At 51.0% G+C, this 57,671-nt stretch carries 54 protein-coding genes and 2 tRNA genes (1 of these 56 running past the window's edge); 26 read left to right on the forward strand and 30 right to left on the reverse strand.

Features of this window, described 5'->3' with window-relative positions:
- The first annotated feature begins 153 nt into the window (after positions 1 to 153).
- The 3 genes from IQ268_RS18260 (at position 154) to IQ268_RS18270 (ending at position 3,312) form a co-directional block, all read left to right on the forward strand.
- Positions 154 to 801: a PAS domain S-box protein gene (locus IQ268_RS18260; RefSeq protein ID WP_193882139.1), complete on the forward strand. Its 648-nt coding sequence runs from the start codon at positions 154 to 156 to the stop codon at positions 799 to 801.
- Positions 726 to 2,276 (forward strand): PAS domain-containing sensor histidine kinase, encoded by a 1,551-nt coding sequence (locus IQ268_RS18265; protein WP_193882142.1) that lies wholly within the window; start codon positions 726 to 728, stop codon positions 2,274 to 2,276. Before IQ268_RS18260 ends, IQ268_RS18265 begins: the two co-directional genes overlap by 76 nt.
- 151 nt (positions 2,277 to 2,427) lie before the next feature.
- Positions 2,428 to 3,312, forward strand: coding sequence for a RodZ domain-containing protein (locus IQ268_RS18270; RefSeq protein WP_193882146.1), 885 nt, complete (start codon positions 2,428 to 2,430; stop codon positions 3,310 to 3,312).
- A 99-nt stretch (positions 3,313 to 3,411) separates the two neighbouring features.
- Here the strand turns inward: IQ268_RS18270 and ftsH4 are convergent, their stop codons facing one another.
- Positions 3,412 to 5,292, reverse strand: coding sequence for an ATP-dependent zinc metalloprotease FtsH4 (ftsH4, locus tag IQ268_RS18275; protein ID WP_193882149.1), 1,881 nt, complete (start codon positions 5,290 to 5,292; stop codon positions 3,412 to 3,414).
- Positions 5,293 to 5,626: 334 nt separating this feature from the next.
- Positions 5,627 to 5,824: a DUF2949 domain-containing protein gene (locus IQ268_RS18280; RefSeq protein WP_193882152.1), complete on the reverse strand. Its 198-nt coding sequence runs from the start codon at positions 5,822 to 5,824 to the stop codon at positions 5,627 to 5,629.
- Positions 5,825 to 6,536: 712 nt separating this feature from the next.
- Here IQ268_RS18280 and IQ268_RS18285 point away from each other — a divergent pair.
- Together IQ268_RS18285 and IQ268_RS18290 are read left to right on the forward strand one after the other, a co-directional pair.
- On the forward strand, positions 6,537 to 7,457 hold the full coding sequence (locus IQ268_RS18285) for a hypothetical protein (protein WP_193882155.1): 921 nt from the start codon (positions 6,537 to 6,539) through the stop codon (positions 7,455 to 7,457).
- 582 nt (positions 7,458 to 8,039) lie between these two features.
- The gene (locus tag IQ268_RS18290) at positions 8,040 to 8,381 is read left to right on the forward strand and encodes an RNA-binding protein (RefSeq protein WP_193882158.1); all 342 of its coding nucleotides are present in this window, start codon (positions 8,040 to 8,042) and stop codon (positions 8,379 to 8,381) included.
- A gap of 134 nt (positions 8,382 to 8,515) precedes the next feature.
- Here IQ268_RS18290 and IQ268_RS18295 read toward each other — a convergent pair whose 3' ends face one another.
- Complete coding sequence (locus IQ268_RS18295; protein WP_193882162.1) at positions 8,516 to 12,307, reverse strand: PAS domain S-box protein; 3,792 nt, start codon at positions 12,305 to 12,307, stop codon at positions 8,516 to 8,518.
- Positions 12,308 to 12,591: 284 nt separating this feature from the next.
- Complete coding sequence (locus IQ268_RS18300) at positions 12,592 to 15,813, reverse strand: DUF1574 domain-containing protein (protein ID WP_193882165.1); 3,222 nt, start codon at positions 15,811 to 15,813, stop codon at positions 12,592 to 12,594.
- A 154-nt stretch (positions 15,814 to 15,967) separates the two neighbouring features.
- On the opposite strand from IQ268_RS18300, the gene IQ268_RS18305 reads away from it, so the two are divergent.
- Complete coding sequence (locus tag IQ268_RS18305; RefSeq protein ID WP_228035492.1) at positions 15,968 to 16,171, forward strand: hypothetical protein; 204 nt, start codon at positions 15,968 to 15,970, stop codon at positions 16,169 to 16,171.
- Between the two features lie 26 nt (positions 16,172 to 16,197).
- On the opposite strand, the gene IQ268_RS18310 is transcribed toward IQ268_RS18305, so the two are convergent.
- From IQ268_RS18310 to murA, 4 genes are all read right to left on the reverse strand, one after another.
- The gene (locus tag IQ268_RS18310; protein ID WP_193882171.1) at positions 16,198 to 16,437 is read right to left on the reverse strand and encodes a hypothetical protein; all 240 of its coding nucleotides are present in this window, start codon (positions 16,435 to 16,437) and stop codon (positions 16,198 to 16,200) included.
- Positions 16,438 to 16,468: 31 nt separating this feature from the next.
- Positions 16,469 to 16,550 (reverse strand) — tRNA-Leu (locus IQ268_RS18315).
- The gene (locus tag IQ268_RS18320) at positions 16,529 to 17,407 is read right to left on the reverse strand and encodes a M48 family metallopeptidase (RefSeq protein ID WP_193882174.1); all 879 of its coding nucleotides are present in this window, start codon (positions 17,405 to 17,407) and stop codon (positions 16,529 to 16,531) included. Before IQ268_RS18320 ends, IQ268_RS18315 begins: the two co-directional genes overlap by 22 nt.
- 221 nt (positions 17,408 to 17,628) lie before the next feature.
- On the reverse strand, positions 17,629 to 19,023 hold the full coding sequence (gene murA / locus IQ268_RS18325) for a UDP-N-acetylglucosamine 1-carboxyvinyltransferase (RefSeq protein ID WP_193882325.1): 1,395 nt from the start codon (positions 19,021 to 19,023) through the stop codon (positions 17,629 to 17,631).
- 222 nt (positions 19,024 to 19,245) lie between these two features.
- Here murA and IQ268_RS18330 point away from each other — a divergent pair.
- Positions 19,246 to 19,329: transfer RNA gene (locus tag IQ268_RS18330), tRNA-Leu, on the forward strand.
- Positions 19,330 to 19,546: 217 nt separating this feature from the next.
- The gene (locus IQ268_RS18335; RefSeq protein ID WP_193882328.1) at positions 19,547 to 20,332 is read left to right on the forward strand and encodes an RNA methyltransferase; all 786 of its coding nucleotides are present in this window, start codon (positions 19,547 to 19,549) and stop codon (positions 20,330 to 20,332) included.
- A gap of 180 nt (positions 20,333 to 20,512) precedes the next feature.
- Here the strand turns inward: IQ268_RS18335 and IQ268_RS18340 are convergent, their stop codons facing one another.
- Entirely contained in the window at positions 20,513 to 20,770 is a 258-nt protein-coding gene (locus IQ268_RS18340) for a hypothetical protein (protein ID WP_193882177.1), read from the reverse strand.
- Positions 20,771 to 20,953: 183 nt separating this feature from the next.
- Between IQ268_RS18340 and lpdA the strand changes: the two genes are divergently transcribed.
- The 4 genes from lpdA (at position 20,954) to IQ268_RS18360 (ending at position 25,219) form a co-directional block, all read left to right on the forward strand.
- A complete protein-coding gene (gene lpdA / locus IQ268_RS18345) occupies positions 20,954 to 22,387 on the forward strand; it encodes a dihydrolipoyl dehydrogenase (protein ID WP_193882180.1) in 1,434 nt (477 codons plus the stop codon).
- Between the two features lie 88 nt (positions 22,388 to 22,475).
- Positions 22,476 to 23,369 carry an indole-3-glycerol phosphate synthase TrpC gene (trpC, locus tag IQ268_RS18350; RefSeq protein ID WP_193882184.1) on the forward strand — a complete coding sequence of 298 codons (894 nt, stop codon included), beginning with the start codon at positions 22,476 to 22,478 and terminating at the stop codon, positions 23,367 to 23,369.
- A 67-nt stretch (positions 23,370 to 23,436) separates the two neighbouring features.
- Positions 23,437 to 23,700 (forward strand): DUF5340 domain-containing protein, encoded by a 264-nt coding sequence (locus IQ268_RS18355; RefSeq protein ID WP_193882187.1) that lies wholly within the window; start codon positions 23,437 to 23,439, stop codon positions 23,698 to 23,700.
- Positions 23,701 to 24,061: 361 nt separating this feature from the next.
- On the forward strand, positions 24,062 to 25,219 hold the full coding sequence (locus IQ268_RS18360; RefSeq protein ID WP_193882189.1) for an alanine--glyoxylate aminotransferase family protein: 1,158 nt from the start codon (positions 24,062 to 24,064) through the stop codon (positions 25,217 to 25,219).
- A gap of 230 nt (positions 25,220 to 25,449) precedes the next feature.
- On the opposite strand, the gene IQ268_RS18365 is transcribed toward IQ268_RS18360, so the two are convergent.
- The 9 genes from IQ268_RS18365 to IQ268_RS18405 all read right to left on the reverse strand — a co-directional run bounded on the left by IQ268_RS18365 (position 25,450) and on the right by IQ268_RS18405 (position 33,629).
- Entirely contained in the window at positions 25,450 to 25,647 is a 198-nt protein-coding gene (locus IQ268_RS18365; protein ID WP_193882191.1) for a DUF2949 domain-containing protein, read from the reverse strand.
- A 579-nt stretch (positions 25,648 to 26,226) separates the two neighbouring features.
- Complete coding sequence (locus IQ268_RS18370) at positions 26,227 to 26,817, reverse strand: DUF192 domain-containing protein (protein WP_193882193.1); 591 nt, start codon at positions 26,815 to 26,817, stop codon at positions 26,227 to 26,229.
- A 122-nt stretch (positions 26,818 to 26,939) separates the two neighbouring features.
- Positions 26,940 to 28,196 (reverse strand): sugar ABC transporter permease, encoded by a 1,257-nt coding sequence (locus tag IQ268_RS18375; protein ID WP_228035495.1) that lies wholly within the window; start codon positions 28,194 to 28,196, stop codon positions 26,940 to 26,942.
- Positions 28,197 to 28,228: 32 nt separating this feature from the next.
- The gene (locus IQ268_RS18380; protein WP_193882195.1) at positions 28,229 to 29,044 is read right to left on the reverse strand and encodes an ATP-binding cassette domain-containing protein; all 816 of its coding nucleotides are present in this window, start codon (positions 29,042 to 29,044) and stop codon (positions 28,229 to 28,231) included.
- 119 nt (positions 29,045 to 29,163) lie between these two features.
- Positions 29,164 to 30,309, reverse strand: a complete 1,146-nt coding sequence (locus IQ268_RS18385) for a sugar ABC transporter substrate-binding protein (protein ID WP_193882197.1) — start codon at positions 30,307 to 30,309, stop codon at positions 29,164 to 29,166.
- A 945-nt stretch (positions 30,310 to 31,254) separates the two neighbouring features.
- Positions 31,255 to 31,668, reverse strand: coding sequence for a biopolymer transporter ExbD (locus IQ268_RS18390; RefSeq protein ID WP_193882198.1), 414 nt, complete (start codon positions 31,666 to 31,668; stop codon positions 31,255 to 31,257).
- A complete protein-coding gene (locus IQ268_RS18395; RefSeq protein ID WP_193882199.1) occupies positions 31,655 to 32,305 on the reverse strand; it encodes a MotA/TolQ/ExbB proton channel family protein in 651 nt (216 codons plus the stop codon). Before IQ268_RS18395 ends, IQ268_RS18390 begins: the two co-directional genes overlap by 14 nt.
- 21 nt (positions 32,306 to 32,326) lie before the next feature.
- Complete coding sequence (locus tag IQ268_RS18400) at positions 32,327 to 33,121, reverse strand: DUF2993 domain-containing protein (RefSeq protein ID WP_193882200.1); 795 nt, start codon at positions 33,119 to 33,121, stop codon at positions 32,327 to 32,329.
- 310 nt (positions 33,122 to 33,431) lie between these two features.
- Positions 33,432 to 33,629: a hypothetical protein gene (locus tag IQ268_RS18405; protein ID WP_193882201.1), complete on the reverse strand. Its 198-nt coding sequence runs from the start codon at positions 33,627 to 33,629 to the stop codon at positions 33,432 to 33,434.
- Positions 33,630 to 33,738: 109 nt separating this feature from the next.
- Between IQ268_RS18405 and IQ268_RS18410 the strand changes: the two genes are divergently transcribed.
- The gene (locus tag IQ268_RS18410) at positions 33,739 to 34,662 is read left to right on the forward strand and encodes an NAD(+) kinase (protein WP_193882203.1); all 924 of its coding nucleotides are present in this window, start codon (positions 33,739 to 33,741) and stop codon (positions 34,660 to 34,662) included.
- Between the two features lie 88 nt (positions 34,663 to 34,750).
- Complete coding sequence (nblR, locus tag IQ268_RS18415) at positions 34,751 to 35,446, forward strand: response regulator transcription factor NblR (protein WP_193882334.1); 696 nt, start codon at positions 34,751 to 34,753, stop codon at positions 35,444 to 35,446.
- 44 nt (positions 35,447 to 35,490) lie between these two features.
- On the opposite strand, the gene tsaE is transcribed toward nblR, so the two are convergent.
- The gene (gene tsaE / locus IQ268_RS18420; RefSeq protein ID WP_370584680.1) at positions 35,491 to 36,006 is read right to left on the reverse strand and encodes a tRNA (adenosine(37)-N6)-threonylcarbamoyltransferase complex ATPase subunit type 1 TsaE; all 516 of its coding nucleotides are present in this window, start codon (positions 36,004 to 36,006) and stop codon (positions 35,491 to 35,493) included.
- Between the two features lie 230 nt (positions 36,007 to 36,236).
- A complete protein-coding gene (locus IQ268_RS18425) occupies positions 36,237 to 36,461 on the reverse strand; it encodes a Calvin cycle protein CP12 (RefSeq protein ID WP_193882209.1) in 225 nt (74 codons plus the stop codon).
- 657 nt (positions 36,462 to 37,118) lie between these two features.
- Here IQ268_RS18425 and IQ268_RS18430 point away from each other — a divergent pair.
- Complete coding sequence (locus IQ268_RS18430; protein WP_193882212.1) at positions 37,119 to 38,378, forward strand: FIST N-terminal domain-containing protein; 1,260 nt, start codon at positions 37,119 to 37,121, stop codon at positions 38,376 to 38,378.
- 8 nt (positions 38,379 to 38,386) lie between these two features.
- Here IQ268_RS18430 and IQ268_RS18435 read toward each other — a convergent pair whose 3' ends face one another.
- On the reverse strand, positions 38,387 to 39,493 hold the full coding sequence (locus tag IQ268_RS18435) for a metallophosphoesterase (RefSeq protein WP_193882215.1): 1,107 nt from the start codon (positions 39,491 to 39,493) through the stop codon (positions 38,387 to 38,389).
- Positions 39,494 to 39,704: 211 nt separating this feature from the next.
- Here IQ268_RS18435 and trmB point away from each other — a divergent pair, with 211 nt between their 5' ends.
- Entirely contained in the window at positions 39,705 to 40,340 is a 636-nt protein-coding gene (trmB, locus tag IQ268_RS18440; RefSeq protein WP_193882218.1) for a tRNA (guanosine(46)-N7)-methyltransferase TrmB, read from the forward strand.
- Positions 40,341 to 40,427: 87 nt separating this feature from the next.
- Here trmB and IQ268_RS18445 read toward each other — a convergent pair whose 3' ends face one another.
- Positions 40,428 to 40,730, reverse strand: a complete 303-nt coding sequence (locus tag IQ268_RS18445) for a hypothetical protein (protein ID WP_193882221.1) — start codon at positions 40,728 to 40,730, stop codon at positions 40,428 to 40,430.
- 184 nt (positions 40,731 to 40,914) lie between these two features.
- Between IQ268_RS18445 and IQ268_RS18450 the strand changes: the two genes are divergently transcribed.
- Positions 40,915 to 41,874: a LysR family transcriptional regulator gene (locus IQ268_RS18450; RefSeq protein ID WP_193882224.1), complete on the forward strand. Its 960-nt coding sequence runs from the start codon at positions 40,915 to 40,917 to the stop codon at positions 41,872 to 41,874.
- Positions 41,875 to 41,926: 52 nt separating this feature from the next.
- Here IQ268_RS18450 and IQ268_RS18455 read toward each other — a convergent pair whose 3' ends face one another.
- The 3 genes from IQ268_RS18455 to IQ268_RS18465 form a co-directional block, all read right to left on the reverse strand.
- Positions 41,927 to 43,069: an AI-2E family transporter gene (locus IQ268_RS18455; RefSeq protein ID WP_193882226.1), complete on the reverse strand. Its 1,143-nt coding sequence runs from the start codon at positions 43,067 to 43,069 to the stop codon at positions 41,927 to 41,929.
- A gap of 441 nt (positions 43,070 to 43,510) precedes the next feature.
- A complete protein-coding gene (locus IQ268_RS18460) occupies positions 43,511 to 44,215 on the reverse strand; it encodes a hypothetical protein (protein ID WP_193882228.1) in 705 nt (234 codons plus the stop codon).
- Between the two features lie 146 nt (positions 44,216 to 44,361).
- A complete protein-coding gene (locus IQ268_RS18465; RefSeq protein WP_193882230.1) occupies positions 44,362 to 45,114 on the reverse strand; it encodes a diacylglycerol/polyprenol kinase family protein in 753 nt (250 codons plus the stop codon).
- 127 nt (positions 45,115 to 45,241) lie between these two features.
- Between IQ268_RS18465 and psb28 the strand changes: the two genes are divergently transcribed.
- Together psb28 and IQ268_RS18475 are read left to right on the forward strand one after the other, a co-directional pair.
- Positions 45,242 to 45,619: a photosystem II reaction center protein Psb28 gene (gene psb28, locus IQ268_RS18470; protein WP_193882232.1), complete on the forward strand. Its 378-nt coding sequence runs from the start codon at positions 45,242 to 45,244 to the stop codon at positions 45,617 to 45,619.
- Positions 45,620 to 45,826: 207 nt separating this feature from the next.
- On the forward strand, positions 45,827 to 46,753 hold the full coding sequence (locus IQ268_RS18475) for a TIGR01777 family oxidoreductase (RefSeq protein WP_193882234.1): 927 nt from the start codon (positions 45,827 to 45,829) through the stop codon (positions 46,751 to 46,753).
- A gap of 195 nt (positions 46,754 to 46,948) precedes the next feature.
- Here the strand turns inward: IQ268_RS18475 and IQ268_RS18480 are convergent, their stop codons facing one another.
- From IQ268_RS18480 to IQ268_RS18495, 4 genes are all read right to left on the reverse strand, one after another.
- Complete coding sequence (locus IQ268_RS18480; protein WP_193882236.1) at positions 46,949 to 47,197, reverse strand: hypothetical protein; 249 nt, start codon at positions 47,195 to 47,197, stop codon at positions 46,949 to 46,951.
- Positions 47,198 to 47,450: 253 nt separating this feature from the next.
- Positions 47,451 to 47,642 (reverse strand): hypothetical protein, encoded by a 192-nt coding sequence (locus IQ268_RS18485; RefSeq protein WP_193882238.1) that lies wholly within the window; start codon positions 47,640 to 47,642, stop codon positions 47,451 to 47,453.
- Between the two features lie 280 nt (positions 47,643 to 47,922).
- Positions 47,923 to 48,345: a M48 family metallopeptidase gene (locus IQ268_RS18490; RefSeq protein ID WP_193882241.1), complete on the reverse strand. Its 423-nt coding sequence runs from the start codon at positions 48,343 to 48,345 to the stop codon at positions 47,923 to 47,925.
- A 291-nt stretch (positions 48,346 to 48,636) separates the two neighbouring features.
- Positions 48,637 to 48,993: an iron-sulfur cluster assembly accessory protein gene (locus IQ268_RS18495; RefSeq protein WP_193882244.1), complete on the reverse strand. Its 357-nt coding sequence runs from the start codon at positions 48,991 to 48,993 to the stop codon at positions 48,637 to 48,639.
- A 150-nt stretch (positions 48,994 to 49,143) separates the two neighbouring features.
- Between IQ268_RS18495 and IQ268_RS32995 the strand changes: the two genes are divergently transcribed.
- From IQ268_RS32995 to IQ268_RS18515, 5 genes are all read left to right on the forward strand, one after another.
- Positions 49,144 to 49,278, forward strand: a complete 135-nt coding sequence (locus tag IQ268_RS32995) for a hypothetical protein (RefSeq protein ID WP_255527226.1) — start codon at positions 49,144 to 49,146, stop codon at positions 49,276 to 49,278.
- Positions 49,279 to 49,513: 235 nt separating this feature from the next.
- Complete coding sequence (locus IQ268_RS18500) at positions 49,514 to 51,172, forward strand: hypothetical protein (RefSeq protein WP_193882247.1); 1,659 nt, start codon at positions 49,514 to 49,516, stop codon at positions 51,170 to 51,172.
- A 198-nt stretch (positions 51,173 to 51,370) separates the two neighbouring features.
- On the forward strand, positions 51,371 to 51,799 hold the full coding sequence (locus IQ268_RS18505) for a photosystem I reaction center subunit II PsaD (protein WP_193882250.1): 429 nt from the start codon (positions 51,371 to 51,373) through the stop codon (positions 51,797 to 51,799).
- Between the two features lie 226 nt (positions 51,800 to 52,025).
- Entirely contained in the window at positions 52,026 to 53,588 is a 1,563-nt protein-coding gene (trpE, locus tag IQ268_RS18510; protein ID WP_193882253.1) for an anthranilate synthase component I, read from the forward strand.
- A gap of 116 nt (positions 53,589 to 53,704) precedes the next feature.
- The gene (locus tag IQ268_RS18515; protein ID WP_193882256.1) at positions 53,705 to 54,340 is read left to right on the forward strand and encodes a Crp/Fnr family transcriptional regulator; all 636 of its coding nucleotides are present in this window, start codon (positions 53,705 to 53,707) and stop codon (positions 54,338 to 54,340) included.
- Between the two features lie 168 nt (positions 54,341 to 54,508).
- Here the strand turns inward: IQ268_RS18515 and IQ268_RS18520 are convergent, their stop codons facing one another.
- Positions 54,509 to 55,861 (reverse strand): septal ring lytic transglycosylase RlpA family protein, encoded by a 1,353-nt coding sequence (locus tag IQ268_RS18520; protein WP_228035497.1) that lies wholly within the window; start codon positions 55,859 to 55,861, stop codon positions 54,509 to 54,511.
- A gap of 218 nt (positions 55,862 to 56,079) precedes the next feature.
- On the opposite strand from IQ268_RS18520, the gene IQ268_RS18525 reads away from it, so the two are divergent.
- Both IQ268_RS18525 and IQ268_RS18530 read left to right on the forward strand, forming a co-directional pair.
- Positions 56,080 to 56,931: a DUF3598 family protein gene (locus IQ268_RS18525; RefSeq protein WP_193882264.1), complete on the forward strand. Its 852-nt coding sequence runs from the start codon at positions 56,080 to 56,082 to the stop codon at positions 56,929 to 56,931.
- Positions 56,932 to 57,575: 644 nt separating this feature from the next.
- Positions 57,576 to 57,671: the 5' portion of an Ig-like domain-containing protein gene (locus tag IQ268_RS18530; protein ID WP_193882267.1), read on the forward strand. It continues 3,864 nt past the right edge of the window; the window shows 96 of its 3,960 coding nt (coding positions 1-96); the start codon lies at positions 57,576 to 57,578; its stop codon lies beyond the right edge, outside the window.

Consider the following 57,671-nt stretch of genomic DNA (forward strand, 5'->3'; position numbering starts at 1 on the left):
ATAGTACCGTTGCATTTGAGCTTCAATGGGAGCAGGGTAAGGTTGCATTAAGTTTCCGCTTCATCGTCTACTTCTCCAGTGTACAAATGCAAAAGGTAGAATTACAGGTTATTTAATCCACGATCCTTAGCACCGTTGCTGGAGGAGCCTGGGTTGGCAGTCTTCTTCCGTACCTACCAGCAGCAAGTGAAATGTGAACGCCAAGGGCAAGCGGTTAAAGCCGCAGAACTGGCACGCCAGCGAGGAGAACTAGCCCTACAGCAAAGTGAGACGCGGTTTCAAGCCTTGTCTGCCAACATGCCGGGAGTAATTTATCAGTTTTTACGCAAGGCAGATGGTTCTATCTCGTTTCCGTTTGTGAGTTTAAGCTGTCGTGACCTGTTTGGGCTAGATGCAGCGGCGATCGAAGCGGACGCCAATCGGCTGATTTCAATGGTACATCCTCAGGATCGCAGAGCATTGGACGCTTCCATTGTGGCTTCGGCTCAATCCCTGCAACCGTGGCACTGGGAAGGACGAATTGTCTTGCCATCGGGCGATGTGAAATGGATGCAGTCTGTGTCTCGACCGGAACTGCAAGCGGATGGAGGAATTCTGTGGCAGGGGTTGTTGATCGATATTAGCGATCGCAAACAAATTGAATTTGCTCAACGAGAGAGTGAACAACGGTTTCGGATGATGGCCGATGGATCACCTGTGTTGATTTGGATGGATGACCTGGACAAGTGCTGCACCTTCTTCAATCAAACCTGGTTGACCTTTACGGGGCGATCGCTAGAGCAGGAAGTGGGGCAGGGTTGACACAGGGACTCTATCCAGAAGATGCACAGCATTGGCTCAATGCCTATACTGCTGCCTTCGACGCGCAGCAGCCTTATACCGTTGAGTACCGCTTGAGACGCGCCGATGGTCAATATCGCTGGATGCTAGAAACAGGTGCGCCACGGTTTTTACCAGACGGGCAATTTGCCGGATACATCGGGTCGTGCCTGGATATCACCGAGCGCAAGCTAGCAGAAGAGGATAACTATCTGTTGCAGACAATGACTCAGGCCATCTTTGAATCACAGGATTTCCATTCGGCGTTGGCGATCGCTCTGCAAAAAGTGTGTGAGGCCACCCGCTGGGATTTTGGAGAAGCCTGGGTTCCCCGTGCCGATCGAACGGTACTGGAATCGAGCCGAGCCTGGTATAGCAAGTCCGAACGCCTGATACAGTTCAGGCAGCAGAGCGAGACGTTTACATTTTTGCCAGGGGTAGGAATTCCAGGCCGCATCTGGGTTTCAAAGCGTCCAGAGTGGCATCGAGATGTTTCTAGTGAAGCAGATACGTCCTACCTGCGATCGCAAATGGCTCTAGTTGCAGGGTTGAAGGCCGCGTTGGGGATTCCAATTTTGGCGAACGACGAGGTCATCACTGTTCTGGTGTTTTACATGTTCGAAGCGCGTGGAGAAGATCAACGCCTGATCGATCTGATTTCTGCATCCACCGAGCTAGGCTTGTTCATCCAACGTAAACAGACAGAAGAAGAAATTCGCAAGTCTTTGGTGAAAGAGCGGGAGCTAAATGAACTCAAATCAAACTTTATTTCGATCGTTTCACACGAGTTTCGCACCCCACTGACCAGCATCGTGGTGGCAACTGAATTACTCGAAAAACATCAACAACAAGATGAAACAAGGAAACGGGGGTACTTTCAGCGAATTCGAGCAGCGGCCAATCGGATGAATCGGTTGCTGGAGGATGTGTTGTTGATTGGTCAAGGCGAAGGAGGCAATCTAGAATTCAACCCTGCCTGGATGAATTTAGAGCTGTTTTGCCAGGGGTTGATAGACGAGTTGCAGCTTAATGCGGGCGATCGCCATCGCTTGACCTTTGCCAATCCAGGTGACTGCAAGCAGGCTTATATGGATGCCAACTTGCTGCATCACATCTTCAATAATTTGCTTTCTAATGCCATTAAATACTCCCCCAAGGGTGGTGTGGTGCGGCTTGAACTCCATCAGCACGATGGACTGGCGTGGTTTCAGGTGCAGGATTCGGGCATTGGTATTCCTGCGGCAGACCAGCAACACCTGTTTGAATTTTTCCATCGTGCGACTAATGTTTCTACCATTCCAGGCACCGGATTAGGGCTGGCAATTGTCAAGCAGTGTGTAGACCTGCATGGTGGGCAAATTTCAGTGAAAAGTACCGTCGGTATTGGCACCACCTTTGTCGTAAGATTGCCTATAGGTAGCCCCCCTGAGCAGATGTACGAGTCAGATTACCTGTAATTTTGAGACGTTAGCCTGACCGAGTTGTGATTAGGATAGTGTAATTGTATTGAACCAGGTTCAAAGCGATCGCCGTTTTCTGGTACAAGTGAGTACACAACACTGTTTAATCTGAAGAACTCACGGCCTTCTACACACCTAGGGGGATAGGGTGGGAAATTTGAACACCGCTCAAATCGAGCAACTCAAGGAAATTGGCTCACAGTTACATCAAACACGTGAGCAACAAGCCCGACCACTTGAAGACATTGCCGCTAAGACTTACATTCCATTACGGCTACTGCGGGCGATCGAAGAGGGACAAGAAAAACCTCTTCCTGAACCTGTTTTCATTCAGGGGTTCATCCGCCGCTATGCTGAGGCGTTGGGGCTGGATGGCAAAGCCTTGGCTCAGGGGTTCTCCATCCATGCTCCGGCACCATCAGATTTACCGCAGGAAGTGGCGGTTAGCTCCTCTAGCGCACCCGCAAGACGAGCAGAACCCCGTCTAGAAAAAATCAGCAGGCCAGAGATTAGAGAGGAAAGACGACCCGACAACCCACCGCAGCCGTTTCCGATCTACATCGTTCCGATTGCGATCGCCATTCTGCTACTGGGTGGGTTGATATACGCTCTGAGCAGACCGAATAATGAGCCAGCAGACACACCAGCAGCGTCGCCAACCGTGTCCAATCAGGCGGCAGGCAACACCGATCCGGCTCCGGCCAGTTCTCCGGTCGCATCTCCCAGCCCCGCTGCATCTCCATTGGTGTCACCCTCTCCGGTGAGCAACGCTCCTGTAACCGTCAGTCTAAATTTGACGGGTGATTCGTGGTTGCAAATCACAGCCGATGGTGAAACGCAATACGAAGGAATTTTGCCCCAGGGCACTCAGCGTAGCTGGTCGGCAGATTCTAGCATTATCGTGGTGGCTGGAAATGCCGGAGCCGTTCTGCTATCTACCAATCAGGGTGAAGCTCAACCTATGGGGGCGTTGGGTGCTGTGGAGCGAGTCACCGTAACCGCAAATACTCCCCTGGCTCCTGCGGCTCAGTAACATCAACCGTTCATTGCAGATCGAAAAAAAGAAGGGCACCTTTGGAGGTGCCCTTTTCTCTATTGGAATTGGAATCCAGGTTCAATTGAAGTGCGTCAATTAGACGGAAGCGTGAACCTTGTCGGCAGGCTGTTCGGCAGGTTTGACCTGGCTCAACAACTCGTGCAGGTTTTGGCCTTCAATTACTTCGGTGGCGAGTAGTTTGGAAGCGATCGCTTCCAGCAGGTCGCGGTTCTGGCTCAAGATGTCCAGCGCTTGCTGGTGTGCTTTCTCAACAATGGCTTTCACTTCTTGATCGATCGCTTCAGCCGTTTGTTCGCTCACCATGCGGCGCGGGTTGGCCTCATTACCTAAGAACATTTGCTGTTGCCCTTGTTGATAGGCCAGCGGCCCCAAAACTTTACTCATGCCGTAGGCCATCACCATCCGTTCGGCTAGGTCAGTGGCTCGTTGCAGGTCATTGGCGGCACCCGTAGTGATGTTGCCAAAAATCAATTCCTCCGCCGATCGACCTCCTAATAAGGTGGCAATTTGTCCCTGCAACTCATCTTGATCCATTAAAAATCGATCTTCGGTGGGCAGTTGCAGCGTGTATCCCAGCGCGGCCATCCCGCGAGGAATGATGGAAATTTTTTCCACCTTGCCCGACCCAGGCATCAGGGCACCGACTAGGGCATGTCCAACTTCGTGATAAGCCACGATGGTCTTTTCTTTTTCGTTCATCACGCGGCTCTTTTTCTCTAAGCCAGCCACAAGACGCTCGATCGCTTCAGCAAAATCTTCCTGCATAACGGTCTGTCGTTGGTTACGAGCTGCCAACAGCGCCGCTTCATTTACCAGGTTTGCCAGATCGGCTCCAGCAAAGCCCGGTGTGCGGGCGGCAATGGCTCGCAAGTCTACCGTTGCGTCTAGTTTGACCTTCTGGGAATGGATGTTCAAAATCGCTTCCCGACCAGACAGATCCGGGCGATCGACCAACACCTGGCGATCGAATCGTCCGGGACGCAGCAAGGCCGGGTCAAGGCTTTCTGGTCGGTTTGTTGCCGCCAGCACAATCACCGTTTCATCTCCAGCGGCAAACCCGTCCATCTCGGTGAGCAATTGGTTCAGGGTTTGCTCTCGCTCATCGTTGCCACCATAAAATCCGCTGCTGGCACGAGACTTGCCGATCGCATCTAATTCATCAATGAAAACGATGCAGGGAGCTTGCTTCTTCGCCTGCTCAAATAAGTCGCGAACGCGAGCCGACCCAACCCCAACAAACAACTCTACAAATTCAGATCCAGAAATACTGAAGAAAGGAACGCCTGCTTCTCCGGCAACTGCTTTCGCCATCAACGTTTTACCCGTTCCCGGAGGCCCAACCAGCAACACTCCTTTGGGAATGCGTGCCCCAATTTGCGTAAAGCGCTTGGGACTCTTGAGAAAATCGACAATCTCGACTAGCTCAGTTTTGGCTTCTTCAACTCCAGCCACATCCGCAAACGTGATCCGCTCGGCTTCTCCTTCAACGTACACTTTGGCTTTGCTCTTACCAATCGAAAGCGCTCCTTGCGGGCCACCACTGCGATTGATGAAAAACTGCCAGATTGCTACAAAAATCAATGGTGGAATGACCCAGCCCAACAAACTGGTAAACCAGCGGTTTTGCGGCGGTGGAGTAGCTGCAAACTCAATGCCATTCTCCTCTAACCGCTTAGGTAGCTCTAGGTCAAAGATAGGCGTTGTTGCAAATACCTGCCCCGATTCTTCTCCGTTATCCTTGAGCTGGTAGCGAATCTCATTTTGACCCACCGAGACGCGATCGACTTCCTGATCTTGTACCTGGTGAATAAATAAACTGTAGGGAACTCGTGGAACGGGTGGGGCAAACAGATTGGGAAACACCAGGTTCACGATTAGAAAAACACCAGTGAGCAGCAACAGGACATTGCCGATTTGGCGTGAACGAGGGGGACGAGATTGATCTTTGATTGCCATTACGGGCAGTGCTCCTTAAATGTGTCGAGAGCAAACAAAACAACTAACAACAGAGAACGGCGCAGCTCGAAAACCGTTTCTGTATGGGCTTAACTTCAACGGTAAATTGATACAAAACTTATCTCAAGGGGCGAAAACCGATCGAATTGAGGTGAAGACACGACCTCCTGAATAGGGAAACCAGAGGTAATGAACGCAATCGATTCTGCTCAGGTCGGCTCGGCGCTGATGGGCTGTTATGGTTAAGGATGGTAGCGAGAGAATCAAAACCTGACTCTTCACAACCATCCTTAATGACGCACCATAGGTGCTGGTATTTCTTTAACGGCCTGGCTTAAGCCGTTTCAAGCCAATCGAAAACTTGGTCTAGCTGCTCCAGCGTAATTAGTCCGTATTGCCACAAAATCATGGGCAGCAAATTTGAGCTTTGTTCGCGGTGGCGAAGCGCAATGGCGATCGCAGATGCTGGAACGGCTAACTCCTCACGCAAAAATTGGATTAATCTGTTTTTTCTGATCGACTCTGCTGCCATTGTGTCCACCCCTTTCTTAAAGAAGAGTAACTAAATTTGTTAACTTATGTAAAGCTATTTCAGATTTATTGAAAATTATAGCGACAACCTTACCGCATCAGCATCATTTGTCAAACAATGAAAGAATTCTCGGTTATGCTTGCACATCAAAGGGTTTAACCGCCTTGGACGAACTGGTGTGTCACCATATCCTACTTATTTATTGATAAATTCTGTGTTAAATCATCTTTCCTCAGAATGAGAATCAGATGAGAGCCAGGTGATGATTTGGAGAAGATTACCGCCGCGAAGAGACATCAAGAGTCAACCTGTGGCCACCGACAAGGAGCGATCGCCTTATTATCCCAAGCCTGGTTTTGTGTTTCTCGTTCCCAAAAGTCTCCAAGAATTAAGTCTACAGAGGCTCTGTCACTCGTCAGGATTGAGGGCAGAGTCTCTTGACCTATTCGGGAAAGCCTTGCTACGGGGAGAGTTAGCCAAACTCAAACAAGAGCAGGATCAAAGGTGTTCTACTGGTTTGTGGCTCGTGGCGTTCACGGCAAGTGTCCGGCATGTTCCACCTTAAATGACTGGTATACTGCTCGCCTTGCTAGCAGGAAGGCGGCATACATTGTTCATGGCACTTTAAAGTTCATGGCATACATTATTCATGCATTCAAAGCGGAGGCCGCGCTAATGGGGGATGTCGGTCTGATGGGGGAGACAAACGGCCATGCTTGAGCGATGGTGGATGTATCAACAGCAGCGGTTTTCACTCTTCAAATGGGGGGGATTCGCTGCTGTCTTTAGCGGCGCTGCGGTGCTGCATTCGTTGTTGCTCCGCCGTTCTTTTCCTGCTGAAACGAATGCATTTAGCGCTGCTCACGCTATTGGTGCAGTCTTGATTGCCTTTCTGGTCGTTTTTCTCTGTTGTCTGCAACTGCGAATTGTTGATGAGGTGTCCCTCTTCAAGCAACGATGCGTTCAGTCTGATGCTTCTATGTCCAACCAACTGACAACAGATTTGGAAGTCATTGCTGTTGCGGCTGGCATCATGCAATTTGGGTTGACTCTGGCTCTCGGTCACTTATCTCTGTTGCTGGTATTAGGTTCAGTTTGGGGATATTTGGGCTTGATCCATCAAGCATTTTTTGTTCCCACCTGGCTCCGTGCTAATCCCCTGCCCAAAACCTTGCTGCGTGCGGGGCTTTGTCCATTAATTACCCTCTACGCAACAGGCTGTGATTGGCTCATTGCCAGCCAGGCACCGCCTGGAGGTATTATTTGGTTTTTGCTTGTTAGCCTATTTGCAGCGATCGCGGCAGACATAGGATGCCTAATTCATGCCCCCACTGATGCCGTGCCTGGTTCGCAAACCTACACCGCATTGTGGGGACGCGAACGAGCTGTCGTGGTCTGGTTGGGCATCCTCTGGCTATTGAGTATCACCAGTCTGCTGGCAGGAATGCAGATTCAGTTCACAACGGCGATCGCTCTATTGCTACCATTTTTGTCAGTTGGTGCTGTAATCGTCGCATGGCGATATCACTCCCGACCTGTACAAAAACGGGCACAGTTCGGCTGGATAACTGAAGTGTGGATCGTATCGGTGTATGTCAGTTTAGGGATAGTCCCGTTTGTTCTACAAACCTGATGTCATTTTTTGAGCGCAACTGAAGGCTGCGGGCGATCGCCAAACAACCTCTACGTCTCACATTCAGCAGTGGTCGCTAAAGTTGCAAAAGTGGTCATCGGTTTCTCGTTATTCTGCCGCTTATGGTGTAACCTTAAGGGAGTTCGAGATTGCTATTGGCGCTACAAGTAGCAATGATGGGTCTGTGTACTCGTCCTCTCCCATGTTCAAGTCCTGCTGCCTGAGAGGACAAGCTAACGACGGTTTGCCCGTTGGGTTGCAAGTCGTTTAGCTGTTCTACCTGCTCTGTTCACTGGTAGCCTGTCTTGTTCACTGGCAGATTGAATAGGTTGAATTCAAATGGCAGGTGAGTGCATTTGACAGGTTCAAACTAAATTAAATTGCTGCGTTCGAGCCGAGCGGTTTTTGCCTCTCGGCCAGAGTCCAGTGGTCGAAAACCTGTACGATGCCTTGATAAAAGGGGGCTGTATGCTAAACTGACGCTTGAGTAGTTCGGTTGCAGTGTTTGTTTTTAATCGTTGACGATTGGCAGGCGACTCTCCGGATTTATCTCGTAGCGTTAATTTTCTCTGGAGATTCTCCATGTCAATTTACATTGGTAACCTTTCGTATGAGGTTACCCAAGACGATTTAAATGCCGTCTTTGCAGAATACGGCACCGTTACGCGTGTTCATTTGCCCACCGATCGAGAGACTGGTCGTCCTCGAGGGTTTGGGTTTGTCGAAATGTCAGCCGACAGCGAAGAGGATGCTGCCATTGCGGCACTTGATGGTGCGGAATGGATGGGTCGTAACCTGCGGGTTAACAAGGCTAAACCCCGTGAAGAAAGACCCCGCAACGATCGAAACTCTTTCAACAGAAGCAGCAGCCGTTCAGGCAGCGGTTGGAACAGCGGTAGTAGCGGATATTCTCAGCGTTACTAATCGCTGAAGCACTAGTTCTCCACGACGTAGGCAGGGTGGTGGTGTTGGAGTGATTAGACAGATGGCGCGTAGAAGCGTCATGGTAACGCTCTTGGCCTCTGTCGATTCCACTGATCTCGTCTGGTTGGTGAACCTTAGTGTGATAGCTTAATTGATTCATCTAGCATGAGTGGTTGACATTGGCTCAAAACCTCAGCAAGCTTTTCGATACGAATTGGTTTGCTGAGGTAATGCGTCATGCCTGCTCGCAGGCACGCTTCGCGATCGCCCTGCATGGCGTTGGCTGTAACGGCAACAACCTGAGGACGTTTCTCTAACGGTATATGTTGATGAATCCACTCGGTTGCAGTGAGGCCATCCATTTCTGGCATCTGCACATCCATCAACACAACGTCATAGATTTGCTGTGAAAGCGCTGTTAATACTTCCAACCCGTTACTCACGACATCAGCTTCATATCCCAATCGTTGCAGCAGACGAACAATTACCTTCTGGTTCACAATATTGTCTTCAGCCACCAACATGCGGAGTGGAAGTTGCCCATCTGGCGCGACGGGATGAGTATGGCGCAACGATGGCTCTGAAGAGATGGGAGGAGAGAGAGGATATCCATCCGCAAACAGCGTGGCTAAACCGCTAAAGAGTTGGGACTGTTTGACGGGCTTGGTCAAACAATCAGCAAAGCGAACGGTTGTCTCGTCACGCAGGTTTGCTCGGTTCATAGGCGTAAGCAACACCAGGGGCAATTTCTCACAACCGGGCTGCTGAGACAGCGCTACAGCCAGCGTCAGACCGTCAACATCGGGCAACTGACTATCGAGCAGGACGACATCAAATCCTGGCTGCTGTCGCACGCAATGGATGGCCTCTGCCCCTGATGCTGCGATCGAGACGCTCATGCCCCAGGCTTGAGCCTGCAAAGCTAAACTTTCTTGGCAAATTGCATGGTCATCCACAATCAGCAACCGCTTACCCACCAGGCTCGACGCTTGAGGTTGGTCGGGTTCAGACAAGTCAACGGCCTGGGTCAGGAGTGAGAAGTAGAAGGTCGAACCACTGCCCAATGTGCTGTCTACCCAAATTCGACCGCCCATCATCTCACTCAGGCGTTGACTGATGGCCAGCCCCAGCCCGGTGCCGCCATAGGTGCGGCAAATAGAGGAATCGACCTGAGTAAAGGGCTGAAACAAAAGGTTCAACCGTTCCGAAGGGATACCAATGCCCGTGTCTTGCACTGTAAACCGAATGGCATAGGTAGATGAGACCTGGGGTACCCATTCTGCTTCAGATGCGGCTGACCGAAGAGGCGGTTTGTTGTGGCTGGGTTGGCTGCCCTCGTCTCGTAGCTTGCGAGCAATGACTCTGAGCGTCACTTCTCCAATTTCGGTGAACTTGATGGCATTTCCCACCAGGTTAATCAGAATTTGGCGCAAGCGAGTCACATCGCCCACAATATGGCCTGGAACATTTGCGTCAATCAGGTAAGCCAGTTCCAGCCCTTTCTCTGCTGCTTTGGGAGCCAGCAAGTCAAGCACTCCCTCAATGCAGGATCGTAGGTGCAACGGCTGTTCTTCTAAATCCAGCTTGCCCGATTCAATCTTGGAGAAATCTAGAATGTCATTGATGATGGTTAATAGCGCTTCGCCGCTGCTGCGAACGGTTTCAACCAAATCTTGCTGTTGCGGGGTCAGGTCAGTATCTAGCAGGAGGTCGGTCATACCAATTACCGCATTCATCGGAGTCCGGATTTCGTGACTCATGGTGGCTAAAAAGTCACTTTTGGTACGGTTAGCCGTTTCGGCTTCCCATCTGGCTTGCTCTAAGTCGGCATTTTTGCGCGTTAGCTCTTCTCGCTGATACATTTCCTGCTCTAGCAGTTGGGCTTGAGCTAATGCAATTCCAACTTGAGCAGCAACGGCTTCCAACAGCTCAATTTCGGCAACGGTCCATTGCCGGACGCGATCGCACTGCTGTAAACAAATCGCACCGTTTGGCTCTCCTTGATAGGAGGTGCGAATCATCAGCATTGACTGGGGGCAGATCGGATGATTTGGTGATTCCGGATCGGTTCGCAGCGGTAAGTCATATTGACCGTTGGCATCGATCGCCTGATCTTGACTCAAAACCCGTTGCACGTAGCGATTGCTGCTCACTGGCACTACCGTACTTAAAATGGCTTCAGTGTTGGTTTCTAAGTACTCAGCGACTAACGGAATTTGCGGTTTGGGAGTCTCTACATAGGTGTGAATCAAGCAGCGACTCACCTGGAACGCTTGCCCGATCTGAGTAGCGGTCGTTTGAAAGATTTTTTGAGTATCGAGACTTTGCCGAATGTCTTCGGTAATTTGCTTGAGTAAAAGCGCCGAACGCAGTTGTTGCTCCAGGGCGACTTGAGCCTGCTTGCGCTCAGTAATGTCCGTTACAATGCTATCGACTCGAACCGGGGTGCCATCCCTCCCTCGAATTAGCCGGGTGCGATCGCAAACCCAGCGAACGTTGCCATCGGGGCGAACGATCCGATACTCCAACTTTTGCTGATCAGATTCTAGTAAAGCGTTGAAAATCGTAGCCACCCGCTCTCGATCGTCGGGATGTACCACCTGCAACCACAGGTAAGAATTGTTGAAAAACTCATGCGCCGGGCGGCCATACAGATGCTCTGTATTGGGACTAAGATACAGAACCTCGTTTGTGTCAATGGCTACCGACCAGACGATGTCTTCTAGCGAGTTGAGAATGCTATTCAACTGGTTTTGGCTATGTCGCAGTGCTACTTCAACTTGCTTGCGATCGCTAATATCTCGAATCGTAATCACTTGAACCGGGTGTTCCCAGTAAAACATCTGCTTTGTGTGCAGTTCCACCGGAAAAGTAGAGCCATTCTTGCGTCGTCCGATCGCTTCGTAAACGCCTCCATCGCCAGAGACTGTTCTAACCTGGACGCTATCTCTCGATTCTGGTGCGACCAGTGCCAGCAGATCCAGCGTGAGAAGCTCAGGAATTTCGTATCCTAGCATCTGAACCAGTGCCTGATTGGCATCAATAATCTGGTTGCGGTAGTAAACAATAATCCCCTCCAGAGAGCCTTCAGCCATAAGCCGAAACCGCTTCTCGTTCAGGCCAATGGTTTCTTCTATCGGTTGCTGAGCCGTTACCTTGCGAAAAATCCCTTGTGTGGCCTGAGGCATACCGTTGACAAACTGAGCATGAATGATGCCCTCGACAACAACCGCTTTGCCGTCTTTAGTGACAAATGTGGTTTCAACTCGACGGTGTGGGGTTCCAGACCAAACAGACTGGAACAGAATTGAGCAATGCTCATGCTGTTCGGGATGAACAATATCAAAGATAGAAAGCTGGGAGATTTCGGTGTCGCTGTAGCCCAGCGTTTCCTGCCAGGCCAGGTTGGCCGAGAGCAATCGTCCGTCTAAAGAAATGCAGTGAACTAAATCGCTGGCACTGTCCGACCGATCGTGTAAATCAAGTGTCGGAGATGGAGAATGACTCAACACCGCTAAGGGGCGATCGTCGCACGGCGGTTGAGTGGTTAACAAAGTGGCAGGATAGAGCGTCAGCAATGCGTTAAAGTCTGAACCGCTGGAGGCTGGAACGGATGTTGCTACTACTTGATGGGGCTGAACTGCCACATCTTTGAAGATAGGCGACAGCAAATCTGGCTCCAGCACTACATCTGAAACAGCACCGTTGAAAATCAGGTGTAATCGATCTGCATTGTCTGCACGGATTAATTGCGGGTAATAGTCGCTAATCAACTGCCCACAGATGCGATCGCGGGCGATCGCCGTCTGTGTTTCCAGGTAACGATTCCAAAAAAGAACGGTGAAATCCGATCGCAGCAGGCACACGCCATGGGGAACGCAATCGAGTAAATTAAACGCTTGTTCGACCGGTTGAATATAGGTCATACGAATCGTCCTCCTGGTTTACCCGGAGTAAGTCGTGATTCATACAACCGATCCACGTCAAACATCAAGCGTTAACTCTCTTAGGCTGGATTGCACAATCTCAGGGTTCCACAAAACCGCTGAGAACAATCGCGCTAACCGATATCCAGTAAAAAAAAGTTGGTAATGCTGAAGTGGAACCAATCGCCAACCGTTGAATTGCAGCTCGAAACGGGCTGCAAGATTGAATTTCTACCTCGCAACCCGTTATTTATGCCCCCAACTATTTATGCCCCCAACAGACGCTATGGCGTTTTTGTGCGTGGACTGGGCCAGGGAATCATTGGATCTTGTGCCAACCGATTAGAAACTTCGTAGGCACCATATCGATTCAGATGGCTTGGATCAGAAAAGTAGTCGTATTGATCTAGCCATAGCTCACCTAAATCTCGAAAAATAAACCCTGGCTGCTGCACGGCAAGATTCAACATGTATTGCTTGAACTCTTGTTCGTGCTGACTGCGAACATCGTCCAAATATTGCTGGGTAAGGGGGGAGTTAACAAAGACAACAGGAATGTTGCGAGATTGAGTGAGTGCTAGTAGCGATCGCAACGCCGTAGCCTGGTTGCCTTCAATTTGAAAGTCTTTGTAGTCGCCATCATAGGCACCCGCCACTCGGGCGTACTGTTGATAATAGGTTGCCGGGTTGAACTGAACCGATAACGGCAGAAACCCCTCAAAGTCGATCATGCCCTGCCCTTCCTGCGGCAAGGATGTTGCAGTTTCATCCGTGGCCGAGACGCTTGCAGTCGTGGCCGACTCTTTCTGCGCTGGTAATAGTGCTGTTACAGTTTGCTGAAACAGCGTTTTAAGGCGATCGCGCTCCTGGTAAGCGGTTGAAATGGCTGCAAGGCGATCGCTTAGCCAGCGGTCGATGGCACGATAGCCAGAGGCCAGCGAGGAGCCAATACCGCCAGAGGCAGACTGGCCGCTCTGCTCGGTGATTCCACTCATAGGAGCGGCGGGTGTCACACTGTGCAATGGAATGGTTCCATCTGCAATCTGCTGGTAGCCTTCAGAAGCGGCAATCCCGTTATAGGTCACATCCACCCCACCACTGTTAAAGGCGCGCGCCCCGTCCGCCCAAATGACTAATCGGGGCAGTTGCTCAGGTGTTAGTAACTCGCGAAGAATTAAGTCTACAACCTGAGCTGTCGCTCCATTGACCCCAAAGTTAAAAATAGTCAGATCGGTGTAACCAATGCCTGCAAGTGCCTGCTTTAATACCGCCGGATCAACGCCCCGCAACGCTCTAGAACTTCCAATGATCAAGACATCGGGAGGGCCAGACTGTTCTAAAAACTGGTAGTACAACGCAATCTTCTCGTCGAGCTGGCGGCTGTTGAAGGTTGGATATGGAGAATCGTCGGCTGTAACCGTAGCAACTGGAGTAGTCGGTGCCGGAATTTGGCTAATTGGGGTAAAGCTAGCTGGGGCAGCGGTTGAATGGGCGGCAGGGGCAACCGCGACCGTCTGCGGTGATGCACTCAACGAATTCGTTGCCTGACCAGGCTGGGTGAATCCTGAGGAATCAAAGACAGACGAATCCTCTTCCGCAGAACGGTTGAGCGAGATATCAGGAAAAGATAAATCAATCTCAGCTTCATCGCTGCTAACCGATGGGCTGGGCGAGACCGCTGTAGGAACTACCGCAGACGCTGTCGGAGGCGATTGGGGCTGCTGCAACCATTGACCCAACACCCAATCGGCTTGAATCATTAACAACAGCCCTACTGCGCCCCAAATGGCGACTGCTTTAGCGGTTTGATAGCCGGCCTGTCCAGGCGCAGACACAGAGCGATCTTGAACGTCTGAACTCAGCGTGAATAGCTGAGAACGGACTAAAATCCGCTGGGCATGATGAACGAGCTGGTGCTGAAGCGTTGTCCAGGCCGTCTGCAAATCGGCAGGGGTGAGGTCAGGACGGATAATGACCTCTTCTGAAGGCGCAATTAAGTCGCCAATATAGGCATCTGTTGCGGCAAATTCAGGCGTGGCTTCTGGCACTAACCGATTGCGTGAGGCAAAATCTGCGCCGTAGCTCCATAAAGGTCGCTTTTGCCCTGCCCGTCGTCCATACACTCGCACTCCGGCAAGATTTGGGATGTCTAGCTCCTGGAGAAATTGGGCGATCGCCGGCCCCACCCGTCGCTGCTCGGGGCAGATAGGCGCATCGGCCATAATGTGCAGCAGGTCTTGCTTCGGTAAAATCTGGAGGCGAATACCTCCGGTGGCAAGCTGCTGGTCAATATCTGGATTAAGCAAGCGGTTCAGCAGGAAGGCGATCGCCCCCCAGTCTCGCTGCTGCGCCAGAGTTCTCATTGGGGTAGCCAGCGCGGCATGGACAGAAGCGGGCAAGTCTAACCAGTCTATCCATTGAGGGGTAGGCTGTCCGGCAACCTGCCCATAAACCGTTGCGGCATGAATCCCCTGGGGACCCAGCGTTTCCAATAATGGAGCCACGATCGCCCGTACTGCATGCTGTTCGGGGGCGGCAGCGGGTGAGGATGGCTGCAACTGGCTGCACGATAGGTGCAGGGTCGAGTCTTTGAGTGAAACAGTGGCCAACCGAGCGTTGGCAGGTGCCAGTTCCAGGTTCAGTAGCCGTTCGATCGCCTCAACATCCCCCCAACGCACCCACTCCCGCAGCATCTCTTTGGTGGGTGTCAGGTCTACTCGCAAGACCCAGTCGGGTTTGGTTTCTCCAGCTACTTGCACCAACGTAATTGCATCGCGATAGCCTTCAAGTTCCAGATCGCGAAGTTGATGGGCAATGGTTTCGCTGATCAATGATGGATCAGGACTGTAGGTTGCCTCGCAGGTGATCCACAATCGACGAGACTTAGGATGGCCTGGATTGAGTTCCGGCAGCGGTGTCTGTGACGGCAACGTCACAGAATTATCTAGATAAGGAATAGTTTTAACGCTGACCTGAACTGAAACCCCAAGCTTACTCAAACTTTCGCTTAGATAGCGGGCGAGCGCTTCTGGTTTTCCCCGTTTTGCCAAACTGCGGTTTGACACCACAATGGCCGATGGGCCAGGGAGAGGCTGGGGCGATCGCCGATTAGGCGGCGCAGGAGCGGTCGAGAGAGCCAGTGCCGGAGACGATGGGTGAGGCTGTTGCATCTGCGCTAAATGCCGCTCAAGTTGATTGAGATGAATTTGTGCCGTCCAGTCAGGAGAACTGCGCTCCGACCGACGACCATAAAGCAACACTTGGTATATGCGCGGTTGATGCGCCGGAAGCAGCGTGTTCAAATTGGTCTGCTGTAGAGCCGGAATCAACTGAAGCAGAGCCGTTTTCCGCTCTGGACAAGATGCCCCCTCACACAGAACATGGAGATTATTGCCCCGCAGTCGAAACTTAATCCGAACTCGCCATGCTCCCAGCGTTTTATAGATCCACTGGGCTAATGGGGAGCGCTGGTTCGAAGGGGAATGATCTTCTACGGCATTCGACATCAGAACTGTAATACTATGCTCTGCTAAACGTTAGATAATCTTGCCTTCTAGGGATAGCATACTCTCGTCAATTTTTTCACCGTTATTCACGTTTTGCTATGGCTTAGCATGGAACTAACGGATCGATATGCTTTGTTACCCCATTAAACTGACGATGCCAACCTTCAAAGTTCCTTCTGAGATCTTGCTTAGTTTAGCAACTCCACCGGTATTACTGTTTTTGCTGGGCAGTAAGGCGGTTGCCGAATTAGCGCAGGAATTAGGTCAAGCGAGTGAAGAAATTTTTAGAGGCGATCGCCTGCCCGTATTAAATCTACCCCCTCGATCGACCGATCCTACCCATGCTGACAACCTCTAGTAGCGCTGGATGGTGGACTGCGATGCTCAGGATGCTAGCTTAATCTCACTGGTGATCAACACAAAAAAGGGAAGAGCATTATGCTCTCCCCTTTTTTGGTCTGGCGCAGCCTTCTCGGCGATGGGTGCGTCTGGTTGCTGTTTGAGCTTTAGCCGTAGGGCCTTAAGCTGCTTCTGCTTTTGTCTATGGCGGGCACTACCGCCTCGACCTTTATTGTTCCGTCCTTCGCGACGGGGAGATTCCCATCGCTTCAACCGTTGAGCCATCAGGTACCCTCGCTATTTTAATTGTTAGAGATGGGCAGAGTCGGACTCGAACCGACACGACCGAAGTCGCCACATTTTGAGTGTGGTGCGTCTACCAATTTCGCCATCCGCCCAGTGTTTCAAGATTTTTAGTATAACCGATTGAGCCGTTTTCGAGAAGAGATTGGTAAGCCGGACTGCTAGCCCACCGATCAATCTCTCTAGCTCGCAGCACGGGGACAGGGTGAGTTAACTGAGCAGTCTGAGCTTGCTTGAGCAATTTGCCCAGGTCATCTGTACTGATGTCGTCATAGGAGCGAGCTTGTGCTAAAAACGCTTCCAAATTGAGCTGGGATGACAGGCTAGGAGAACCACCCGTTAGCTTCATCAATACAGATGCCACAATTTTAGGATCTTGGGTGACGAGTAGAGCAGCGCGATCGCACGTAAATTCTGCACACCGTACCCATTCCAAAATCTGTGACTGTAACGTTTGTGCCAACATGCCGCCCAGCGGAGGTGCGAGCTGTCCGGCGGCCAATACGATGAGATTGGCCAGGGTTAAGTAAACGCTGTGATCACATTTCAAATGCCCCAGTTCATGGGCAATCACCGCTTGAATTTCCTCAGGCGTCAGCAGCTCAATCAGGGACGTGTGAATTACAATAAATGGCTGTCTGCCGCGCATTGCAAAGGTGTACGCATTTGGAACAGGATGCTGGCGGATGTAGAGCTGCGGTGGTTCAATGTCAAGAACCTGGCACGCTTCTATGAGCAATTTGTAGATGTGGGGCAGTTGCTGTTCGCCCACCAAAATGCTAGAAGCAATATTTTCCAGGTAGAAAAACTGTTCCGCCAAGGGACCCAACAGATTTCGCACCAGGATATCTAGCCCCGGCAACTGCCGTAGCGTTTGAGTGGCTTGGAGGTCTAGAGGGTGGCGAAAGTGATCTGACTTAAGACCAATCAGAACAGTCTTGGCAACAGACATGGAAGTCAAACTCGCTCAGCTAAAGTGGCAATTCAAACGCTCGACTGAATGCAACAGGCAAAACATACCAGCGCTTCAGGCGGCAAACGTTCTATTTGCAGTATAACGAGAACCCTTGTTCTAATGACACGAGTGGCTTTAAACCCAAATAGGGACACAGCCTTGCTGTATCCCTATGTAGTCACCTGTGTGATGTGCCGCATCCAGGCAGATGCGTGACTTTAATGCAGCGTTGAGGGCGATAAGGTGGGGGTTGAAGCATCGCTGGCCGCATCTGGGTTGTCTATGATGCGGTTTACCCTGGCTCCTACCTGCTTTAGCTTTAGCTCCAAATTGTCGTAGCCCCGATCCAGATGATGCAATCCCTGGATAGTCGTCATGCCGTCTGCGGCCAGGGCAGCCAACACCAGGGCGGCTGAAGCTCGTAGATCGGTTGCGACTACAGGGGCACCAGACAGTTTGGGCACTCCTCGGACGATCGCATGATTGCCTTTCACCCGGATATCTGCACCCATGCGGTTTAGCTCAGCCACATGGCGCAGACGGTTCTCAAACACGGTTTCAGTAATGACACTATCTCCTTCGCTCAGGGTTAGTAATGCCATAAACTGTGCTTGCATATCCGTTGGAAAGCCTGGATAGGGGAGCGTTTCAATGTCGGTTGCGGTGTGGTAGCGTCCAGGGACAATTCGCAGGCGGCTGGGCGCTTCGGTAATTACCTGGGCACCGATCGCCTGTAGTTTGGCAATAACAGCCGTTAAGTGGTCTGGAATCACCGGATACAGGCTCAACTCTGAATGAGTAATGGCACCAGCCACTAAAAAAGTGCCCGCTTCGATGCGATCGGGAATCAACGTGTATTCGGTGGTATGAAGACTGGGAACCCCAGAAATCACAATGGTGTTAGTACCAGCACCCCGAATTCGCGCTCCCATCGCCCGACAGAAGTTTGCCAGGTCAATCACTTCCGGTTCCTGTGCCGCATTGTCAATGACGGTTTCCCCTTCAGCCAGGGTAGCAGCCATCATCAGCGTTTCTGTTGCCCCAACACTGGGGCAATCGAGGTAAATTTTGGCTCCCTTGAGCCGTTTGCCATTTCGAACATAGGCGTGTACCGTTCCATGTTCAATATGAACATCGGCTCCTAATGCTCGTAACCCCTGAACATGCAAATCTACGGGTCTAGCACCGATTGCACATCCTCCAGGCAAGGGCACTCGGGCTACCCCCAGCCGCGCCAACATCGGGCCAATGATGAAGAAACTGGCGCGAAGCTGGCTCACCAGTTCGTAGGGCGCTTTAGATTGACCGATATGGCTTGCATTGATCTCCAGAGTGTCGCCATGCCGCTCTAGCTTGACCCCCAAAGAAAGCAGAATTTCGCCCATCCTGGCAACGTCCATTAAGGACGGAACATTGTGAAGGCGGCAATCATCCGGGCAGAGTAACGCACCGGCCATCAGTACTAGAGCCGAGTTTTTGGCTCCGCTGATTTTGACTTGTCCCTGTAGTGACGATCCGCCCCAGATCTGAAGCACCGACTTGTCTTCTTCCGGCGCAGGCAAGGATGAGGAGCTAGGTAAGCTGATAGAGGGAGTAATAGTTCTGTCCTCCAGGATGAAGTTATACGTGGGTGACTACAAATTTGGTACTGATTCTACCGGAAAGAATTGAAATGTCTAGAATTTTAAACTGAAGCCATTGCCGTAATTGCCAGGAGCTAGGCGGCTCGACGCTTCATTGAGAATCAAAATAGCCGCAACAAAACAGTTGACGAATGACGCTAAGTGCCCGATGATGATAAATCGCAGTCTTAAATTAACCAAGGCTGTTGAAATGCGGAACTGGCGGAATTGGTAGACGCGCTAGATTCAGGTTCTAGTGTCTGCAAAGACTTCCGGGTTCAAGTCCCGGGTTCCGCATCTAAAACCACTCCAGTGCAATTGCGATCATCAGGGTCGCCGTAGTTTTGTGCGACCCGTTAAGGTTTGTACAACCTGGCAGGCAGTTGTTAACCCTGCTTATGGGATCAGGACTTTTGTAAACAAAAATTAAATTATTCTGCAAGTCCTTAAAGCGCCTGCGACGAATCTGCGATGAAATCGGTTTTTCTAACCTGCTGTGCCTAACGGTATGACCATACTGACCAGCTTGCAAAACCCTTTAGTGAAGCAGATGCGAAAGCTGCATCGTGCCAAAGACCGAAGGGAACAGCAGCAGTTTTTACTGGAAGGAACTCATCTGTTAGAAGCGGCCTGTGCTGCAAACTGTTCGCTTTCGGTGGTCTGCTACACATCAACCTGGCAGGATAATCATCCAGCCTTGTGGGAACAGGCGACGCAGCGGGCTGAGCGATCGCACCTGGTCAGTCCGGAGGTGTTGCAGGCAATCGCCACAACGGTGAATCCGGATGGCGTTGTGGCAGCAGCAGCGCGAGTCATCACCCCATCTCTGGGGCACGACATCACACTGGGAATTGCGATCGAGACATTGCAAGATCCAGGTAATCTGGGAACCGTGATTCGTACGGCGGCGGCGGCTGATGCCGATGGCCTGTGGCTTAGTGCGGATAGTGTTGATTTAGATCACCCCAAAGTACTGAGAGCGTCGGCGGGGCAGTGGTTTCGGCTACCAATGACGGTATCGTCTGATTTGCCCACAGAGATGACGCACTTTAAACAGGCCGGTGTGCAGGTGGTAGCAACGCTGCCCGGTGCGAAGCAAACGTTTTGGGATCTGGATCTGAAGCGTCCCACTATCATCTTGCTCGGCAATGAGGGGGCAGGGCTGTCAACAGCACTGGCAGACACGGCAGATGCTCAGGTGCGTATTCCATTGACGACAGGAGTGGAATCCCTGAATGTGTCGATCGCGGCAGCATTGATCTTGTACGAGGCGCGGCGACAGCGGCTTGGTTCCGCTTGATGGTGTCCCCAAAACACAGCACGTCTTGAGGAATGAAGCCGTATCAAACCCCGCCAAGGGCATAACATTCGGCAGATAGCCCTTGAAATAGACCCGCTTGCCTACCGCAGGGTAGGCCACGCCCCTCCCCGGTAGCGGGCTACACATGAGACCCCATCAGAACTCTCACCCACTGGCAGGTCAACCGTTTGCACTCGTGGGGTCTTCGTCTGATGGCGATCGCATCAATTTCTCAATATCTGCCGCTGCTGCCTCTAGTGCTTGGACATTAGTATGGCTACCACGTTCGTCTACTGGGGCAGTAACCTGGCCGCTGTCCATCATTTGAGTGTCTAGCGCAGCCAGTTCTTCAGGGGTGAGATCTGCTTCTAACTGGTCGAGCGATTCTAGGAATGCTCTAGTAGCGGCATAACGCAGGTCGCGCTGGCTTTGATCCATAAACTTGGCTCCTAAGTTAGGGTTAGAATGCCCAGTTTGTTGAGCAGTTGTTGCATCACGGGCGATCGCAGCATCCGCAGTGCAACGGAGCTATTGTGCTTTGTGCTTTTTGAGGAGATGTTGTCTGATTGCCCCCTCAGCATCGAAAATTGAACAAGGCAATATGTGTAGGGGATTAGTGACGTGAGCCACGGACTTGATTACGACTTAATTATTATTGGTGCTGGTGTTGGTGGGCATGGTGCTGCCATTCATGCGGTCAGTTGTGGTCTCAAAACAGCGATTATTGAAGCTGCTGAAATGGGCGGCACCTGTGTTAACCGGGGCTGCATCCCCTCAAAAGCACTGTTGGCCGCATCCGGGCGAGTACGAGAGTTACGCAATGCACATCACCTCAAGGCATTGGGAATTCAAGTCGGCAATGTTGCGTTTGAGCGACAGGCGATCGCCGATCATGCCAGCAATTTGGTTGCAAAAATTCGAGATGATATGTCGAACAGCCTCAAGCGACTGGGGGTAGACACAATTAAAGGCCGAGGCAAACTCGCTGGGCCGCAGAAGGTGACGGTGACCACCGAGGCTGGCGATCGCACCATCACCGGGCAAGACATCATTCTCTCTCCTGGCTCGGTTCCGTTTGTGCCGCCAGGAATTGAGCTAGACGGCAAAACGGTGTTTACCAGTGATGATGGCCTGAAGTTGGACTGGCTGCCTTCCTGGATCGCTGTCATTGGCAGTGGGTACATCGGGTTGGAATTTAGCGATATTTATACTGCTCTGGGGAGTGAGGTCACGTTAATTGAAGCCCTCGATCAACTGATGCCGGGATTTGATCCCGATGTGGCCAAGCTGGCACAGCGAGTGCTAATTGCGCCCCGCGATATTGAAACCAAGGTAGGGCTATTAGCCAGGAAAGTGATTCCAGGTTCGCCTGTTGTGATTGAACTCGCCGATGCCAAAACCAAAGAACTGGTAGATATTTTAGAAGTTGATGCCTGTTTGGTCGCAACCGGACGGGTCCCGGCGACGCAAGATCTGGGTCTGGATTCAATTGGGGTTGGGGTCGATCGCCGTGGATTTATCACAGTGAACAACCAAATGGCTGTAGTGCGAGATGGCGAACCGGTGCCTCATCTATGGGCCATTGGTGATGCCACTGGTAAGATGATGCTGGCTCATGCCGCCTCTGCTCAAGGGATTGCGGCAGTTGAAACAATGTGTGGCCGAGCGCGTGAAGTAGACTATCGCAGCGTTCCGGCAGCGGCTTTTACCCACCCTGAAGTGAGTTTTGTGGGAATGACTGAACCCGTAGCCAAAGAAGCGGGTCAAGCAGAAGGGTTTAAGGTAGGGGTAGTGCGATCGTACTTTAAGGGCAACTCCAAAGCGATCGCTGAAGGCGAAACCGATGGGCTGGCAAAGGTAATTTACCGGGAAGACACGGGGGAAGTGTTGGGGGTTCACATTCTGGGGCCTCATGCCTCAGACCTGATTCATGAAGCCTCAAATGCGATCGCCCAACGTCGTTCAGTTCAAGATCTGGCGTATCTGGTTCATACTCACCCGACCCTTTCTGAAGTGCTAGATGATGCCTACAAGCGGGCGATCGCGACCCATTAACCGCTACCTTGTTTGCCCTCCAATCTCTTCAGCGTCTTGCTGACCAGTTGGCTCTTAATGTTTATCTTTAGCGTTTCATTCTTAGCCCATGCACATTCGCCGTCGTCCTCCTAATCCTGCGGTCAACGTTAGCAGTTTGCGCTACCAGGTTCGTGTTCCCGATGCCGAACCCCGACATATCTTAGAGGAAATTGTTTGGCAGAAAGAGACGGAAGTGGCTCAATGGCGAGAACGATTGTCTCTGCAAGAGTTACAGCGGCAGGTTGCGGCTGTGGCTGCGCCCCGCGACTTTGTTCAAGCCTTGCGAAATGCCAAAACTCAGCCAGCTCTCATTGCCGAGGTCAAAAAAGCATCTCCTAGCAAGGGGGTGATTCGAGCCGAGTTTGACCCCGTTGCGATCGCCCAATCCTATGAGCAGGGGAAAGCAGCCTGTATTTCAGTGCTGACCGATCGCCAGTTTTTTCAAGGCAGTTTTGAGTATCTTGAAGACGTTCGGGCTGCCGTTGACGTACCGCTGTTGTGTAAAGATTTTCTCATTTACCCCTACCAGATCTATCTAGCTCGTAAGCATGGAGCCGATGCCGTTCTGCTGATTGCAGCGATTCTCTCCGACAAGGACTTGCAATACTTTGTCAAGATTGCGACTGCGTTGGGTATGGCAACGCTAATTGAAGTGCATACTTTAGAAGAACTCGATCGCGTTTTGGCGATTCAGGGGGCAAGCTTGATCGGCATTAACAATCGCAATCTGCAAGACTTTTCGGTTGATCTGCAAACCAGTTGCCAACTTCTAGCGGCACGGAGCGATCGCCTTCACGAAAAAGGAGTTCTAGTAGTGAGCGAGTCGGGCTTGCACACATCGGCTGATTTGCATCTGGTTCACCAGGCGGGTGCATCTGCCGTTTTGATTGGTGAATCGCTGATGCGACAGCCGAATCCAGGGGAAGCGATCGCCGATCTGTTTACAGAATCCCCCTTGTGAGTGAGCTGATACCGATTTAATGTTTCCTTAAATTACACTGGTCATTGAGTATCACTATTTGAGCGGCATGGACCCAATACCTCTTCCCTCTCACATTCACTATGAGTTGCTCCTGCAATTGTTGGAGCGGCAAACAATGTCTGCGATCGGTCATGGTTCTCGTACTCAAGAGCAAGTACACGAACTCATCTCTACGCTACGCAAAGCGCTGAGTCAGCAAAAACAACTGGAGGAAAGATGTCGGCGGGCAAATTTACCGATTGATTACCGTTGGTCGCTCAACACAACCAAGCTCAACGACACAAATTCGAAGGATTCAGTGTTGCAGTAGCGTAAAGTAACCTGGCATCACCTGCCCAACCGCAGGCCGTGCAACACGAACAGGGACTGTCCATCCAACTCAAATCACAGGTGTTCACGTAGACACACGGTTAACAACTCTTCAAAATTAAATCACGATTCAGCGTACAGCAGAGCGGTGAGGTAGAGATAGGTCTACCTCCTGCTTTCTTTGAAATTGAGCGGCACAGGCTGAATCATCCCGCTATGACAACGCTCCTACAAACGTTGTACATCTATGCAGCAACGCCGATCTTTAGTTTATCGCTGCTATCGAACGATGTAGAAAGCTAATATGCGATTCTGGATCTTAGGCCAATCAACATACGACTTTGTGCAGGTAGGAGAGTTCGATGGACGATAAATTAATGCTGATGATTCCTGGCCCAACTCCTGTGCCAGAGCAGGTTTTGCTAGCTTTAGCAAAGCATCCGATTGGTCACCGTAGCGGTGAGTTTAGTCAGATCATGGCAGAGGTGACGGAGGGGCTAAAGTGGCTACATCAGACCCAGAACGATGTGCTGGTTTTAACGGCTAGCGGCACGGGAGCGATGGAAGCGGGCATCATTAATTTTTTGAGTCCCGGCGATCGCGTTTTGGTAGGCAGCAACGGCAAATTTGGCGATCGCTGGGCCAAGGTGTGCGAAGCCTACGGACTCAATGTTGAGCGAATTACAGCCGAATGGGGGAAACCGCTCGACCCTGAGCAGTTTCGTACCCAGTTGGAAGCGGATACAGAGCAGCAGATTAAGGCGGTTATTATCACCCATAGCGAGACTTCTACAGGCGTGTTGAATGACCTGGAAACCGTCAACCGTTATGTGAAAGCGCATGGCAAAGCGTTAATGATAGTCGATGCGGTGACGAGTTTGGGTGCAGCCAACGTACCTATGGATGAATGGCAGCTCGATGTGGTAGCCTCTGGCTCGCAGAAAGGGTTTATGATTCCCCCCGGTTTAGGCTTTGTGGCGGTTAGTCCTAAGGCGTGGGATGCCTATGCCAGCGCCAAGCTGCCTCGTTTTTACCTTGATTTGGGCAAATATCGTAAGGAAGCAGCCAAAAACAGCACGCCGTTCACTCCGCCTGTGAACCTGGTGTTTGCGCTGCAAGCGGCTTTACGTATGATGCGGGCAGAAGGCTTAGAGAACATCTTTGCCCGTCACCAGCGACAGAAGAACGCGACCCGTGCCGCGATCGCCGCTATGGGTTTACCCCTGTTTGCGGCTGATCAGGCAGCCAGTCCTGCCATTACTGCTGTAGCACCCGTTGGAGTCGAGGCAGAGCAAATCCGTTCTATTCTCAAGAAGCGGTTTGATATCATCCTGGCCGGCGGACAAGACCACCTGAAAGGCAAGATTTTTAGAATTGGGCATTTGGGGTTTGTCAGCGATCGCGACATTCTAACGGCGATCGGGGCGATTGAAACAGCCCTGCAAGATGTAGGGTACGAGGGATGCACACCGGGAGCCGGGATCGCGGCGGCTGGAAAGGTCTTTGCCAACCAGCACTAAAGTAGGCTGATCGTCTTGGCTTGTGCAATCGTGCATGGCTTTTCCTGATCCATCTCTACTAAAAGCAGAAGAGCGAGTCAAGAATTGACTCGCTCTTCTGCTTTTAGTAGTCGTGATTTGTAGTAATGGGCTGTATGTAACCGATGGTGTAAGGCACGAATTAGCTTATTCATCGTAAGAGCAGCACCGTAGTGCAGACGACTCAACATCAACTTCTGCGCCAACTGCATTCAAGTTTGGGCTGTTTCTAACCAATCGAAAATGCGATCGAGTTGTTCTAGAGTTACTAAACCGTATTGCCACAAAATCATGGGCAGAGGGCCAGGGTCTTGTTCCCGGTGTCGCAGGGCGATCGCGATCGATGAAGACGATAGAGCCAAATCCTCCTGCAAAAACTGAATAAATCGAGAATAGGTTGTGGGTGTCATGTAAATTCACCTCCTCTTGGTTGATTCCCCATTGTGAATAACAGCATTTGTAAATCTACACCTTAAGAGCCAGTCTTTGATCTGTCCCATTGTTGGGCAACGCGTTTGGCGGTCTGCCCCCGATTACTGTAGTCTTAGCGAGTTTACTGGCTCTGCTACTCAAATTTGTGGCTTGTTGCAAATCTTTGCCGAATTATGGCCAAAATTTGACGATAACTTGATATTGCAACCTGAATAGCGCCAAACAGTTACAGAAATGGTTCACAGACCTCGCCACCCTGTTTTGACGCACTTACATGACGCCAACGGCTGAGTCCTGTAATTGCGCCAAACTCTAACCAATCCAAACTGAGCTTGAAGGATTATAGATGATTGCTGTAGACCATAGAATACGCTTTTTATCCCAAGTTGCACCGTCCGGGAGAGTACTCTACTTTGCTGCTGAAACCTGACCAGAACTCGCAAGATTACGTATATTCTTCAGGTTTTAAGTCAAGAACTACACTTTTTGTTTTAACCTGGCTTGTGGCGCGATCGCGTTTTGCTGGTTCAGCTCAGTAGTGATGCTAGCCTCCAGGTCTACAAAGCTGGTTGGATGGGTGGAAGTGCTGACTCTAAAAAACGGATGGTAATTCGATCGCCCACCTGTAGCCCCAGTTCTGCGGCACGACCGCCGCGCAGCTCAATCACCTGGTTCACTGCTTCGCTAGGGCCGTAGGTCGGGCAAGTAGGCGTAGTGCAGGGAGGGGCACTGGCTGCGATCGCCTTCACTTCGCCATCTTGAATGAACACCATATCCAACGGCACTGGCACATTTCGCATCCAGAATCGCACGGCACGAGGCGGATCAACCGGAAACAACATGCCACGATCGGCAGGTAAGGGAGGACGATACATTAACCCCATTGCCTGCTGTTGTGGTGTCCCTGCAACCTCAAGCTGAATCCGTTCCCCGGCTATTTCTGCCTCTGCTCCAATCGGTAATTGCTGTCCCTGATTTGTCTGAGCAACCTCTGTTTGGGCTGGGGTTGGGGCTGGCTCCACAGTGCTACCTGCTTCTGAAGACGCAGTGGGCGACGTACATCCGAGCAGCAGCACGCTTAATCCAAGGTTGAGGCAACAGAGCCAGCGGCGATCGGTCAAGATATGGTGTTGGAGAAGTGCTGCCATAGGATGCGAGTCGTGCGGGTGCGATGATTCTGGTAGATTGACTCAGTTTGCCATAGAGCAGTTCCGTTAATCATCCGTCAATCAAAGGAGATTGGTTACAACCGTAGCGTACTTGAAGTCAGCTACCGCCCGGTTCGCAGTCCCGATCGCCGCACCAGGGCATCTGCTGTTACCGCCAACAGCAACACGCCACCCTGAACCATACTTTTGATGCTCTGATCCTGGTTGAGTAAATCTAAGCCGTTGTCGAGGCTGCCAATGACTAAGGCACCGAGGACAACCGCCCAAACCGAACCCCGCCCACCAAACAAACTGACTCCACCAATGACCGCTGCCGCGATCGCGTTCAGCAGCAGGGTAGAACTGACCTGGGTAGCAACCGCAGTGCTGCGCGAGGTCAGCATGATTCCAGCCAGCGCCGCCAGAGTGGAGGCCATTACAAAAACAGTCAGCTTCATGCCGACTACATTAATTCCTGCCCGTCTTGCCGCTTCTGCATTGCCGCCCACTGCATACAGGTGTCGTCCGAAGGTGGTTTTGCGGAGCAGGAGCCAGAAGATTACCACGAGTCCTAGTGAAATTAGCACCGCTTGAGGCACACCTTGATAGGACTGGAACAGGTAAACGACAATTACCGTAATCGCCAGAACACACCCTAGCTGAATAGCCGTTTGGAGCGACGATCTCAGAGGTAAACCGGCTTGCGATCGCCGTTTCCGCTCGTACCATACCCCCAGGCCATACAGCCCTACCAATAGGAAGGGGATGACCCAGCCCAGCCAGGGGGCGAGAAAGGTTGGTGCCAATGACCGAATTGTGTCATCTCGAACAATCAGCGTTGTTTGCCGCCCCATTACCAGCAGCAGGAACCCGGCATATCCAATAGAACCCGCCAGGGTAACAATAAAAGACGGTACCCGCAGCACCGCCACAAAGAACCCGTTGATTAGTCCAATCACGGCACCCGCCACCAGCCCTAAGAGAATTGCCAGCCAGGGATTCCAGTTCTGGTAAACCGAGACAACTGCCATGATGGCTGCACAGGCCTGTGCTACTGCCGCCAGACTCAGGTCAATTTCGCCCAGCAGCAGCACCAGCACCGCAGCGACGCTAAGAATGCTGATGACCACAATCTGCTGAGTCAGGTTGGAGAGGTTACGAGCCTGGAGGAAAACGCCGCTAGTCGTAACTTGAAAGTAAATAGTAATCAGCGCCAGCGTGAGAATAACGGGAATGAATCCCAAATCTCCCCGCATAAACGAGCGGAGGTTGAACCGAACGGTCGTTGGAGCCTGAGACGGGCTTCCTTCCGCACCGAGTTGAGGTGCGATCGCCTGTTCTTCACTGCTGGGATGAGCATCGTTATCTAAACTTTTCATGGTTGCTTATCTCCTGATTCGCGCAAACACCATCACACGTCTTCATTGACTTTTACAGTTGCGCCCGTGATGGCAGCAACCACCTGTTCTGAACTAGTTTTGCGGGTCTCGAAGGAGGCAATTCGCTGCCCCAACCGCATCACAATAATTCGGTCGGTCACTTCGAAGACATCATGCAAGTTGTGGGAAATGACCACCACTGCCAGCCCCCGTTCTCGCAGGCGGCGAATCAGATTTAAGACTTGGTGGGTTTGAGCCACTCCCAACGCTGCCGTTGGCTCGTCTAACAGCACTACCTTGGGCTGGCGCAAGATGGTTTTGGCTACGGCAATACACTGGCGTTGACCGCCCGACAGTGAAGCAACGGGCGATCGCACCGACGGAATTTTGACATCCAGCGTTTTAAGCACTTCAATGGTTTGGCGCTCCATCTCTGTTTCATCCAGTACCCGCAGCACGCCTGGAATCAGCACTCGATGGGCTTCACGCCCCAACCAGAGATTGGCAACCACATCCAGGTTGTCGCAAAGCGCTAAGTCCTGATAAACCGTTTCAATGCCCAGCCGGGTCGAATCTTGGGGGCTGCTGATAGTAACCGGATCGCCATCGACTAACACCTCCCCTTCGTCGGGTACATAGGCACCCGACATCGTCTTGATCAGGGTTGATTTTCCGGCTCCGTTATCGCCGACCAACCCGACAACTTCACCCCCATAGACCTCAAAATCCACGTTTTTGAGGGCACGAACCCCCCCAAACGACTTACAAATGTTGCGAAGCTGAAGCCGGGGCACGCGATCGCCGCTGGCTAAGTCCGCTTGTGCGATCGAAACTGAACGATCTGTCATTGCACACTAATCTCCTGTGCGTGTGTGAGTGGCCAAGGCCGAACGCTTGATGTTGCCGCCAGAGAGGGAGTGAGAGGGAAGGTGCAGTGTCTCCCTCTCACTCCCTTTCATTAGCCTTGCTATGGGCAAACGTTGCCTGCTCCCGCAGGAAGCCCCTGACAGATTTCTTCCTGGCTCAGAAACCCGTCTGCAATGATGGTGTCTTTGACGTTGGTTTGATCAACGACCACCGGAGTCGCCAAAACAGACGGAATGTCTTCGCCAGTCGCTACTTTCGTTGTGCTGTTCACAATGCTGCTGGTATCTTCACCTTTGCTGAGGGCGGCAACGAGTTGAGCGGTGGCACGGGCTTCTTCAATGATGGGTTTATAGATCGTCATGGCCTGATCGCCCGTTAGAATGTTTTGCACACCGGTTAGGGTAGAGTCTTGCCCGGTAACCAGCACTTTGCCATCCATTCCCTGTGCTCGCAGTGCAGCAATTACGGTGTTGGCCATGCCGTCATTGGCGACATAGGCAATCTGAACGTTGTTCTCTTCTTTAGTCAGCACGCCTTCCATCAAGGACTGCGCTCTGGCGTTATCCCAGTTGGGAGTGTATTGGTCATACACCAAGTTGAGGTCGCCGCTGTCGATTAGCGGCTGCAATTTGCTAACCGCTCCTTCACGGAACAGCAGCGCGTTGTTGTCGGTTTGGGAGCCATTGATCATAACCAGATTGGCTCCTTTGGTGAGGCCGAAGTTGCCCTGCTCGAACTGATCCACAATGTATTGACCTTGCAGTTCGCCGACGCGTTTGTTGTCAAAGGAAACATAGTAGGCCAGGTCTGGATCTTGAATCAGGCGATCGTACGCAATGACGGGAACCCCGCTATTTTTTGCCTGCTGCACAATTACAGAAGCTTTTTCGCTGTCGTTTGGCCCAACCACCAGAATGCACGCCCCTTTTGTTAAGGCAGCATCCGCCTGGTTTTGTTGGGTGTCTGCGTTGTTATTAGCGTTGGCGTATTGAATCGTGACTCCCGGCAGGGCGGCTTTAATTTCTTGCTCTAGTAAGGGGCGATCGTACGCTTCATAGCGTGCCGATGAATCCGACTCAGGCAGCAAGACACCAACGTTGTTACATCCTTGAGCCGCACTATATTCGGATTCTGAAGTGCTGGCGGCATTATTGGGATTAGTGCCACCGTTGTTGGTACAGGCGGCTAAAACAAGCAACCCCAGTAACGGCACGCTGCGTCGAATGGTTTGACCGAAAATAGACATAAAACTAACTCCTCCAGGGTGTTATTCGTCGCGTTAATGGTGTGTATTGATCAAGGAGAGAGCTAAGCGTTTGACACGCCTTACTCAGGAAGCAGAAGAGCTTTAATTTTCAACGGCAATAGCGTTCGGAAATAGCATTGTTGTATTCAACCGAATTGAACACTGTTGTGCCCGTTTGAAGAGCTAGAACACTAGTTTTGTCGTCACTAAAAAGTCTATTACTGCAAGACATTCAGGATGCGATCGTTCTCCTTCTGGTCAAACCAACCCAAAAGAGCAACCCATACTGTTGTTGCATCACCTTCGTGAAGGGATGCCGAAAAGCAAGCAAAATACCGCCAAGCTATCTTCTACTTGACGCTCTCAACCCTTAGCAGGTATTGCTTTGAACCAGGAGAACACGACAAGTACCGAACGCTTTAATAACCAGCGAACCGGATAGAACCGAGTGATTCCTGGCTAAGTTGCCAGGGGAATTGCTGATAAGCCAGTTTGCCTGGTCAACAATAACTGTGAGGAGTAACTAACTTGCAGTTAAGTATTAGAAAACTACAGCGTTTGCTGCGAAATAAAGTGACGTTCTTTTAATCTTTGTAAGAGCACCAATGATGAGCCTGGTGCTATTTGATTTTAAAAACCTGTATTTTCTAATACTCTAACCAGTATGGAATATGGGCTTAAGGATACAAAACGTTGTCTATCAAAAATGTCTCTTTAAACCTTCCTTATGGAGACTCCTTATGAGACTAAACAGTTGCTTTTCTACTTTTGCAGATTTAATCGATTCGTGTGTTTTGTGTGTAATAAAATGTAATGGGTATTACAAAAAATAAAACCAATCGAGGCGCGATTGGTTTGACTATCCACCGTCGTGATGTTCCAGTTTTGTGACCTTTGCCCGGCAGGGTTAGCGATCGCACTGCACACCACCCTGATTCTGAAACCTCAAGGAGACGATTGAGGCCGCTGGGTGGCGATCGCCAGCCGTGCTCCTGGAATGGCACGAATGCGATCCATCACAGCCACCACACGCCCATGAGCCACTTCGGTATCGGCATTAATGACCACAACGGGTTGTTCACCTGCCGTAATTTGCTGCTGCACCTGGGCTTCCAGGGCATTAATCTCGATCGACTGGCGGTTAAGAGACAAATTGCCGCTGCGATCGATCGTAACGACCAACTGGCTTTGAGGTTGGCTTTCCGTGGTGATCGCCCCCGGAAGATTGACAGGCAACCCCTCGGAACGGGTTAGGAACAGGGTGGACATAATAAAAAACGTCAAAATAGCAAAGATCACATCGATCATGGGCAGGATGTTGATCTGAAATGACGGTTCTGGCTCATCAGGTAGACGCATAGGGCATTCCTCCTCGCTGCTCATAGCGGCGGCGATACAGCAACTCTAATTGTCCACCGTATTCTTGAATCAGCGCTATTTGCCGCAAATAGAGTCCTCGAAAGGTGTTGGCAAACAGCAGCGTAAAAATTGCCACAATTAAGCCCGTCGCCGTTGAAATCAGCGCTTCGCTAATGCCAGCCGTGACCCCTGCGGTTTCGCTACCGCCCAAGTCACCAATTCGCAGAGAAGAGAAGGAGTTGATCAAGCCCAAGATCGTGCCAAGTAGCCCAAGCAGCGGCGCAACGCTGATCACCGTTTCAAAGACTGTGTTAAACCGCTTGAGCAACGGCAATTCTGCCTGAGCTGCACTTTCGAGTGCCAATCGAAATTCATCTGGAGTGGCTTGATCCAGTTCCAGTGCCGCCAAAAAAATGCGTGCGATCGGCAAATGTACGTTTTGCTCCAGTTTTTGAAAGGCGGCTTTAGCGCTACGCCTGTAGAGTGCCAATACTTCTCGTACTACCCGGTCTTGCTGCCGTCCGACCCGAAGCCAAAACATAACTCGCTCTAAAATCAGCGCCATGGCTAGGATTGAAAGCCCTAAGAGTGGCCACATGACCACTCCGCCTAAGTCAAACAACCTGCTAATTGGCATGCTTCTCCTCAAAAGGGTCGGTTAGGAAGTACCTGGAAAATGATCAATTTGGGCATACCCACTGAAAACAAGTTTGTTGCCGTGAGTTTCTAGCCGATTGATTCGCATCATGACCCCATCCAGGTCAAAACGATCCAGGTCAACCATATTATCCAAAATTTCGGCAAACGCATGGGTCAAAATTTCAGATAACCCTCGCACTGATTCGGGCACGTCCTCCGCTTCAAACTGAGGCTGGCTAAAAGAGATCCGCCGTCGCTTCAGCACGGCCAACACAGACGTCATGCTAATGGGTACATCGTTCTGGTTGGGCAAGTCGGTTTTGGCGGTGATTTTCACCTTGTTGTCCGGCAAGAGCTGCACCTGCACATTGCGGAACGAAAGAGGTTCGCCCCCCGACAGGTTTGTCACCGACTCCATATCGACGTTTTGCAGCCGCTTTTGCACCAATTCTGCCTTGAAGGATTGGTTGATGGCATCTTCGGTTAATACCACCTGGGCTACCGCCTGAGTCGGTTGCTTCAGGCGAATTTGACCGCCAAACACAGAGCCAACGTCGATCGCCACAGCGTCCGTTTCGAACGTCATTTCATCGACTTCAAATTGCCGCCGAATCACTAGACCACGACCGCTCATCTTGAAGCTGTCAATGCTGCCTTGCAACAGCTTGCTAGATGGGTAGCAACGAATGTCCACCTCTACCGCATCGCTGCGGCTGAACAGGTGTCGGATAGATTGGCTGGCTGCTGCGTTGAGCATGCGCTCTCCGAAGTCTGTGCCAGAACGGTTCGCTGAACCCGTAAGACCACCAAACATGCAATCTCTCGCTTACTGGAGTTCTCCATCCTTTGTAACAAAACGTGAAGAAATCAGCAATACAGGTCTGCTTCTTGCAACGTTAAGTTAATTTTATTGGAGATTTATGAAATCTGTATTCAAATCTATCCTTTGGAAGACGATCGCATCTGTAAACCGTAAAGCCGATCGCCACCCATAAAGCGGCATCAAATGCGGTAGTCAGTGGTGCCCTTCGTCTGGTTGGCGACCTGTGTTCATGCTCCCACAGGTATGATGCCAGTCCGAAAAATTGCTAAATGCCTCCCATGTCAATGCTTTGGGGCAGGTCTTAGATTGTGCCATAGGTTGCGCCGCGATCGCCTACTCGTCCATCACCGGACCGGAGCAGAACCGGCAGAACGGGGAATGAGGATGGCGATCGCGGTTGGGTAAGGGCAGGTAGGGGCAAGAAACCATGCAGCCGAGATTTGCGCCAGTTTCCACCACAGATTCGGCAGACATGCTGTTCAAGCAAGGCTGAAGGCACTACTCTAGATAGGAGGGCAATCTGGATGCCCTTGCTTCTGTATGATGCAGTAAAGGCATGATGCAGAAAGTCTAGCCTCAATTCTTAAACCCTGACTTGGACGCGGAGTGTGCCGAAAGCTGGCATTATCTACAACGATATCAAGCCTGTTGCTTGTCGTGTCGCTGATGAGTTGAAAGACAAGCTGACAGCGTGCGGATGGGATGTCTGCCTTGCAACTGGCGTAGGCGGAATCCTTGGCTATTCCCAACCCGATCGCCCCCTTTGCCATACCCCCATCACCCAGCTTGCCCCACCTGGGTTTGATCAGGATATGGGGTTTGCGATCGTTCTGGGTGGAGATGGAACTGTACTGTCGGCCTTTCGTCAGATTGCGCCCTGGAACATTCCGCTGTTGACGGTTAACACCGGGCATATGGGGTTTTTGACGGAAACGTACATCAATCAACTGCCCCACGCCATTGAGAGGTTGACCACCGAAAACTACGAGATCGAAGAGCGAGCCATGCTCTCGGTACAGGTTTTTCGGGGAGATGAAGATGCTTTAGTGTGGGAAGCACTGTGCCTGAATGAGATGGTGCTGCACCGAGAACCGCTAACCAGCATGTGCCACTTTGAGATTGAAGTCGGCAAACATGCCCCGGTTGATATTGCGGCAGATGGGGTGATTGTTTCTACGCCAACTGGCTCGACAGCGTATTCTCTCTCGGCTGGCGGGCCAGTGATTGCACCGGGCGTATCAGTGCTACAGCTTGTGCCTATCTGCCCTCATTCGCTGGCATCCCGTGCCCTGGTTTTTGCAGACAGTGAACCCGTTACCATTTATCCAGCCAACCCCAGTCGATTAGTGATGGTAGTGGACGGCAACGCCGGGTGTTATGTGTTGCCCGATGACCGAGTGCGCGTGTTGCGATCGCCCTACTCTGCTCGGTTTATTCGGCTGCGTGACAATGAGTTTTTTCATGTGCTGCGCGAGAAACTGGGTTGGGGGCTGCCCCACATTGCTAAACCTACCTCGGTTGAACTGCCCTAGAGTCAGCCTTTAAGTTGCCCCCAGATCGAGCCAGGCTATATTGGGCTAAAAAATGCTACAACAAAGTATTAATGCTCAGGTAGGTCATATGAATGCCGTTGCCCTTGATCCCAGTCCCCGGGTGTTAGTAGTGGAAACCGATGAAGTGCTGGCTCAGCATGTCAGCATGGACTTACGAGAATCAGGGTATGAAACGGCGATCGCGTACGACGCTCCCAGCGGTCTACACCAGGCTGAAGAATTTAGACCATCGCTGATCGTCATTGATCGGATGCTATCGGGAGAGTCAGGTTTATGGTTATGCACCCATCTTCGGGCGAGCGGGGCGCGGGTGCCGGTGTTGCTGTTGATGGCACGCGACCATGTAGACGATCGCGTAGCCTGCCTTGAAGCAGGTGCCGATGACTATTTTTTAAAGCCCTACCGTACCGACGACTTTTTGAAGCTAGTTCGGCTATATTTGCAGCCCGATACCGTTAGCACTGAACAGTTGCGGTTTGCCGATTTAGCGCTGGATTTGGCAACCCGACGGGCGTTTCGCAACGAACGGGCAATTGACCTCACCATGAAGGAATTCGAGCTGCTGAAATACTTGATGGAGCATCCCCGTGAAGTATTAACCCGCGAACAAATTCTGGAGAACGTTTGGGGTTACGACTTCATGGGCGAATCAAACGTGATTGAAGTGTACATTCGTTACCTGCGGCTCAAGATTGAAGATGAGGGCGAAAAGCGCTTAATCCAAACCGTACGCGGAGTGGGTTACGTGCTGCGAGAAACATAACGCTACACTGCTGGCTATGGGGCTGCCGCCTCTGGGCTGCCCCTCTACTGATGAGCCTCATTACCAGACAGCAGAGTATTCAGGTCGGCCAAAACCTCCGCATCCAACGCGCCTGCCACGGTCAGCTCAATCTGGCGATCGCTATCGCTAGCTTCTCCCACACTCAACCGCAGACAGAGATGGTTTTCGGGGCGATACGGGAGCCGCTCGGCCCACTCGATCGCCATAATGCCCGGTGGATACTCCACTCCCTCCCAGTACAGCTCGGGCTGGAGAGCAGCCACTTCTGATGTATTCAGGCGATAGAGGTCAAGGTGATAGAGCGGAACCCGACCCTCTACATATTCGTTAATCAGCGTAAAGCTGGGGCTAACGATGGGATCGGTAATGCCTAACCCGTGGCCGATTCCCTGTACCAGGGTTGTTTTGCCGCTGCCTAAGTTCCCCTCCAGCAGCAGGGTGGTACCCGCCGATAGCGATCGCCCCAGGATAGTTCCCAGAGCATGAGTTGCGGCAGCGTTGGGTAATAAATGACGAATGGATGGTATCCCGACAGGCATAAAGCGGTTTGCCAGTGCATCTGCTCTTATCACTAGCATAAATCTAGCCACTGTGATGATTGGGGCGATCACGCCCATGAAAAAGAGGCGCAGCTTCCTACGCCCCCTGTCACACTGTTTCTATTTAGAGAGGTACTCAATTAAGACAAAACAGCACCTTTATTCAGCGAAACGCATCAGGTTGAGGTGATAAACCCTGAAGTTGGATTCGCTAGTGTAATGGCGACAGGCTAGTTGTCGTAAACCCGACACTCGTCTGCATCAGGGTTATCGTCGCAGTATTGTTGCAGGGACGTTTTAGGTGTTCCCTTGGTGCGCTGGTGGGCTGCTTCGGCTTGCAGTTCCTCAACTGCATCCCAGGCTGCTGCACATTCAGCAGAAGCCTCGCCGCCAACTTCACAAGCTGCACGAGCTTGCTCCCGCTCTTGTTCAATTTGATCTTGGATATTGCTCATGGATATTATTGTTTTTACGTCCACTAAGGTACAGGATACTCCTATCTTAGGGTAGCTTAGTCAATTGCTTTCCTAAATCACCCAACAGATGGTTTCTTGAAGGCAACTACATCCTCTTCCACTAAGGCATAAAGCAGGGATTTTGAAACCAAACTAAACCTTATTTTTAGAATTTGGTTCTTCCCCTGATCTTAGAGGTACAAAGTTACTTACACTTGATCTTAGCGTGTACCTGCTCGTCCGCTTGTGAGCCATGCTACTGAATAAGCGTTGCCCAATCAAATGGATGACGCGTCTTGTATGAGCGGCTTTTCTTATCAACAGACTGTTTTTGATTTTGCCTGTTTGGCGATCGCATGCAGGTAGCTTATCGATCTCAAACTCGTCATCAAACCGATCGTTAAAGATTAATTATTTTAATCATTTATATAATAGAAACAAATTGATTGGCCTGTTTAAGAAACCTCAACCATTCTGTTGTTTGGAAAGTCCGTTTTCTGGCTGGCTTTAATCGATTTTGAAGGTGTAGCAAGCGAATAACGGTATGTTCAGATTCGTCTCAAAAACGTGCTGCTGAGGCGGTGAACTGGCGAAAATAGCAGCAGTGGGGTGTTTTGAGTTCCTTTAGCGACCGAAACTTTCGAAGGAAATGTCATCATGGCAGAACTGGCAGCAGATCAAATGAAGTGGGCAACGGCTCTCTCCACTCGTCCTTCTTTAGAGTCCGCCATTGCTGAGGTGGTTGAGCAGGCGCAGCAGCGTTTACAGGCTCCGGCAGACTTAGCGCTGGTCTTCATTTCGTCCGCCTTTACCAGCGAGTATTCTCGCCTGATGCCATTACTGGCAGAAAAGCTGAAGGTACCTGCCCTGATTGGTTGTAGCGGTGGTGGTGTAGTGGGCACCAATCAGCTAGGGCAGACGGAAGAGGTGGAGGGAACAGCCGCCATCAGTCTCAGTTTGGCGCACTTACCGGGGGCTAGGGTAACCGCATTTCATGTAACAGCAGACCGCCTGCCGGATCTGGATAGCCCTCCCAACCTGTGGGTCGATTTAATTGGAGTGCCACCCGAAGACCAGCCTCAGTTCATTCTGTTGGCCGATCCATTTTCCTCGGGTGTCAACGATTTGCTTCAGGGGCTAGATTTTGCTTACCGGGGAGCCATCAAAATTGGCGGGTTAGCCAGTGCTGCTTCAGTTTCGAGCCGCAGCAGTTTATTTTGCAACTATCAGCAATTTCAGGAAGGAGCCGTGGGGGTTGCTCTAAGCGGCAATATTACGCTGGAGGCGATCGTGGCTCAGGGGTGCCGGCCAATTGGCCCCCTTTATCGAGTGGTTGAGGGCGAACGGAATATCATCCTGAAGCTAGAAGAAGAAGCCGAGAACGATCGGGGCACCTGTGGTGTTGGTCAGATTCCGTTGGAGCTGCTTCAGGGGTTATTTGAAACGTTGAGTGAAGAGGATCGCGTCTTAGCCCAGCACTCACTATTCATTGGAATTGCGCGCAACGAATTCAAACAAGTTTTAGAGCAGGGCGATTTCTTGATCCGCAACTTGCTTGGGGTCGATCCGAAATTAGGAGCGATCGCCATTGGTGATCGGGTGCGACCCGGTCAGCGTGTCCAGTTTCACCTGCGCGATGCTCAGGCTTCAGCCGAAGATTTAGAATCCCTGTTAGCGCGGTATCAGCGGCAAGCAGACGGCGAAACGGCATCGTCTGTGGGAGCGTTGATGTTTGCGTGCGTTGGGCGGGGGGAAGGGCTATACGGTGAAGCCAATTTTGACTCGCAGCTATTTAACCGCTATGTGCCAAATATTCCCCTCAGCGGGTTCTTTTGCGGGGGCGAAATTGGGCCAGTCGGAGATGCTACCTTTTTGCACGGCTATACCTCTGTGTTTGGCATCTGCCGCCAGCCCTAGGCGCATGGTTACAGCATTAAGGTCGTGTGGTTGTCGATCAAGGTTAACGTGCCGTTTGGATCGATCGCGCTAAACCTCTGGACGTATTGGCGCACCGGGGCGGGCAGTTGCGGCCAGTCGAACACCGCATCTCCTCCGGCGATGTCAGCCCAAAAATAACGGAGAGTGGGCACGATCGCCTCTGCTTCTGCTAAAGAAAGATTCAACGGCGGTTGGGTTAAAAGCTTGACCATAAATGGGAAGGAGCGATCGCCCATCCATTCCCGTGATGTGGTTTGCAAATCGATCCATCCTGGCACCGCGTCAACCCAGTCGGACTCAATTTGGAGCCAGCATCTACCTTGCTCATCCTGGTGAAATTGCAAGACGCGATAGGGGTGAGGATAGCTAACAAGCGATCCGGTTGTAATTTCGTAGATGCCCTGCTGGTAAGCAATATCCTGGACATGCAGATGCCCGGTGAAAATAAGATGAACGTTGGCTGGGTTGAGCAAAGCCAGCAACTCTGCCGCATTGCTCAGCATGTAGCGATGCCCCATACCCGACCGAGCCTGCCCCGGCAGGTGTTCCAGGACGTTGTGATGCACCATGAGCAAAATCACCTCTTCGGAGGCAGTGGCTAGCGTCTGCTGAAGCCAGGTGAGTTGGTCTGGGTCGAGCACTCCTGTATTGATTTGCTGACCCTCCGCATCAAAGGCATTAGAATTTAACCCAATCAAGCGTACCCCCGGCAATACCTGACAGGTGTAATAAAGCTGGTCGGGATGGGTATAGCCAAATGCCTGGTAATATCCTGGAAAGTCTGCAATGCCAATGGCGCGATCGCTGGCCGTTGCCCTTGGCGCATCATGATTACCGGGCACCACATAAACCGGATAAGGGAGCTGTGCCAGACGACGCGCCAGCCAGTCATGGTTTTCGGCCTCCCCATGCTGGGTTAAGTCGCCGGGTATCAGCAAAAAATCTAGGTTGAGCGCGGCCAACCGCTCCAAAACCAGCTCTAGAGCAGGAATGCTGACTTCGACTAGATGGAACCGACTGGGGTGATCCCAGATGGTGTGGGGCAGAGCGATGTGTGGATCGCTAATGATGGCAAATTTAAAATTCAAGCTCATGATATGGACGTTAGCAAAATCAAGGTGGGACGAAATAACCCTACTTCTATTGTTGCGGTGAGCTTTAATCTGGATGATGTCTGCCGATTCGCTCTACAAGTTCGGTTGTTTCGATCTACAGTGGATAAGTGAATTTTGCCGCAGACGGCGGCGATCGCCCTCAGGGATGACCTGCACGCGACGATTTGTTGTGTTTTGTGGAGAGTAAACAGTGGCAGCGGTTCGAGTTCGGCAACACGTTAATCCGCTGAGTCAAAAATACCAAACGCCTGCGGCTCCTCCCGACTGGCGATCGCTTTATGCCAACCTGCAACAGCCGCTCCATTTAGACATTGGCTGTGCTAAAGGACAGTTTTTAATTAACATGGCGCAGCAGGAACCAGGCTGGAACTTCCTGGGGATTGAGATTCGTGAACCGCTGGTTGTTCAGGCTAATGCGGAACGAAACGAACTAAGGTTGACCAATCTACATTTTTTATTCTGCAACGTTAATAACTCATTGCGACCGTTGTTGGAGTCGTTGCCTGCGGGCGTTTTGCAGCGGGTGACCATTCAATTTCCCGATCCGTGGTTTAAGAAACGGCACCAAAAGCGGCGAGTGGTTCAGCCCGAACTGGTTACAGACCTAGCCGCCTATCTGGTTAGTGGCGGTATGGTGTTGATTCAGTCGGATATTGAAACGGTTGCAACCGAGATGCGCGATCGCCTCGGTGCCCATTCTGCCTTTATGAAGCAAGGCGAGCAGCCGTGGCTTGCTGCCAATCCGTTAGCTGTGCCAACAGAGCGAGAGCAATCGACCCTGGCACAGGGAGAACCCGTTTATCGAGCTGCGTTTGTCAGGGTTTAAACACAAAGAGACGTTCCAGTTGGAACGTCTCTCTGGGATGGCAACGTTGATCGACGTTGCCAGGTTGATTAACCGTTGGCTCATAATTTAGCGGTAGTAACGCTGCTCCAGCCAGGTTCGGACTTCTACTTCGGAGCTAAAGAAGTTGATTTGTCCGGTGATTGGGTCGTAAGACCGCCACTGCACGTTGCCATCGCGATCGCGCAGTTGACGAATTTGGGGTTCAGAACTACCCGCGATCGCTACTATAAAAGCTTGAATGGTCTGCCGCAGGCGAGCAATCACCGTAGATTGCAGGGATGGTTGGATCGGTTCTGAGCGATACTGTGCCTCTAAATTGGCGATCGCCTGCAACCGTTGCTGGTCTGAAAAATCTGCTGCTGATCTCATCGAAATCTCCTCGTGGACGGTAAGGGTGCGAGTTCATCCATGCGTTCACTTTAGGAACTTCCGTTTCAGGATTCAAAAGGTACTATGAATCTCTTTCATGAAAAAGATTCATAGATAATCCCCTGACTGGATGAGAGATTTGCGCGAAAATCAGGGTAAACGTGGGACCTAAATGGGTGGGCACATGAAGCTGGATAACGTCAAATTGTCTCAGTTGCGGGCATTAGTCGCGATCGCCCAACACGGCAACTTTAGTGAAGCTGCCTTGCATCTAGAAGTGTCTCAATCTGCTATTAGCCATGCAATTGCCACCTTGGAAACGGAACTGGGGGTAATTGTGCTATCGCGCGGGCGGCACGGCGCATTTTTAACGCCCGTGGGTGAACGGATAGTGACCATTGCTCGGCAAATGCTGTATCTGCTGGAGTCCGTTGGCAAAGAGGCCGAACTTGCTAAAGGGTTGCAGGGTGGGCAGGTGCGAGTTGCTTCGTTTCGCAGCGTGGCAACCCACGTGTTGCCCTGCGTCATTGTGGAATTTCGCAGACGCTATCCGGCGATCGCCATCACTGTTACCGAATACAGCGGTGATGATGGCATTGAAGAAGCACTGCGACGAGGTCAAGCCGATGTTGGCTTTACCTGTATTTCCACTTCAGACGAGTTTGAAGCGTGGGAAATCTTGCGCGACGAGTATTTTGTGCTGTTGCCGCCCGATGCCGACGTACCGGGTGAAAGTATTAGTTGGGATGACCTCAAACAGTATCCGCTGATTTTGCCGCCGGACAATGACTACTGTGCCATTTTGATTTACACCTACCTCAGCAAACTGGGACACAACCTTGAAGCCGCCTACCGCATTAAAGAAGACTCCACTCTGGTGGGTATGGTGGCACAAGGCTTAGGGGCAACGATCATTGCCCGGTTAGCCGCCGAGCCGTTGCCATCTAATGTCCAGATCCGGCGGTTACCCGTTCCATTAGAGCGGGTGATTCGAGTCGCTACACTTGCCCGAGCGCTGCATTCACCGGCTGTCTTTGCGTTCTTAGAAACCCTAAAGCAGATGACTGAGGCGGGTCAGCTTAAGCAAGCGCCTCGTTCAAACGACCCGCAAGAATCGCTCAAAATTGAAGCGTCCTGGAATTAGAGCAGATGGCTGGCTCGGTTAACTGCCTCTGGGCCAATACCAGGGCGATCGCTCAAATTGGGTCGTTGATCTCATCGATCGCAGGTGCTTCTGGCAAACTGGGAGTCGTTGGAGACACAACCACCTCACTCCCATGAGGCTCGATTGATTCCACCAACTGATGGGAAGCGCTGCCTCGCCACGGATTGAGAATGTCTTTAATCAGCGCTTCTTGAATCCACACTTTAGCTACGACCGTCAGCGGCAAGGCCAGCAACAATCCTAAAAAGCCAAAAAAGCTAGCAAAGAAAATTTGTGCTGCTAGCGTGATCGCAGGCAGCAAAGACACCTGACGAGCCATCACGGTTGGCGTGATCCAATAGCTCTCAAACTGTTGAATGATTAAGTACAGCACAATGACGGCGATCGCCTTCCAGGGCGTATCCAGCAGCGCCACCACCAGCGGAAACACCAGACTCAGGGTTGGCCCAATGTTAGGGATGAAGTTGAGCAAGCCTGCTAACAGCGCATGGGCTAGAACAAGCTGAATCTGCAACGCCCACAGCCCAATGCCGCTTAACAAAGCGACGCAAAGTGAACTGACCAGCACCCCACCAAACCAGTTACCTAGGGCAATTTCGCACTCCTGCAAAATTAGATCGGCTCGCCGGCGATAAAAGGAAGGGAACAGGATAATAAAGGCATCGCGGTAGGCCAGGGGATTGACCAACAGCATAATGGTTAACACCATCACCAGCAAAAACTGCAACAGCACCGTCAGCGAATTCGAAAAGAGAGCAAAGAAATTTTGCAGCAAATTGCGAACTAGCGGCTGCAATTCCTGGGTCAGTGTTGTAGCACTGGGCAGTTCCAGTTGGCTAAACCAATCAGGTTGCCGATTGATAAGCGTTTCAACCCAGTTCAGAGCTTGTTCAATTCCTGGGGGGAGTAGTTGAACTAACCGCAAGAACTGGGAAACGAATGGCGGCACAATCAGGCCAACAAACAGCACGCTGAGCAACAGCATGAGGCTGAGGGTCACCAGCACAGCTCTACTACGCTTTATACCCGATCGCTGAAACCGTTGCACCAAACTGTTAAGAGCGGTTGCCAGCACCACTGCCATGAAGATCAGCAGCAGTATTTGCCGGATTTGCCACAGGATGATCAACGAAATTGTGAGACAGAGAAATCCCAGCCACTGACCCAGTTTCATAGTGCCTACTTGGTGAGAACGATCTAGAGTCGATCGCCAGAAAAAGCTATTTGGTAAAGCGTGTGGACTGCCAGAGGAGTTTTGCCATTGTCTGAGAAGGATGCTTGACGAGGGCTGAGCTTGAACCGATGCCGTTTCTGGCTTGCCGCAGGCGCTAAGCTTCCAATGCTGGAGATCTCGAAACCGAACTGGTTTGGAAGTCCCTCAATCTTGGGGGCTTAAAGCCCTTTGGGTCTACTAGCAAAGGGGCGAACGCAGCACATTTGCTGCTTTCAAACGTCCTCTTATAAAGACGCTATGTTAACTCAACCTTTAACCCTGTTTTGCATCATTTTCTGGCAAGGTCAGGCAAGTTGTGTTGGGCATCTCCGATTGCTATCCCCGAATTTTAGACGGTCAGGCTCGTGCCAAAATCATCCACTTGACAGGTGCCAATTCTGCTCAGGTAGACCGCTGCGGCTGTAGTTGCCGAAGACGATGCTGGGCTTGGTTAAATTGCCGTTGTGCCAGGGTCAGTCCACTAAAATCAATCGGAGGCCGCATGTCCCACTGCACTTCAGCCAAAAACAGCAAACTGCCTGCCATTACACTGGCCGTTGCTAGAAATTGCCAACCGGCAGCCAGGGGCACTAAACCCATTGCCAGCAGGTGAATCAGCCCGGTGAGTAAAAAGGTGCGCGATCGCATCCCCACCCCCATGCTGAAATAACCGATCGCGCTTAAACCTAACCAGAGAGGACAGAGGTACATCAACACCAACCACCAACTCAGGAAAATACTGAGATCCGTTAAGCTAACTCCCAGCAGCATCAAGATAGCCCAGCTATAGACTACCCAGCGTAGCCGTTCTACCGATACCCAAAACCACGCCAACCCAGTCATGACGACAACGCCAACCAGGGTCAACCCTGACCACAGGTAAGCTTGAGTTACCCAGCTAATGGGGGCAAATTGTGCGCCCACAAAAATGAGAGCTGTAATCAGCCCCCAGATCACAAAGATTTGATCGACGCGGGTATAAAACCGGGATAGCAGCGTTATTTGCCCAATTTGCCAGCGAAGTTGCCAGAGTCCAGTTTGGTCTTGAACATCGAGAGCGTCCTGTTTGCGGCGTAACGGAGGCTCGGCTAAATTGAAAAAGCTCATTCAGGTGCTTCTGTCAAAAGGAGGAGATTGCTAAAAGCTTAACAAATCTCTTTATTCTTTTTGTAGCGTTATATTCCGCCAGACCAACGGTTGATGAGTCTGCACGCTAGAAGCACCTACAAAGGCTCATCGCATCCAGGGAACTATCAGGCAGATAAGCATTTCCAGCACGCTTCAACCACTTGAAGTGCTAAGGCTCTGGTCATATCTCCCTGGTTGAGCAGAAACGCGATCGCGGCACTGCCCAAGGGTACCGTCAGGTTGTCAATTCCGTACCTGGAAAAGGCTTCCAGCCCCGTTGCGGCGATCGCGATCGCCACTGGAATGAGCCAGGTTTGCCAACTGCTGCCCTGCACGCTGAAGAGAATGGTGCTGCTGACAACATAACTGGCGACAGCCATTGCCAGTGACCCTTCCATACTTTTCTGCATTTCCCACAACTTGTAGTGATGCCGTCCAAACCGTTGCCCTACCAGTGCTGCCAAACCGTCGCCCCATGTCATGACCAGAATGCCAAGCGCTGCATATTCGGGGTACCGATGCCAGAAAGCAGCGATCAACAAACCAAAGCTAACCGCATAAAAGAAGGTGCCCAGGCTTTTGCGACCAACACTATTGATACTTGGCAAAATTGAAATGCGGTAAGACAACAGGGCGATCGCACTGAATAATGCCGATGCGCCGACCCCCAGCCAGGTTGGGATGTGAAACCACCAGGCCAGCAGAATGACATTGCCAACGCCAATGTGAACGATCTTTCGCACCAGTTCTGGTTCGGCTACTTTCAACCGATGCAGACCTTCTGCAAGCAAAACCACAGTTCCTAACCAGACGGCAATAATCCCAATGGGCAGCCATAGATCTGGTGCAGTAGTGACCCAAGAAAATGAACTTAGCAACGGTGAATGCTGGGATAAAGGGGAAGCTTTTCTTCACTTTAGTGGATTTTGCTCAATGGCTAACGGTCCTCGATCAACTCGTTCAGCGCTTCTGTATACTGAACCTTAAGGTTTGTTTAATTTTGTTATGGATTCCAATCGTCCTTCCATTCAATTTTTCGAGGGAATTTCCGAAGAATTAAGCGATGTTAGTTTGCGGCGGCATCAAGGTACGGGAGTTCGTACCGTATTAATGAAGTTTGAAACCCTCAAATCTATTGAACGCTTTAGAAGCTATACCAATCGCTTTGCTAACGCTATGCGCCTGGTCGATTCTGAAGGTGAAATTAACGTTGAGCCAGATTCTGTCAAGTTCATTTTTAGTGGCCCCGAAGGAGACGACTTGGAGCGAGTGGAATGCCGCTTTGATATCGCTCGTGATGACCACTGGGAGCGATTCATGCGATTTATGCACCGCTATGCCGAGTCGAACGGCATGGCCTACGGAGAACCCAACCAGAATTAAGTGATAAAGCGCAGAGAATGTTGCCATGTAGCAAACGTGCGGCGATCGCCCCTCAAATGCCCCAAGCCTGGATCACTTCCCCTGGAGGCTTATTCCTCTACTGAGGTCATTACTGAGGCCATCTCTGGGGCTGGCACAATCTCAATGTTACTCTGGCAGCAACATTAATCTATACAGATTTACACATACGAATTTAATAGAGGTTTTATGAAGGTAGCAGTGACCGGGGCAACCGGATTTGTAGGGAGTCGCCTGGTAGAACGACTACAGGCAGACGGGCATCAAACGCTAATTTTGACGCGTAATCCCGATCGCGCCAGGCGCATGTTTCCCACTACCGCCTTTCCAGGCGTCGAGAGTTTCGGCTATACCCCATTAGCGTCCGGCGAGTGGCAGGGCTTGATTTCAGGTTGCGATGCCGTGGTGAATTTGGCAGGGGAACCGATCGCCGAAGGGCGTTGGACACCCGAACGTAAGCAAAGCATTCTAGAAAGTCGCAAAATTGGGACACAAAAGATCGTAGAAGCCATATCGCAGGCTAATCCCAAACCAGAGGTGCTGGTTAATTCATCGGCGGTGGGCTACTACGGCACCAGCGAAACGGCAACCTTTGATGAAACCAGTCCGCCTGGAGATGATTTTTTAGCGCAGGTGTGCCAGGAGTGGGAGGCCGAAGCACAGAAGGTTACAACCAATGGCACCCGTCTGGTGATCTTACGAACGGGAATTGTTTTGGGCATGGGGGGAGCGATCGCCAAAATGCTCTTACCGTTTAAGCTCTATGCCGGTGGTCCCATTGGCAGCGGTCGCCAGTGGTTTTCATGGATTCACCGAGAGGATATGGTCAACCTGATTCTTGCTGCCTTAACGCAACCCAGCATTAACGGCGTACTGAATGCAACCGCTCCCAATCCTGTACGAATGTCTGAATTTTGCCAGACCTTAGGAGAAGCGCTCAGCCGTCCCTCCTGGCTGCCTGTGCCTGATTTTGCGCTGGAGTTGCTCTTGGGCGATGCCGCTAAAGTTGTGCTAGAAGGCCAGCGAGTGGTGCCGAAAGAGGCTCAGGGAAGCGGGTTTTCGTATCAATACCCCACCGTCAAACAGGCATTACAGGAAGTAGTTAGCCACACCTAATCTTGCTTAACGGATAACCCACCCTAAGAGGATGTTTTGAAAGCAGCAAACGTGCTGCATTCATCCTCAAATTCTCCCTGGAAGGAACTTTCAAGCCAATTCTGCCAGACGTGGCAAAGTTTAAGATTGACTTCATAAAGTCTCTCCAGGGACAACACCCGTACTGAGATGCCAGTATGGGTGTTGTTTTGGGTGCTAAACCGATTTAGAACCAAAGCGTTGGTTGAGCCAACTCGCAATACCGCTGAGAATAGCTCCTGCCATCAAAATACCAATTGCCGGAGTAAAAACGGGTTCCCAAAGGCGATACCAAAGATCAAGCCCTAGAGATAAGTTAAACGAACGGCCAATTACGGCGATCGCCAGCCAAAAAAAGCTGAACAACACCAAAAACAGGTTCACAACGAGTGCCCAATTTAACCACTCTAAAAATTTAGTTCTCATGCGAACGGTAGTTAATAAATCGTCAAACAAAAAGACCTGGCAACCAGGGGTTTTAACCCCGCATAAACCAAAAGTTAACGGTTACAGGATTAAGTTGAATTGCTCCCGTGCCCGCCGTTTTACCTTCACAGTCTATAGTTCGAGCTGGCAAGGCCGCAACAAAAAATATGGCTGAACTCTTAGGGAGGACAGCCACATCAGTAGAAGCAGGATAATATCAAATTGGTTCAAGATGCTGCTTTCGCTGCTCCTGTTATGCTTCAAATTGCTCTTCAAAATCTTGCAAATTATCTGGATCTACATAGTGGCAGGTAGCATCGTCGATGCAGATCAAAGCCCAACCGGACTGGTCAATTCCCATGAATTTGTAGGACGCATCTTGGACAAAAAATCCTTTGTGGTTACGAGTATCTGGCTTAACCTGAACACTTTGATCAGTGAACATAGTTTCCAACTCCTTAAATTTTTTAAAAGACTGACAACGGCCAGATTAGCTATCAGAGCAGCTAATCTTTGACTTCACTGAATCTTATCATTAGATTTTCGGATTTTTTATTAATTTATCTTGAGCGCCGCTGCCGCTAGCAACATGAAACGCAACGGTTGCTGCTAGCAAACTAAATCCCTCTATCCCTGGCATAATCCCTGGCAAGTCAGCCGTTCGGTGTGGGTTGCTTCGACAAATCGGCAGGTTACCAGGGATTGTTTCTCTAGAGTTTGCTTAACTAAGCTTCAAATAACCAGCTTTGAACCCGCTTAAGGCTCTTCCAATCTGGCTTTCTGCTTAATCCTTCTTCAAAATTACGTTGAACTTCTTCCTGCAATTCTGGCACTGCCATGATCAGTTGTTCCGCAATTTCCACATGCTGCCGTACTCCTTTTTGCGCGGTTTCTAGCATGGCGATCGCCAGATTAATCCGGGCTTGTGGGTCTTGGGCATTCAGCTTTACGGCTTTTTGCGCGGCCTTATAAGCTTGAGAGGGTTTGTTGTCTAGCAAATATAGCCAGGCAAGGCATGTCCAGGCGGGGCTATTTTTGGGGGCACGCTCGCAAACATCCTTAAACAAAGGAATCAGTGAGGTAGGGTCTTCTCCGGCCTGGTAGCGCTCTAGCCCCTGGTCGAATAACGTTTCAACGGTTTCAGTCATAGGAAATGATACAAGTGCACATAAACAGACGCGTAACCTGGTGAACTCAACGGCCTCAATCCGGTAGTTGCAGACCGTTACCAGCAATCAATCCAGTCACGGTTAACGCTTGAAACTACCAGTCTACCTTCAACTCACGCAACAATCTGTGAACAGCCGATTGCCCCTAAAAACGACAAATCCAGATCGAAGTTGACCTGGATAGCGTGCAAAACTATAACCTTGAGGACGATAACCTTGAGGCGATCGCAGTTCGGCGCAATGGCCGATTGAAAACTGATTGAGAGATAGTTAGGAGAACGACTTGCCGCAGCCGCAGGTTTGATTGGCGTTGGGATTGGTGAATTGAAAGCCCCCACCAATCATGGCATCGCTGTAGTCGAGCATCATCCCATAGATGTACAGCAAACTCTTTGGATCGCAAACCACCTTAAACCCGTCATAGTCGAAGACTTCATCATTTTCCCGAACCTGGCTGATGTCTTCAAAATCCATGATGTAGGACATGCCAGAACAACCTCCCTGGCGTACCCCAACACGTAAGCACAGATCCTGGTTCCCCTGCTTTTCCCGCAATAATAGAACCTGCCGAAGGGCTGATTCTGTAATTTGAATACCGCTCTGTTTAGGTTGAATTGCTTGTGTCATCGGTCTACGAGACTCCCTCTTCTATCAAAAGATTTCGCTATGGTTGAACTAGTTGAACGAACGGATGCTAAAACGCACCCTGACTAGATTCAACCAGTTGGCTTAAAGCAGTTGGCTTAAAGCTGCCCAATCTGAATCACCATTATCCCGATGGTAACGGATTCACGGCAACTCGATCGCCTCAGAGACAAACGAGTTCTGCATTTTTATACACTTGTGATGATGCCACAGCGGTTCATCGATCGCCACTATGTTTGTCTGACGGATGGCTACTTAAGCCAGTAATCCGATCGTATCCGTATGCTTCATGCTCGAAGCAACGGCTTGGCCGGAGTGCTGGGAAATTAACCCAGCGCAACTTTGGTAACGCCATCTTGAGATAATGCTTAACCGAGAGTATTCATCAGTGTTTAAGATGAAAACTTAATGAATGCTTTTATGAATCGCTTTCATTTTTAAGTGTATGTGCGGCTGTTACCTCAGCCATCTTGTGTTTGTTGACTACTTCACTGGTTAGTATATGACTGCCCTTAACCGCTCTACCCGCCATCGGCTACAGAAGTTACGCCAAGTTCCCAGTGTGTGGGAAGGCGATCGCCGGATGCTTACTCCGACGCTAACCGCCAGCCTGGAAGCCGATACCGATGTACGGGGAGACTGTGTTTTGTGGGTGGACGGCACTGAAGGGTTGGTGCGAGCAATGGATTTGGTTGCCCCAGAAATGGGACATGAAGCCGTGGTGCGAACGCTGCTGCGAGCGATGGAAAACCCGCACAGTTCGGCTCGTCCGGCTCGTCCTCAAAAAATTGTGGTACGCGATCGCGAACTGCAATTCTTTTTGCGTGGCGTTTTACAAGAACTGGATATTGTTATCGATTATGAGCCGGAGTTGCCGCTAATTGACGAAATCTTCCACGAGTTCCAAGAGGTTGCAAACAACCGCCCACCCCAGATTCCAGCTGAGTTGATGGAGGATATCCTCAAGGTTGCCTACGAAATTTGGCAGGATGCACCGTGGGAAGTGCTAGACGAAGAAAAAATTGTTGCAGTGGAGCTAAATTACGGCGATGTGGAGACGCTGTATGTCTCCATCTTAGGAATGCTGGGCATGGAATACGGCCTGCTGATGTATCGATCGCTTGATTCGCTGAAGCAATTTCGCCATCGTGTGTTGATGGCCGAAGATTCCCCTAAACAGCTTGAGGGCGCTTTCTTGGCGCAAGACTGCCTGTTTATCACCTACGACCAATCCAGCGAACTGGCAGAGGAACCGTTTGGAGCAGGTTCCAGTGAAGTGCAAGCCGCGATCGCCTCCTATTTTGCCGAAACAGGAGTTCAACCGTCTTTTGGCAATCTGCATCCGCTGGAAGGAATGCGCCCGGTACTCTACGACGATGAGGCGATCGCAGTACTGGTAGCGCTACAAGCAATGCATCGCTTTTTTCAGCAGCATTTGCCTCAGCTAGAACAGGATGCCTTCCCGGTGCTAAGCAACCGCTACCGCATTGCTAACCCTACCGATGCCAAGAAAAAAATCTCGGTTAAAGTATCGACCATGCCAGAACTGGCAGAGGAACTGTTTGAGATGTCCGCAGAAGTAGCGCTCCAGGAAGGTGCGCTGGATCTAGAAACCGCTCCCATTCTGCGAGACGATCTGGTTCCAGGTGATTCCTTTTACAGTCTTGGGGCAATGCCCTGGGAAGTATTAGAACTGCTGCGGGCTGGTGTTAAGGTTCATCAAGCGGCAGAGGCAGAGTTTCCGGCAGAGGCAGACGGTTTCCCGGTCATTCTTATTCAAACCTCCCGTCCCAAAGCTATGGCGTTAATTGAAGGGCTACAGGCAGCGGGCGGGTTAGAGGCAATTTGCTTTAATCCGGGGTCTGATCCTTTTGCGAATCAGCATTACGACCTGGGCGTATTGCAAACCAAAAACGGGGAACTGCACCTGTTTGGCGAGTTTGTGGAAGATGACCCAGTGCATATTCAAGCTCGGCAAAAGTGGGATCAGCGCTGCAAAAAAACGAAAGGATACTGCGGGTTGGTCATAGCCCGTGGCCTTAAAGGGGCTTCCAGAGGCAATCCAGGCTTTAACGACATGCTGGCTCTGTTTGAGGCGCGATCGCTCTCTCCGGGCGACCTGGGATTGGGGCCACTAGAGCTAGTCCCCCAGTTTGAGTAAATGCCCTGCTTTGAGTTGTCGCTGGATACCAGCCGCGTTAGGGGGCAAAGGCACACTTGCTCTGAATATTCAAGCCCTTTTAGCCAGGACTTAACGCTTGCCAGCCTTCTCTGAAGATCTGTAACAGTTCCTGATAAAGTCGCGATTTGTGTAAATCTTGAGTGATACGATTCCATAAAACTGTTCAGCGAAAAATTCATGGCAGAAACTCTTACTGGACAAACCCCCATATTTGGAGGCAGCACAGGCGGTCTCCTAACTAAAGCAGAAGTAGAAGAGAAATACGCAATTACCTGGACTAGCCCAAAAGAACAGGTGTTTGAAATGCCGACGGGTGGAGCGGCCAGCATGCGGCAGGGTGACAACCTGCTGTATTTGGCGCGCAAGGAGCAGTGTCTTGCTCTTGGGGCGCAACTGCGGACTAAGTTCAAGCCTAGAATAGACGATTACAAAATCTACCGCGTTTTTCCCAGCGGTGAGACTCAGTATCTTCATCCGAAGGATGGCGTATTCCCTGAGAAGGTGAATCCCGGTCGTCCTTACAACGGCAAGATCGATCGCAACATCGGCAGCAATCCTGATCCGGCAACTCTGAAGTTTAGCGGTCGTAAAACCTACGAAGCCTAGTTCGTTATCCATTTAGATAACACCTGTTATCCCGTCAATACTCAAGGTGATTGAGGGTAGGATCTTGTTCCTGCTCTCATTTTTTATGGTCTTAGCGTGTCTTAAGGAGAGAGCTGGGCTAAGATCGGTCGCAACCCTACTAGATGGGTTCATGGCAATAGCCAGAAGAGTCTGTTGCTAATGGCTTTCGTTCACAAGGTTTATGTAGTGGCAAAGGGGTAGAGGCATGATTTTTCCCAGTTTTGAGCAGTTTACTGCACTGGCGCAGCAGGGTAACTTCGTGCCGGTTTACCAAGAGTGGGTAGCTGACTTAGAAACGCCTGTATCTGCCTGGTACAAAGTGTGTGCCGGACAACCCTACAGCTTTTTGCTGGAGTCGGTGGAAGGGGGCAAGAATTTAGCACGATATAGTTTGCTCGGATGCGATCCGCTATGGATTTTAGAAACAAAAGGCGATCGTACCACTCAAACCTATCGCAATGGCGCAACGCAGAGCTTTGAAGGCGATCCGTTTCAGGCGCTGACCACCTGTTTACAGCCTTTCCACCCGGTAACGTTGCCCCAACTGCCGCCCGGAATTGGCGGTTTGTTTGGTTTCTGGGGATATGAACTGATCCGCTGGGTTGAACCTCGCGTTCCTACCTATGCCGCCGACCCAACTGATCTGCCCGATGGGTTGTGGATGCAAGTCGATCAAGTTCTGATTTTTGATCAGGTGCAGCGTAAAATTTGGGCGATCGCCTATGCAGACTTGCGCGACCCTGCAACAGACTTGAAACAGGCATACGACCATGCCTGTCAACGAGTTAGCCAACTGGTGAGCAAGCTACAACTGCCGTTATCTGGACGAGATACGGTACTGGAATGGACACCACCCCGTTCCAACATTGATGGCACCGCACCAGAAGAGCATCGCCCAGAACTGACCTACAGCAGCAACGTCTCCAAAGCAGAATTTTGCGACAGCGTGAATCGAGCAAAGGAACATATTCAGGCTGGCGATATCTTTCAAGTGGTGATCTCGCAGCGGCTTTCAGCCGAATACAGCGGCGACCCGTTTGCGCTTTACCGCTCGTTGCGGTTGATTAATCCATCGCCTTATATGGCATACTTCCATTTTCAAGACTGGCAAATTATCGGCTCCAGTCCAGAAGTCATGGTCAAGGCCGATCGATCGCCTGACCCCAACGCGACGATGATCGCCACCCTGAGACCCATTGCCGGAACACGACCGCGCGGTAAAACCCCTCAAGCCGATGCTGCCTTTGCAGAGGATTTGCTCCAGGACCCTAAGGAACGGGCAGAACATGTCATGCTGGTTGACCTGGGTCGCAATGATTTGGGGCGGGTTTGCGCCAGCGGTACGGTTACGGTAGACCAACTGATGGTGATTGAGCGCTATTCTCACGTCATGCACATTGTTAGTAATGTGGTGGGTCAGCTTGGGGCAAGCAAAACAGCGTGGGATTTACTAAAAGCATGTTTCCCGGCAGGAACCGTAAGCGGTGCCCCTAAAATTCGAGCAATGGAGATTATTCACGATCTGGAATCATGCCGTCGTGGGGTATATTCGGGTGCCTATGGCTATTACGACTTTGAGGGGCAGCTCAATACGGCGATCGCCATCCGCACAATGGTTGTTCGCAGTCAACCCGATGGCACCCACCTTGTTAGCGTTCAGGCTGGGGCAGGGCTGGTGGCCGACTCCGAGCCAGAGCGGGAGTACGAAGAAACCCTCAATAAAGCCAGAGGCATGTTAGAAGCAATTCGCTGCTTGAGAAAAGCTTAACCTGTTCTCAATCTGTTGATTACCTCGTCTCAATCTGCTGATTACCCATCCTTTAGCCCCCAACAGTAAGGTGTGCAGTATCTCCACAGTCGGCACACCTTGAGTCTGCAACCGCTATGCTCCACTCCTTTGCCTTGGAAACGGCTCCTCAGCCCGATTTGCGTCAACTTCTAGAAGAGCTTTACCAGGGTCGAAGTTTGCACCCTTACTGTAGTGGGCAGGCTATTCCAATGTTGCCAAATGAGGTCTGGGTTGTTTGTCGGGGAGTGGTGCAGCTTGGCACCTTCTACGACAGTGGTGATGAAGCTTTGTTAGGGCTGGCCTGTCCGTCAATGCCCTTTGGGTTACCGCTAACGATCATTCGCCCTTACCAGGCCGTGGCCTTAACGGATGCAGACTTGATGCGGTTAACCCTGGCCGAAATTGAGCAATCTCCTATGCTGGCCAAGGGTATTTTTCGCCACATTGCCAGACGGTTGCGCCAAACAGAAGCCGTGTTGGCAATGGTAGGCTATCGTCGTGTTGAAGATCGGCTGCGGCATCTGTTGCTATTGCTAAAGCAAGAAATCGGTCAACCCTCTCCCAATGGAAATCGATTAAGCGTCAGGTTAACGCATCAGCAGCTTGCCAATGCGATCGGCACAACTCGCGTGACGGTAACTCGGCTTCTTAGCCAACTGAAGGAGGAAGGCTGGTTATCGATTGACAGCAATCGTCACATTGTTCTGGCTCCCCACGCTGATCTGGCTTAAAACTCACCTCGCCTTCATCCCCAAAGCCCCCATTTCCGGTTCAGTAATCCCTTCGCAATGGGGGATTTGGGCGGCAGCAGCACAAGTTGGTACATTGACCAATATTCTCTATAAGCCTCTACAGTGCAGATAGCGCGATAGATAGCATTGTAATTGCATTGTAGAGATCTAGAGCTGTCCTGCAAGGCGACGATAGGCTAGCTGTGGTGTCTCATTATCCGTCTCAACAGGGCGACTGCTCGGTTCAGTCCCTACAGGAGCCATCTCCATAATTTCTGCTTTGTAGGGAACAACACCTGCAATCTCGCTGTTGAGACAGCGGGCGGCTTCGCGTGACAGATCCAGTGTGCGGTTGTCTACATAGGGGCCGCGATCGTTGATCCGGACAATGACCGAGTTGCCGCTCTTCTGGTTGGTCACTTTAAGGTAAGTGTTGAATGGCAGGGTTGGATGGGCTGCTGTCAACTCGTTTTCGTCGAAAATTTCACCTGCTGCTGTCAACCGACCATGAAAGTAGGGGCCATACCAGGACGCAATTCCCTCCATCTTTTTGCCAGTGGACTTTAGCCCATACAGTTTTGTTTGAGCATCTGCTAAGGACAAGGTGGGCACACCTAAAGCATCACGCAGATTGTTTATCCAATCGATCGCAATCAAATCACTGTTCTGGTTCAGTGAATCCGCAACTTGTCGATCCACTAAAAACAGCGTATGTCTACCTGCCTTGCCAGCGGGAACATCTTCTATGACCGTTGGCCGCAGATCATGAGGATCAAAATCTGGTTCCTGGATCATTTGCTTGATCCGTTGGGCTAGCAAATCGGCCTTGCTACGGTTAGGCAAGTTGGCGATCGATTTTCCCTTCACCCAAACCTCAAACCCGTCTCCTGACGGCTTGTCCGAGCGAGATCTGACCTGCTGGACGTTACATTGCCCAGGCTCGGCATCTTGCTCCTGCCTATTGCCATCTTCGCTCTTGCTAAGACTCGTTCGGACGACATTGACCGTTGAGGCTGTCAGGTTGTGATCAATAATGCTCTTCTGCCAGCGCGAAAGTTGCCCCAAGATGCGCTTGACTCCGCGAGGCGGCTCTTCTGTTTGTCCTGAAGTGGAGAAGTTTAGAAACGCTGAGGTTGGTAGGACGGTTTGATAAATCGGTGAATTGGTCGATCGCCCACTCCAGTCGAGATGCGAGGGCGCTTCTGCCAAATTTAACCAACCTAGAGAAGGTCGAAAGGATTGAAACTGGGGATTAAGACGGGAGTGCCCAGGCTTAAGGTGCAAATTAGTCTCAGGTGAATGAGTCTGGGGGGTACGAGCGTTTGAAGTGGCTGTTGTGTCCCGAAACCGTTCCGGTTTGGTGGAGCGACCGACAGTATTGCTGATAACAGTATTGCTGATAAACGCTAAAGGTTTAACAGGAAAAACCTTAGACAACGACTCTGTCAACCTGAACGGAGCCTGGGGGGCAAGCAGACTACTCACGTAGGAGATGACCCAGATAAACCCAAAAAAGTTCATAAATTGTAAAGAACGTTTCGATAATGGCGTCAAAAAAACTTGAACAGTAAAGGATTATACGGATTTATGCAACCAATATATCCATCCGGAGAGGAAAAACCCCGCAAATCAAAGTCTGCCCAAAGTGGGTTGATTCTAGCTCAAGTGAACTAAAAACTTGCAATCAGTACGATCACTGCGCCATGTCATAGTAAACCAAAGGAAAACATTGACACGTCATGACATTATCCCAATGGGACAGTTTGCTGAAGCACCTGGGCGCGTGGCAAGGCTCATTCACCCGGTTATCTCCTCATGGCGAGTGGGTAAACGATGTTCCTACCTGCGTCACTCTGGCTGGAATAAATCAAAACGAAACGATGCGGCAGACGATCCAATATTTTTCGCCGGACAGGCAAGCTGTGACGGAAGAAAAAGTGCTAGAGTACGCTTCCCTCAACCGCAGCACGCTATTCCACGAAGACGGGGCATTTTCGCAAGGGTCAATCCAGTTTGGGCCATTGGCCGAGTTTGGTGCTGAGTTTGGCTTTATTGACAATATTGGTGCAGTGGCTCCAGGAAATCGCCGTCTGCGGCTGGTTCAACTGTTTGACAAGACTAGCAACCTTTCAAGCTTGACGCTAATCCGCGAACAGCGGCAAGACACGTTTGCCCCCGAACGTCCCCATTTGACGCTAGAGCAACTCCTGGGACACTGGCACGGAGACGCTGTAACGCTCTATACAGACTGGCGATCGCCCGATTCGTTCTCTACCAGCTTGACACTGAGGGTTGAGGGCAATCGCCTCCACCAATCTCTCACTATGCCGGGACGAGAACTCACCTCAACCGCCCAAATTGACGGATCGAGACTGCTATTTAATCAGGGTCCTCATCCCGTCCAGGTGTTGCTGCTGCCAGACGGTGCCTCCTGCAACACACCACTAACGATTCCCAGACAGGCACCCTTCATTCTTGAAGCCGGATGGTTAATTGCCCCGAATTTGCGGCAACGCCTTATTCGCAGCTACGACGCTCAAGGCGGTTGGGTTAGCTTAACCTTGGTCACCGAACAAAAAGTGAACGCCTAGAACAACTGTTGAATGAATGGCGATCGCTTGACCAAGAAAATACATACCAGAGGGGCCATCAGTAAGATTAGCAGTGTCCTCAATCTTTCGTGCCCTTAATAGTAGGTAAAAGTCTCGTAAAACGAAGTTTGACTCGTTTTACATAACCAAAAGAGCCGACATGTAAGCAATAGACCAAGCTACTGTTAGTTCTTTCAAGGATCAATGAACTTCCCAAAAAAGCGATAGTCCTCACCAAGATTTGGGAAATCTGACTCTAGATAGATGCAAGATGCATTTGAAGTTGTTTTCACACATCTATCTAAACTTTATTCAATTCAGGTTTACGGCTAACCTTACTAGTCTGAAAATGACAAACCCCTCATTTGTATACGGCCTGAAGTCACAATCATCTTTACCTTCATCCCTGTAAACAATTAGCAAGGTTAGCGAACAAAGGTACATATCAACCCGCAGGTGTAATTGCGATACAAACGATGCCTTTCGGCAACGTAGTTGTTATGCATCTTTTAGCTGAGCAATCTGCCATTCTCCCCCAGCAATTCATAACTTCAGATCTTCCCAATGCCGCATTGCAGTTTAGCAATAGATGCGGTGTTTAGAACTGTTGCAAACTTCATGTCAAGAAAGGTCAATACATCCTCATGCCCGTACCATCCTACTTCACAACTTCTCCTGTTAACGGCGGCACCTCAATTGATATTGCCGTCCCTCCTGTTGGTGGTGTTATTTACGACTTC

This window comes from Oculatella sp. LEGE 06141 (assembly GCF_015207605.1).
Lineage (GTDB): Bacteria > Cyanobacteriota > Cyanobacteriia > Elainellales > Elainellaceae > Oculatella.

Coding starts and splice junctions, on each gene's coding strand:
- IQ268_RS18515 (WP_193882256.1), top strand. CDS start 53,705: ATGCTCCACTCCTTTGCCTTGGAAACGGCTCCTCAGCCCGATTTGCGT.
- trpE (WP_193882253.1), top strand. CDS start 52,026: ATGATTTTTCCCAGTTTTGAGCAGTTTACTGCACTGGCGCAGCAGGGT.
- IQ268_RS18455 (WP_193882226.1), bottom strand. CDS start 43,069: ATGAAACTGGGTCAGTGGCTGGGATTTCTCTGTCTCACAATTTCGTTG.
- IQ268_RS18375 (WP_228035495.1), bottom strand. CDS start 28,196: ATGAAAAGTTTAGATAACGATGCTCATCCCAGCAGTGAAGAACAGGCG.
- IQ268_RS18390 (WP_193882198.1), bottom strand. CDS start 31,668: ATGCGTCTACCTGATGAGCCAGAACCGTCATTTCAGATCAACATCCTG.
- IQ268_RS18295 (WP_193882162.1), bottom strand. CDS start 12,307: ATGACCTATATTCAACCGGTCGAACAAGCGTTTAATTTACTCGATTGC.
- IQ268_RS18290 (WP_193882158.1), top strand. CDS start 8,040: ATGTCAATTTACATTGGTAACCTTTCGTATGAGGTTACCCAAGACGAT.
- IQ268_RS18360 (WP_193882189.1), top strand. CDS start 24,062: ATGGACGATAAATTAATGCTGATGATTCCTGGCCCAACTCCTGTGCCA.
- IQ268_RS18380 (WP_193882195.1), bottom strand. CDS start 29,044: ATGACAGATCGTTCAGTTTCGATCGCACAAGCGGACTTAGCCAGCGGC.
- IQ268_RS18355 (WP_193882187.1), top strand. CDS start 23,437: ATGGACCCAATACCTCTTCCCTCTCACATTCACTATGAGTTGCTCCTG.
- IQ268_RS18300 (WP_193882165.1), bottom strand. CDS start 15,813: ATGTCGAATGCCGTAGAAGATCATTCCCCTTCGAACCAGCGCTCCCCA.
- IQ268_RS18525 (WP_193882264.1), top strand. CDS start 56,080: ATGACATTATCCCAATGGGACAGTTTGCTGAAGCACCTGGGCGCGTGG.
- IQ268_RS18450 (WP_193882224.1), top strand. CDS start 40,915: ATGAAGCTGGATAACGTCAAATTGTCTCAGTTGCGGGCATTAGTCGCG.
- IQ268_RS18505 (WP_193882250.1), top strand. CDS start 51,371: ATGGCAGAAACTCTTACTGGACAAACCCCCATATTTGGAGGCAGCACA.
- IQ268_RS18520 (WP_228035497.1), bottom strand. CDS start 55,861: ATGAACTTTTTTGGGTTTATCTGGGTCATCTCCTACGTGAGTAGTCTG.
- IQ268_RS18490 (WP_193882241.1), bottom strand. CDS start 48,345: ATGACTGAAACCGTTGAAACGTTATTCGACCAGGGGCTAGAGCGCTAC.
- IQ268_RS18485 (WP_193882238.1), bottom strand. CDS start 47,642: ATGTTCACTGATCAAAGTGTTCAGGTTAAGCCAGATACTCGTAACCAC.
- IQ268_RS18385 (WP_193882197.1), bottom strand. CDS start 30,309: ATGTCTATTTTCGGTCAAACCATTCGACGCAGCGTGCCGTTACTGGGG.
- trpC (WP_193882184.1), top strand. CDS start 22,476: ATGCACATTCGCCGTCGTCCTCCTAATCCTGCGGTCAACGTTAGCAGT.
- psb28 (WP_193882232.1), top strand. CDS start 45,242: ATGGATTCCAATCGTCCTTCCATTCAATTTTTCGAGGGAATTTCCGAA.
- IQ268_RS18475 (WP_193882234.1), top strand. CDS start 45,827: ATGAAGGTAGCAGTGACCGGGGCAACCGGATTTGTAGGGAGTCGCCTG.
- IQ268_RS18365 (WP_193882191.1), bottom strand. CDS start 25,647: ATGACACCCACAACCTATTCTCGATTTATTCAGTTTTTGCAGGAGGAT.
- IQ268_RS18400 (WP_193882200.1), bottom strand. CDS start 33,121: ATGTTTGGTGGTCTTACGGGTTCAGCGAACCGTTCTGGCACAGACTTC.
- IQ268_RS18435 (WP_193882215.1), bottom strand. CDS start 39,493: ATGAGCTTGAATTTTAAATTTGCCATCATTAGCGATCCACACATCGCT.
- nblR (WP_193882334.1), top strand. CDS start 34,751: ATGAATGCCGTTGCCCTTGATCCCAGTCCCCGGGTGTTAGTAGTGGAA.
- IQ268_RS18495 (WP_193882244.1), bottom strand. CDS start 48,993: ATGACACAAGCAATTCAACCTAAACAGAGCGGTATTCAAATTACAGAA.
- IQ268_RS32995 (WP_255527226.1), top strand. CDS start 49,144: ATGGTAACGGATTCACGGCAACTCGATCGCCTCAGAGACAAACGAGTT.
- IQ268_RS18445 (WP_193882221.1), bottom strand. CDS start 40,730: ATGAGATCAGCAGCAGATTTTTCAGACCAGCAACGGTTGCAGGCGATC.
- IQ268_RS18280 (WP_193882152.1), bottom strand. CDS start 5,824: ATGGCAGCAGAGTCGATCAGAAAAAACAGATTAATCCAATTTTTGCGT.
- IQ268_RS18370 (WP_193882193.1), bottom strand. CDS start 26,817: ATGGCAGCACTTCTCCAACACCATATCTTGACCGATCGCCGCTGGCTC.
- IQ268_RS18430 (WP_193882212.1), top strand. CDS start 37,119: ATGGCAGAACTGGCAGCAGATCAAATGAAGTGGGCAACGGCTCTCTCC.
- IQ268_RS18480 (WP_193882236.1), bottom strand. CDS start 47,197: ATGAGAACTAAATTTTTAGAGTGGTTAAATTGGGCACTCGTTGTGAAC.
- IQ268_RS18320 (WP_193882174.1), bottom strand. CDS start 17,407: ATGTCTGTTGCCAAGACTGTTCTGATTGGTCTTAAGTCAGATCACTTT.
- ftsH4 (WP_193882149.1), bottom strand. CDS start 5,292: ATGGCAATCAAAGATCAATCTCGTCCCCCTCGTTCACGCCAAATCGGC.
- IQ268_RS18500 (WP_193882247.1), top strand. CDS start 49,514: ATGACTGCCCTTAACCGCTCTACCCGCCATCGGCTACAGAAGTTACGC.
- IQ268_RS18340 (WP_193882177.1), bottom strand. CDS start 20,770: ATGGATCAAAGCCAGCGCGACCTGCGTTATGCCGCTACTAGAGCATTC.
- IQ268_RS18460 (WP_193882228.1), bottom strand. CDS start 44,215: ATGAGCTTTTTCAATTTAGCCGAGCCTCCGTTACGCCGCAAACAGGAC.
- IQ268_RS18310 (WP_193882171.1), bottom strand. CDS start 16,437: ATGGCTCAACGGTTGAAGCGATGGGAATCTCCCCGTCGCGAAGGACGG.
- IQ268_RS18285 (WP_193882155.1), top strand. CDS start 6,537: ATGCTTGAGCGATGGTGGATGTATCAACAGCAGCGGTTTTCACTCTTC.
- tsaE (WP_370584680.1), bottom strand. CDS start 36,006: ATGCCTGTCGGGATACCATCCATTCGTCATTTATTACCCAACGCTGCC.
- IQ268_RS18305 (WP_228035492.1), top strand. CDS start 15,968: ATGCCAACCTTCAAAGTTCCTTCTGAGATCTTGCTTAGTTTAGCAACT.
- IQ268_RS18395 (WP_193882199.1), bottom strand. CDS start 32,305: ATGCCAATTAGCAGGTTGTTTGACTTAGGCGGAGTGGTCATGTGGCCA.
- IQ268_RS18425 (WP_193882209.1), bottom strand. CDS start 36,461: ATGAGCAATATCCAAGATCAAATTGAACAAGAGCGGGAGCAAGCTCGT.